Source organism: Rhizobium sp. FKL33, from assembly GCF_005222915.1.
Taxonomy (GTDB): Bacteria; Pseudomonadota; Alphaproteobacteria; order Rhizobiales; family Rhizobiaceae; genus Rhizobium_E.
On record NZ_STFX01000019.1, the window covers coordinates 1 to 55,118 of the forward strand.

Consider the following 55,118-nt stretch of genomic DNA (forward strand, 5'->3'; position numbering starts at 1 on the left):
AACACCTCCAATCAGAAGGGAATCATGAAAACCGGAAATCTCAAAATCCCAACGATTCACGTTTTCGGTACGATGCTTTAGCAGGAATGTGCCGGTGCCAACCGCTGGGTCCGCCACGGTGACGTCGGAGGAGGCAAGGCCGCTCGTGCGTTCGAACAATGGCCCGCGCAGCACTTCGTCCACCATACGCACCATGGCGTTCACCACTTCCGGCGGGGTGTAATAAGAGCCGGTGCGCTTGCGCAGCGTGTTGTCGTAGACCTCAAGAAAATGTTCGTAGAAATAGAGCCAGGCGTCAGGGTCCTTTTTGCTCACCTCGCGCCAGTTCACAGCGTCCAGCACACGCGCCATTGTGTCGAGCGAGGTTTTCAGCGCCGTGCGATTTTCAGGGTTATCGGTCAGAAGGCCAAGCGCGGTGCCGATCAGTGAGTTGGATTTCTTGAGATCAGAGGCGGCATGCTCGATGCCTTGGCCCAGCGAAATGTCGCGCGTTCGGGCAATCAGCAGGCCGAAAGTCACAGCTTGAGCGTAACCATCGGCAAACTGCGCATCGTCCGCCTGAGGAAAAAGCAGCTTTCGCCAATCCTGCGCCAAGCCGCTCAAGGCCACGTTGCCGCGAGCCATCTGCTCGCTCACTTCATCGCGCAGGAGCCGGCAAAGGCGCGCGCTGACTTCCGCCAAGCGACGAGGGTTTTTCGGCGTTTGCGGCGTCCAGGTGAAGAAATCGGAAAACAGAGTGAGCAGGCTGCCGGGCGCACGAACCGCCTTGCCATCCGTTTCCAGATCGCCTTCCAGGCGCACGATGCCGCCTTGAAGTTCGCCGTCACGCCAGAGCGAGAAGCTCATGCCATCGGTGTAAAGGAGGTTCGGTAGCGATTTCAGCCGGTTCCACTGCTCTTTGTCATGCCCCTGAAAACGGCGCGGGTCGGCGCCCTTGCCCGGAGCCTTGACTTCGATGAAGCCGGTCAACGCCTTGCCGAATGTGACCGCGTAGTCCGGCCGCGTCATGATGTCGGAAAGGGTGCTTTCGCCAATCAGCGACACCACATCCCCAGGGTAACCCAGAAGCTCGACAATGCCTGAGATAAAGTTCTCCAATGGACCACGCAACTGATCTTCCGGCGCACCTGAAACAACCGGGCTGGACAGCTTTTTCGAAACAGCATGGCCGAAAGCGGAGGCAATAGATTCAAGAGATATGGACGACATGTGATTCCCCTTGTCGTCAACCATATGTGGCAAGAGGCTAAATGCAAATGCGCGTCGTTTGATACAATCCAACAAAACGGCGACCCTTGCGAGCCGCCGCCTCATCAAACTGTTCTGTGAAACGCCTTACGCGTTCGCCACCAGCACTTCCCTCAGCTTGCCGATCAATTCGTCGATTTGCTCCTTGGTGATGATCAAGGGCGGCGAGAGCGCGATGATGTCGCCAGTGGTGCGGATGAGCAGGCCCTTTTCATAGGCCTTGAGGAAGGCCGAGAAGGCGCGCTTTGTCGGTTCGCCGTCGATCGGCTTCAGTTCGATCGCGCCGATCAGGCCGATATTGCGGATGTCGATGACATGCGGGCAATCGGCGAGCGAATGCAGGCGCTCTTCCCAATAGGGGGCGAGCTCGGAGGCGCGGGTCAGCAGGCCTTCTTCCTTATAGGTGTCGAGCGTGCCCAGCGCTGCGGCCGAGGCGATCGGGTTGCCGGAATAGGTGTAGCCGTGGAAGAACTCGATCAGATGTTCCGGGCCGGTCATGAAGGCGTCATGGATTTCCGACGTCACGAACACCGCGCCCATCGGGATGACGCCATTGGTCAGGCCCTTGGCGGTGGTGATGATGTCGGGCTTGACGTCGAAGAATTGCGAGGCGAAGGGCGCGCCGAGGCGGCCGAAGCCGGTGATGACTTCGTCGAAGATCAGCAGGATGCCGTGTTTGGTGCAGATTTCGCGCAGGCGCTGCAGATAGCCCTTCGGCGGGATCAGCACGCCGGTTGAGCCGGCGACCGGCTCGACGATCACGGCGGCGATGGTGGAGGCGTCATGCAGGGTGACGATGCGCTCGAGTTCGTCGGCGAGTTCCGCGCCATGCTCCGGCTGGCCCTTGGAGAAGGCGTTCTTGGCCGGCAGATGCGTGTGCGGCATATGGTCGACGCCGGTCAAAAGCGTGCCGAACATCTTGCGGTTGGAGACGATGCCGCCCACCGAGATGCCGCCGAAATTGACGCCATGGTAGCCGCGTTCGCGGCCGATCAGGCGGGTGCGCGAGCCGTTGCCCTTGGCGCGGTGATAGGCCAGCGCCACTTTCAGCGCCGTTTCCACCGATTCCGAACCGGAATTGGTGTAGAGAATGTGATCAAGCCCTTCAGGCCCGATGTCGACCAGACGGTTGGCGAGCTCGAAGGCCTTGGGGTGGCCGAGCTGGAAGGCGGGGGCGTAGTCGAGTTCGCCGGCCTGTTCGCGGATCGCCTCGGTGATCTTCGGGCGGCAATGGCCGGCGTTCACGCACCAGAGGCCGGCAGTGCCGTCGAGCACGGTGCGGCCGTCATGGGTGGTGTAATGCATGTCCTTGGCGCCGACGAACAGCCGCGGTTCCTTCTTGAACTGGCGGTTGGCCGTAAACGGCATCCAGAACGCCCGCATGTCGTTGGGCGTGGAGTTGAGGCGGTTCGACATTTCATTCTCCGGAAGTGGTGAGACCCGTTGCGCGTCGCCTCGTACGGTCCGGTTTTTCCTGGGGTTTCAGGCAAATCGGCGCTCGACGCGGGCCGGCGTGCGTGTCGCGCAAACTAGCAAGCACCCCTGCCGCGTCAAGGAGGGCCACGGAATTTCATAAGTGATCACGGGAATTGACCGGTCAGGCCGGGGCAAGATTGGTGTGGGACTTCCTAATATGCAGGTCATGCGGCCGCCAGGGCAAATCGCGGACGCAGGACGGTGCATCAGCGGCGGAACGCCAGAATAGCCCCGTTTCTCCTCATGACCAGAGAAACGGGGCCGTTTAAAAGTATCCCTTTTTCTCGTTCCTTTTATTAATTCATTCGACTTTATGAATTATCGTGGCCTTTTGTCGCGGTTTTTGCTGTAGTTGGCGCGCGCATGAATTAGTGGGGTTACTGGTGCTGCTTGCCTTGAATGACGGCGTTGAAACGCCGCTCGAATTCGACAAAGCCGTCATAGGCATCGCCAGTAGCGAGATCGTCCATCTGGCGTCAGCTTTTCGCCGCTTCGGCGTGTTGAAGATCGATCTTTCTAGTGGGTCGATGTATTTTTCGCCGGACGCCTGCCGCATGCATGACTTGCCCGTGACGTCGGGACCGATCGAGGTGGCAGATCTTTTCAGCCAACTTCATCCCGAAGACGCCGAGCGCATTTTTGATGCGTTCGACACGGCGACGAGATCGCGTTGCGGCTGGTATTTCAACTTTCGGATTCGGCAGAAGGACGGCTCCTGGCGCTGGGCGCGGTTGGTCGAGCGCTATATCGATACGCCTCCGAATGGCGAGTTCATCGGCATCGTCTATGAATTCCTGCCGCCTGTGCCGACCGCCGAAATCCGGATCAGGCAGGTCGATGAACCCGGCGGCGAAAAGACGCTTTGCCGGCTGGTGTTTACCGGCAAGACCACGTGCATTCAACGTGTCGAGGAGCCGCTTGAGGATCAGGCCGCCGAGCGGCTCCGTCATCCTGCAATAGAGGTGGGGGACGACGATCTGGCGGAACTCATTTCCCGGCATCGTCTCTATGGCTTCTTCCGGCAGGATATCGAAAGCGGCCATTGCTACTTCTCGCAGGCCGCTTATCAGATCTATGGCTTACCCTATACATCCGGACCCGCCAATCTGGCTGAGATGATCCGGCGAACGCATCCGGATGATGTCTGTCTGGTGTCATCGGCCTTCGAAGCGGCGGCCCGACACAAGGCGATGTTCCATATCGTCCATCGCTATGCCCGCACCACCAGCTACAAGACGCTGCGGCTGGTCGGCAATTATCGCGAAACGCCGGATGGCCGGGGCGAACTCTACGGCTCGATCTACGAATTCTACGACAATCTCTCGATCGTCGGCTTTTCATCCTGACGTGGAAAGAGTCTGAGGGGCAGGGCGCCCCTCTCGTCAGCGGTCGAGCACGTCGCGCACTTCGATGAGGTTCGAACGCGCCCGGAGAATGTAGAAACCCTGGGTGGCAAGATGGGTCGGCATGATCCAGCCGTCCTCGCGGCCGTTGGAGATGATCGCCGGCTGGATGTTCAGCGCCGCGCGGAACTGCTTGAGCATCTCGCTCCAGAGCGGCCCGAGATTGCGCTCGCGGATGACGGGGCCGAAATCGGCGCGGGCGGCGGTCAGGATGCCGTAATAGCCATAGAGCTGGCCGTAAGCGAACCAGAAGCGGTCGTCGGCGCGGGTGTCGAACCAGCCGGCATTGTAGTTTTCCGAGCGTTCCCGGAGCATGGCCGAGGTCGAGCCGAGGTCGTTGGCGATGCGGTCGAGGAATTCGAGCAGGTTGTCGGCGCGGCCGTCGAACACCGACTGGCATTTTCCAAGCTCGGTGTTGAACTGGTTCAGTTGGGTCACGGCCTGACGATAGATGTCCGGCGTCGGGGTGCGGAAGCCGAAAGGCGAGAAGCTGACATACCAGGAGGCTTCGTCATACTGCATGTTGGAGCGGGCGGCCTGCAGCGTGTTGTTGATGCCGGAGGTGCCGCGCACGCGAGCAAGCGAATCCACCAGCTCGACGGTGGTGCGGCGCACCGTCTGGTTCACGCCGCGCTGAAAGCTGGCCTTGTTGTCGAGCCAGGGCGTATGATCCCAGTCGATCCCGAACAGGCCGAGCTTGTAGAGCGGCATCGAGGAAATCCAGGTGTTCTGGTTGACCTCCTGGTCGATGAGATCGGCGGCGATTTCGACAATGCCCGATGTCTGGCATGCGGTCGGAGCCGCGCCTTCTGCGCCGCTGACGTCCTGTCCGGCTGCGAATTTGCGCTGATCGAGCTTGTAGGCTGCGACATAATCCGGGTTGAAGCCCGTCCAGACCTGGGTGATCCAGACGAAATGCAAATAGGCGCCGACGAGGATCACCAGGAATAAGCCGACCACCGCCTTGATGATCAGCCCGCGCGAGGCGTACCAGCGGCTGGCGCTCAGGAAGGGGAACAGGATCCAGGCGATGATCATGCCGATCCCGCGGCCGATGGCGCTGAAGATGCGTTGGAAAAACGCAATGATCGGGTCCAGCATGCTCACTCCTCTTGAATGCCGCAGAGCCGGCGGCGAAAGCCGGCCTTGTCCTTGAGATATGTACTTTCGAGCGTCTTCACAACGTGTTCCCGGAACTTTTCTGGATAGGTTTCATAGGCCTTGTAGAAGCCCTGCTTGTCGAAGATGAAGCGCGAGACGAAATCATGCGGCTGCAGCGACGCGATCAGCCGGTTGACCAGCCACTGGTCCGGATGGCTGGGTTCGGCGCGGATCAGCAGGAAGCGGTTCCGGGCGGCGATGTCGGGCATGCGGATGCTGCCGGTCGTATCCGCCACCCGCAGCATTTCGCTGAGCAGCGGATAGCCGCCATCGGCGAGCACCTGGTCGGCGTTCATATGCGCCCAGGTCTGCAGCCAGACCATGTCGGCGCGGTCGGCGTCGAAATTCGGATCCTTGGCGACGGCTAGGCCGAGCACGATCATGCGCATCCGGTGCTGATAGAGGCCCGATGCGATGACCCAGGACGCCTGCGGCAGCTGGATGCGGCGGGTGCGGGCGAGAAAACCATAGAGTGTCTCGTGGTCGTCGATATCGATGTAGGAGACCTGCCAGGGCCGCGCCTTCCGGAAACCCGGCGCATCGGCCCGGCAGATCACGGTGGTGTTGCGCGCATCGTGAAAGACATAGACGCCGCCGAAATGATCGGCCCAGAAGGCTTCATGGCGAAACACCAGCTGGTCAGGCACCAGTGTGTTCTGGCGAATGTCGCCGGTGATCTTGGCGAGCTCCACCATGCGGTTGAGCATGGCGTCGTCGCGCCAGGCCTCGGGCTGCGAGGTCAGCTGATCGGCGAGCATGCGCAATTCCGATGCTTTGCCGAGGATGTCCTCGGCGGAATGGACGCGGAAATTCACTTCGTTGATGGAGAGCAGATCCTCGATATGCTCGACCTTGGCCACCGAATCCTCGATCTCGCCATAGAGCGCGTCCTTGATGGTGACGGCGCTGATGGCGCGGGCATTGGCGCGGTAGAATTCATGCATCAGCCCGGCGGTGTTGGAAAAGCTGGTATGGACCACCGGCAGGTTTTCCTGCTCCGGGGTCAGAATGATGAAGCGCCTGTTGACACGGAGCGGATCGAGATAGTCGCGGTCCCCCAGCTCCTCGGCAATCTCCGGCGAAAAGCCGGTCATGTCGATGTCGAAGCGCTCAAGCTTTGTTTCAGGCAGGCCGAAGCCCTTGAGCGCCTTGTTGTAGCGGGCGATCAGATGCGGGGCGTCGACCGTCAGCAGGCGACCATAGATGAGCTCGGATTCGAGGAGGCGTTTCATGAAAACTCTTACCTGTATATGTCCCGGCGGTGACCGATCTCGATCATGAGCACCACGAGCCAATCTTCGTGAAGCTCGCAAACAATCCTGTAATCGCCGACGCGGTAGCGCCAGAGATGTTCGTATCGGGGTCCCGTCAATGCTTTGCCCAAGCGCCGAGCGTCGCCTGCTCCGGCAACCCGCTCCTGCAGAAACTGGACAATACGTTTGGCTTCCGGACGGCCCAGCTGTTTGAGATCCTTCTTGGCGTTTTCGGTAAGCTCAATCGTCCAGTCCGAGCTCACGCGTCGCCTCGCTCAGGCTGTAGGTGCGCATCTCGCCGGATTTCACTTTGTCCAGCGTCTCCTCGGCGCGCCTGATATCCTCAACCTCTTCGATATGCTCTTCGATGGCTTGCCGTATGAAGGCGGAGGGCGATTGGCCCAGCTCATTCGCCGCGCTTTGCAGCCGCTCAAACACATCTTCCGGAAGTTGAATGGCAGTCTGAATGGTCATGGGTGGTTTCCCTATCCGCGTGCGCGACTGGTGAATTCAACGTATCCGAATGGAGGATCGTCGGCAATTCAGCAAAGCGCCCCTCCCATTGCCCATCTCAGTTGGTCCACCGTCCCTCCGTCTTCATCGCCTCGATCTCGCGGATGGCGCGTTCGCGCTGGCGCTCGCGGCGGATGATGTCATTCACGGCGGCGTCGTCGCTCTTGTCGGCGTAGCGGAATTCGGAATCGGCGTAGCGGTTGATTTCCTGCTGCACCATGTCGAGCGTGATCGGCTGGCGGAGTTCCGCGATCATGGCTTTCTTGGCGTCGTAATCCTTATGCAGGAAGGTCTCGGGCTTGTCGAACCAGTCATCGGGCAGCTCGACATCCATGGCGCGCATCTTGATCGCGTCGGTGATGTTCTTGATGGCGCGGCCGGTGAAGCGGGGTTCGGCGAGCCGGATCTCGTGCAGATAGGCGCCGATATCCGCGATCGTCTTCAAGCTGCCGCGGCTTTTCTCGAAGCGCTCCCAGACTTTGACGAGGCCGTCTTCGCTCGGACTGCTATGGCCCTCATAAGTGGCGCTCACCGCGCGCTTGATCTCCTGGCCGGCATAGAGCTGGTATTCGCCGAGCGGGATCTGGTGGTTCTTGCCGACAAGCAGCGCGAAAATGTCGATATAGTCTTCGCGCGTCTGCGGACCATCCACCAGCCAGCGAGCGCCGGCGCGCTGGCGCAGGGCATCGTCGACATTTTCGGGATAGTTTGAGAACATGCCGAAGGAGCAGTTGCCGCGCACCACGGTCGAAGCGCCGGCGAAGGCCTCCATCAGCACGGCCGTCACTTCCTGCTGGCCAGAGGACGCCCGGTCGTCAGAACGCTTGGCGGCGACCTGGTCGACATCGTCGATCGTGCCGAAGCCGATGGTCTTCGGATTCATGATATTGTCGATGAAGGCCTTGCAGTTCTGACCGGATTTACCCTGATAGGACGAGACCTGGTCGACGCCGAAATTCTCGTAATGGAAGGCGTAGCCCGCCACCTGGCAGTAATCGTTGATCAGGCCGGCGATCATCTGGATCAGCGTCGTCTTGCCGGTGCCCGGCATGCCGTCGCCGATGAAGGTGAACAGGAAGCCGCCGAGCTCGACAAAGGGGTTGAGGCCACGCGTGAAGTCATAGGCCATGATCATCTTGGCGAGTTTCATGCCCTGATATTTGGCGATGTGATTGCCGATCACCTCGTCCGGCTTCTTGAAGCTCATCACCAGCGGCTTGCGCTTGGCGCCGGGGGCGACGTCGAAGCCATCGAGATCGAAATCGTCGCTCTCGATGCGGATATGGGCGCTCTCGAAGGGACCGAGGCCGGTGAAGCGCGGTTTGCGCGCCATCAGCCCGGCGATGGCGTCGCGGGCGAAAGCGCGGGCGCGGCTCAAAAGAGCGAGATCGTCGGGTGCGCCTGAAAGCGCCCGCTCCAGACCCGCGATCATCGATTTCACCGCATCCTGCGGCGTGTCGAACAGGAAATCGGGCTCAGTGACGTCCTCGGTCGGTTCGCCCTCGGCGGAGAGAGTGACGGAGAGATAGGCGGCCAGTGTGAAGGCGGCCACGAAGCCTGAGGTCGCCAACAGTCCCTTGAACTGGTCGGCATCTGCGCCTGTGAGCGGCGAGACGGCGTTGCGTGACTGTAAGGCTTCCAACTGGGTTTGCCGAGCAAAGATGTCGGTCACAGCCAGCGCCACCATCACCCCGCGGCGGGCGCGATAGAGCAGCATATGCTGGCGGGGCGTGAGCATCGGATCATTGGGTCGCGCGGACTGGATCGTGCGGGCGAGATCCACTTCGCGGGTGCGGCGCACGCCGGTGGTCGCAACAGTCGAGACGAAGCGGCGGCCTGTGCCGGCGATCGCCGTGCCGCCCGGTCCGCTGTCGTTTTCCAGCATGACGATCTTGCTGACAAAGCTTTGGGCTAGGCCGAGATGCTTGACGATGTCGTCCTCGGGAATTGCCGTGAGGCCAGTGTTGAGGGACATGAAGTAAGCCTTTCGAATCAGGGAGCTTCCGGGGCGATTGTTATTGGCGTCAGTTGCGTTGGTTGAGATCTTCTATCAGTGTTATTCGATCAAAAATGGGGAATGACATGTTTGGGAGCGGCCTCAATATCGTCCTGGGAGTATGGCTGGCTAGCAGTCCTTTGACGAGCAGCCCAACGAATGCTTGGGCTTATGGGAAGATGAATGCGATGCTGCATATCGTAATGGCGTTGGCGGACCAGGCTCACTGCCCCTCTCTTGAGGTGAATACCAAACTGCTTGCCGAGACACAGGTGTTTTATCACATCAACATTCTTCAAAATCCGCTGGACGTCGCCTTTATCACTAAGATCGGCGCCAGATCGAATGAACGCGTCGCGGCCATGACGCAGGAGGCGGCTTGTGCCGAGGGGCGACTTTGGTTTGGACCTGACGGTACGCGCATCAAAGGCCTGCTGATAGAAAGATAACAGGCGCTGGATTCGCTTACATCGCCTTGTGGCCGCATCGTTCGTGACTTGTCTGGATCAAAGCGCTCAGACATCCGTCACCTGGTTGCCCGAGATGACATGGACCTTGTAGCCCGCAAACACCCGTTCGGCTTCGCCCGAGGCGTAGAGCGCGGTATAGGCGTCATGCGGCACCAGCGCGTGTTTCTCGAAACCGGTGACGCCCATGCGGGCCGCTTCGAGATCATTGGTGTCGATATGGAAGATCTGCTCGGCCGGCGTCGAGGAGAAGAAGCCGCGCTGGGCGGGCTTTTCCTGTTTCGAGATCACGTCCTGCACCGTCCAGGTCAAGAGCCAAGCGTTTTCGGCCTTGCGCACCCGCGACAGGATCGAGTTGATTACTTCGTTGTTTTCGGTGATGCCGGCCGAGTAGAAGGGGCCGATGACGATCCGGCGCATCTGTTTTGGATGCAGCGTCGGAAAATCCTTGTCGAGATTGGCCGCGATCGTCACCGGCGTCAGCGCGTAACCACTGTTGCGGATCACGAAATCGTCGAAGCGGGCGGCGAGTTCGGGATTGAGAAATCCGCCGATGGGGAGAGGGATCGGCACCTTCTCGTTCAGAGTCCCGTCCGCCTTGACCAGCATGCGGGTCATATTTTCCGAGGAATCCTCAATGCGGGCGATATAGATCATCGGCAGCGTCTGCGCGCCGTCGAAGGCCGCCCAGTTGACGACCACGGAGGGACGCAGGCTCTCGGCATTGACCGTCACCGCGGAGGTTTCGGGCAACACCACCGGCGAAAAGACCTCGCCCTTCTGCGCCCCTTCGAGATAGAGCCGTTCGGCGATCCGGCTTTGCAACTCTTCCGGAAACGCCTTGTTGCGCAGGATGAAATCGACCATTTCGGCCCTCAGCCGGCCGGCGTCCGGCAGGGCGGCGAGCTTTTCGGGGGCGGAGCGGCGGTCGTTCTCCAGTTCCAGCACATTCTGAAACACGGGAAAACCGGATTCCGCCCGGGAGATGCGGAAGCGGTCCATGAAGCCGATCTTGTTTTCCCAGCAGGCGAGCGAGGTTTTGAGGCGCTCGACATATTTCATCACCAGCGTTGCGGTGAGATCCCGCGACGCGGATGCGCGGCCAGGGCCGTCGAGATAGGCTTCCAGCCCGACGAAAGCGGCGCGCACCGTCTGGAAATACTGCGCCGCCGCCGGCTCGACCGCATTCATAGGCGACACTCCATGTTACTTGACGCCAATGAAGGGCACAGCCGATCCCGGCACCATGGTGGAGGGCAGTTGCCCGTTCCATTTTTCGGCGGCGGTCAGGTTGATGAGTTCGGGATTGTCCCGCAGCGCCGCGCCCTTGGCCTTGATAGCGTCGGCTTCCGCCTCGCCGGCCAGCCGGGTCGCCGCCGCATTGGCTTCGGCTTCGGCGCGCACGGCATCGGCGCGGGCCTGCGCCTGGGTGACGGTGATCTGCGCCTGCACCTTTTCACGCTCGGCGTTCTGGCGGATCTTCTGCACTTCCACCTCGGCCAGCATGCGGTTCTCTATGGATTGTTCATAGGCGTCGGAGAAATCGATGTTCTCGATCTGCACGCTGTCGATGATCACCGGGCCGCGGACGGAGTCGCGAATGGCGGCTTCCGCCTGGGCGTTCAACCGGGCGCGGTCCTGGATGGCGGTGACGGCGTTGAACTGGCCGAAGACATTCTTGACCTGCTCATAGACGCGGCGATCGATCAACCGGTTGACCACGCCTTCCTCACTGCCATATTCGGCATAGATCTTGGCCACCTGATCGGCCGGCAGGCGATAATTCACCGAAAGCGTGATTGCGGCGGGTTGCTGGTCTCGCGAATAGGTGTTGACGTTGTCATAGACCTTGCTGCGGTTCTGAACGGAGATCTTGGCCACCTTGTTGATCAGCGGCAGTTCGAAGCCGAGGCCCGGTTCGGCCGTGCCGACCACCGCGCCATAGCGCAGAATCACGCCGCGCTCGCCCTGGTCGATGGTGTAGAAGCCGCCGGAGCCGATCAGGAATACCGCCGTGACCACGACGGCCACTGCTGCGAGCCTCCCAAAACCGCGATTTTTGTCCTTCGTTTTGTCCATAGCGCTCGGATCGCTCATCACAATATTCTCACTCGCTCAAAATATGCGTGTGTTCCTGTCGGTGGTCCGATGATCAGGACCGGGTGTAATTCGCCGAATTGTGCTTATCGAGCACCACCTGGAATCGACGTGCGAACGCGTCGTCGGCCAGCTTCTTGCGGCGCTGGATGTCCTGGGTGGAGAGCATGTTCTTCTCGTGCATTTCCAGGAGATCGCCGATATGGCGCTGGGCGGCTGCGCCGATGCCGGCCATGGTTTCCTCCGCCGCCGTGTCCACCTGGCTGCCCAGCGTGTTGATGCGGTGGGCGACTTCCTGCTGCGCGGCCGTCTTCAACGAATCCTCGAGCGCCTTGTAGAGAACGATGCGCTGTTCGGTGTCGATGGTCAGCTTGTTGATCAGCGTGTTCTGGGCGGCGATCTGGTTGTTGAGCGAATCCACGAAGGTCTGGAACATCGAGGTGTAGCGCTCGAGCGTCTGGCTCTCGGCCAGGAGTTCCTGCTCCTTGGCCTGCTTCTCGTTGTATTCGGTGGCCAGTTTCGAGCGTTCGCCTTCGAGTTCGGTGCGGGCCTTCTGGTCGGTGGCCGAAGCGATCTTGTTTTCGATGTCGAGCAGCAGCGGGTTGAGCTCCTCGATGCGCTTCTGCACGGCTTCGAGATTGACCATGGCGTTCTTGCGGCGCTCGATCACCTGGATGAGGCTCGCTTCCGAGGACTTGTAGCGCTGGTCGAGAATATTCTTCTGTTCTTTGAGAATGCCGACGATCGTGTCGGATTTCGCGAGCAGCTCCTGCAGATTGCCGGCGAGCGACATGCCGCGCACCCGATCGGTGCGCATGCGCTGCGCCTTCTGCTTGGAGAAGATGCCGACGAATTTTTCAAAGCCGGTATAGCTCTTCATGCTCTCGAATTCGGAGCCGAACACATTGGTGGCGTCCTCGAGCCCGAGGATGAGGTCGGCGATATTGGCCTCCATCACCTTCTGCTGGGTCAGCACGTCCTGAATGCGGGCATTCTCGATATCGAAGTTGGCGTCGCCGATCTTGGCGTCCGCCTTGGCGAAACGGTCCAGCACACCGGTTGAGGCGTCGAGCTTCCCGCGCATCTCGTTGACGATCGAGCGGGTCTTTTCGATTTCGGCGTCGAAGGACTGCAAGCTGGCCATGGTCGTTTCCCTGAAGTGGCCGCGTTGCCGCGGCGCGTTGACTGCGTGCGCACAATAGGTGTTTTCGCCGATTTGAAAACCGGCAAAACGTCTACCCGCCGCACGCGGTTATGTTGTCGTCCAGAGGTCAACGCGCAAGGCCGCCCGATTATTCGGGCGCGAAAAAATCATCCTGCCGCAACCGAGACGGGGCGCGGCGAGGCAGGTGCGCCTACTTGGCCGCCGCCGGGTTCTTGAGATAGGCGATCACGTTGGCGATATCCTCTGGCTTCTTGAGGCCGGGAAAGGCCATCTTGTTCTTGGCCACCGTGCCCTTGGGATCGGCGAGATAGGCGGTCAGATGCGCATCATCCCAAACCTTGCCGTCTGCGCCGAAGGTCTTCAGCGCATCCGAATATTTGAAGCCCTCGACGCTCGCCACCTTGCGACCCGCCACGCCCATCAGGGACGGGCCGACCTTGTTCTTGGCTTCGGTGGCCGTATGACAGGCGGAACACTTCTTGAAAACGGCGGCGCCGGCCTTGGCGTCGCCATCGGCGAAGGCGGCGCCTGTCGATGCAGTCAGGAGGAGGGCGGCGCAGGCAAGTGTCTTGATCATCGGATAAATCCTTGAAGAATCGCTGGGAGCGGGGCGAGCCTAGAGACGATCGCGAGACATCGCCTTGACCTCCATCAAGCCGCCGCGCGCCATGGGGATCCGCCGGAAAACCAGCGGAAATCGGGAGTATTTTTGCGTTTCGCAGACTTGCGCTAAAGGTAATTTTCGGATTGCGCCGCGATGACGTCGCGAATCGACATGTGTGCGCCGCCAATCCGCTTGAATTGTCGCGTCAATGGTGGTTGGCTAGCTCAACCATAAAGAGGGAGAACGTTCAATGACGTCAATCATTTCTAAAACCATGCTGGCGCTCGCCGTGTCGGCTTTCGCCTTTGCCGGCGCTGCTCGCGCGGCCGAGCCGGAAAGCTGCTCCACGGTTCGTTTCGCCGATGTGGGTTGGTCCGACATCGCCGCCACCACCGGCACCGCTTCCGTTATTCTCAAGGCTCTCGGCTATGAAACGGATGTGAAGGTTCTTTCCGTCCCGGTCACCTTCCAGTCGATGAAGAACAAGGACATCGACGTTTTCCTCGGCAACTGGATGCCGACGATGGAAGCCGACCTGAAGCCCTATCGCGACGAAAAGTCTGTCGACGTCGTGCGCGAAAACCTCGAAGGCGCGAAATACACGCTGACCACCAACGAAGCCGGCGCCGCCCTCGGCATCAAGGATTTCGCCGACATCGCCAAGCACAAGGACGAACTCGAAGGCAAGATTTACGGCATCGAGCCGGGCAATGACGGCAACCGTCTGATCCTCGGCATGATCGAAGGCGACAAGTTCGGCCTCAAGAGCTTCGAACTGGTCGAATCTTCCGAGCAGGGCATGCTGTCGCAGGTGGCTCGCCTCAATGGCGACGGCAAGCCGATCGTCTTCCTCGGTTGGGAGCCCCATCCGATGAACGCCAACTTCAAGCTGACCTATCTGACCGGCGGCGATGACGTGTTCGGCCCCAATCTCGGCGGCGCGACCATCTACACCAACACCCGCGCCGGCTATGTCAACGAATGCGCCAATGTCGGGGCCTTCCTCAAGAACCTCAAGTTCAGCCTCGCCATGGAAAACGAGGTGATGAAGAAGATCCTCGATGGTGGTCTCGAACCCGAAGCTGCCGCCAGCGAATGGCTGACCGCCAACCCCACTGCCTTCGAACCCTGGCTCAAGGGCGTGACCACCAAGGATGGCGGCGATGCTGTCGCGGCGGTTAAGAGCGCTCTCGGCCTCTGATTGGCAAAATAAGGACGGACCGCGCGGGCGAGGGGATGCCCGCGCGGATACCGGCGGCCTCTCAGCGTAAATTGTCGGGGACAGCGCATGAATATTTTGACTGAATACAAAGTACCGGTCGGCGGTTGGGCCAAGACCGTGGTCGACTGGCTTACCACCGATCTAAAAGTCGTTTTCCGGGCGATCTCGGCCATCCTCGACTCTTCGATCAATGCGATGCTCTTCATTCTCGATGCGCCTTATCTCAAGGGATCGAGCCTGGAAGAGGTCTACCCGCTGTTCATGATTGCGGTGTTTACGGCGTTCGCGTGGTTCATGCGTCGCTCGGTCGGCATAGCGGCGTTCACGCTGCTCGGCATGCTGTTCATCTACAATCAGGGCTACTGGAAAGAAACGATGCAGACGTTGGCGCTGGTGCTGGCGGCCACGGGCGTCTGCATGGTGATCGGCATTCCGATCGGCATCGCCTGCGCGCGCCGTCCCTGGCTCTATTCCGCCATGCGTCCGGTGCTAGACCTGATGCAGACGATTCCGACATTCGTCTACCTCATCCCGGCGCTGCTGCTTTTCGGCCTCGGCATGGTGCCGGGCCTGATCGCAACAGTAATCTTCGCAATTCCCGCGCCCATCCGCCTGACCCGGCTCGGTATCATCTCGACTCCGCCGTCGCTGGTGGAGGCCGCCGAAGCCTTCGGCGCGACCAAGAGGCAGGTGCTGACCAAGGTCGAACTGCCTTTCGCCATGCCGCAGATCATGGCTGGCCTCACGCAGACCATCATGCTTTCGCTGTCGATGGTGGTCATCGCCGCGCTCGTCGGCGCCAATGGTCTGGGCGTGCCTGTGGTGCGCGCGCTCAACACCGTCAACATCGCCAAGGGGTTCGATTCTGGCCTCTGCATCGTGATCCTCGCCATTATCCTCGACCGCATCTTCCGGTCTTCCGATGAAGGAGACGCGTGATGACCGCCGTCAAGTTCGACAATGTTTCGATCATCTTCGGCGCCAATCCCGAGCGAGCTCTGGCCATGGCCGACGCCGGCAAGACCCGCGACGAGATCGGGGCCGAGACCGGCCTGGTGCTTGGCGTCGCCAACGCCTCGCTGACCATCGAGGAAGGCGAGATCCTCGTGCTCATGGGCCTGTCGGGCTCGGGGAAATCCACGCTGCTCCGCGCCGTCAACGCGCTGGCGCCGGTGGTGCGCGGCGATGTGAGCGTCGCGCATAAGGGCAAGTTCCTCAATCCCTACAAATGCTCGGCGGCGGAACTGCGCGAACTGCGCATGCAATCCGTGTCGATGGTGTTCCAGCAATTCGGGCTTCTGCCCTGGCGCACCGTGGCCGAGAATGTCGGCTTCGGTCTCGAACTGGCCGGCATGGAAGAGAGCGAACGCAAGCGGATCGTCGGGGAACAATTGGAGCTCGTCAATCTCGCCAAATGGGCCGGCCGCAAGGTGCAGGAACTATCCGGCGGCATGCAGCAGCGTGTCGGCCTTGCCCGCGCCTTCGCCACCGGCGCGCCGATCCTGTTGATGGACGAGCCCTTCTCGGCGCTCGATCCCCTGATCCGCACCCGCCTGCAGGACGAACTCCTCGAATTCCAGCGCCGGCTCAAGAAGACCATTCTCTTCGTCAGCCACGATCTCGACGAAGCCTTCCGCATCGGCAACCGCATCGCCATCATGGAAGGCGGACGCATCGTCCAATGCGGCACGCCGCAGGACATCGTGCGCAATCCGGTGAACCAGTATGTGGCGGATTTCGTGCAGAACATGAATCCGATCAACATGCTGACGGCGTCGGACATCATGCGCCGCGAGAATGTCGATCCGAATGCCGCCGTCTCCGGCGCAACCACGCCGGACGCGCGCCTCGTCGACGTGCTCGACGTCATGTCGCGCCAGCCCGGCGTCATCGGCGTCGTCGACAATGGCGTGCTGGTGGGCGCGATTTCGGCCGAAGACGTGGTGAGCGGATTGACGCGGCATCGCAACAGAGGCTGACGGGCAGCAAGGCCCCTGATAAAACCTTCCGGTCGCCCATGCGCCGGGAGGTTTTTTTATGCAGGAAGAGACGCCGCTCATCCGTCCCACCGATCATGAGGCCCGCAAGCTCGCACGCACGCTGCTGCGCGGCGCGCGCTATGGGGCGCTCGCCGTTCTCGACCCTCAGACCGGCTTCCCGCTGGCTACGCGCACGCTTGTCGGTACAGACATCGACGGTTCTCCGGTCATCCTGATCTCGCGTCTCGCAGCCCACACCAAAGCGCTGATGGCCGATCCCCGCTGCTCGCTTCTGGTCGGGGAGCCGCGCAAGGGGGACCCGCTCGCCTGGCCGCGGCTGACGGCGCCAGGAATCGCTTCGCCCGTCGAAAAAGGCGCACCGGAAGAAGATGTGATTCGGCGTCGGTTCCTGCGCAGGCATCCCAAGGCGAAGCTCTATGCGTCGTTTGAGGACTTTCAGTTCTATAAAATCGAACTCGAAAATGCCTTTTTAAATGGCGGTTTTGGAAAAAGTTACAAAATTTTGCGTGAGGATCTTCTGATACGTTCACCGTTGACGGCGGATCTTGCGATCAACGAGTTGCATTATCTTGCCCAAGTTGCGGCTATCGATCCTCAGTTGGCAAACTTATTTGCGAATAAGTATTGTGCCGTAAAATCATACAATTGGGAGCTGTCAGGGATGGATGCGAGTGGCCTGGATCTCGCGCATCGCGAGCATTTGGTGCGCATTGAACTGGAGAAAGCTGCTCAGGATATAAAAGGGCTGATTGCAGAATATAAGAATATGCTTATGGAAATACGTGAAAATTAGTAATGTACATCAACAAAGAAAGGGCGTTATGTTTTTTCCGTTCGATTTCAAGAGCCTGGGGTTTATTGAGTTAAACATCAACGAATTGGATTGAGGATAAAATTGCTATGAAGATGAAGACATTGTCGGAAAATTCCGCCTCCGCGGCAGCCCTGCTTTCGGCGCTTGCCAATCCCAAGAGACTGCTGATCCTTTGCAACCTGGTAAATGGTGAAGTGCCGGTGGGCGTGCTCGCCAACCAGGTCGGTCTCAGCCAGTCGGCGCTTTCGCAGCACCTTTCGAAGCTTCGCGCGCAGAAGCTCGTGCGCACGCGCCGCGACGCACAGACGATCTACTATTCCAGCAATTCCGCTCAAGTGCTGACTTTGCTCGGCGCTCTGGAATCGCTTTATGGAGAAGATACGCTCAAGAGCGTTGCGGCATAATAAAGGTATATTCCGGGTATTTCATGATGATCGAGGGGCCCTTTGGGGTCCCTCTTTTGCGTAGGGTTTACAGACTGCCGTCAGCTGATCACGCGCATCCGCAGTGCTTTTGCCACAAGCTGCGTCCGGTTCACACAGTCGAGTTTCTTGACCGCATTGTTCATATAAGCGTTCACCGTGTGGTCGGACAGTGACATGATTACGCCGATCTCCGCAGACGTCTTGCCATGTGCAGTCCAGCGAACGATCTCCAATTCGCGTTCGGTGAGACCACAAGGGTTGTCAGTCAAGGGATAGCGATTGCGATCATAAGATTGAAAGAAGTGGAGCGCCAACATGGTGATGTCGTTGATCTCGACCTGCTCCAGAGGGCTGCGTTCGCCATCGAAGCGGATAATGTGCCGTGATCCGTCGAGAGACGATAGAGGAATGACGATCCCGCGCGTGGCGCCATGCCCGACATAGTGCTTGAGGGATGGCGGCGGCGTGGAGTTGATCAGCTGGAACTGGCGCTCCGTCTGTTCGGCTGACCATACCAAGGGCAGCACCGTGCAGCGCGCGGTATCGTAGACATAACAGTCCTTGGGCGGGGAAATGGCATCGAGATCTTCGTAGAAGCCTGCCGGGGCATTGGTCTCAATGATCAACGAGGAAACATTGAGATCTGTTTTCGACGGCATCACCAGAAATGTGGAGAACGCAAACTCGAACATGCGCCCTATCCGAAATAAATTCTGAGCAAGATCCGGCTTGTCCGGCGCATCACTTATCGCGGAATATATTTGCTGCTGTTCCAGCGTCATCTGCCGCATGAGTACCGACGTTCCTTCCGTGACCATGCCCTGCAGCCTGTTTCGACTTTTTCGCAAAACAAGCGGCATAAAATGCTTTATCCGTGCAGTTTGGCGCTTTGCCGGTAAAATGATACCAGATAGGCCGACTTCTCAATAGCTGCAAAGAAAAATCCGTAAAACATATGGTTTCAAAACTGTTTGAAAGCAGAGGAGTCGGAACCGATCCGGCAAACCAATTTTTGAATGTGTATCATGTTAAAAGCAAATTTCCGCAATCTTCAATCGCCTTGGAAAAAGTAAACGTTTGCAAGGCGTGGAAAACGGTTCTGCAAATGCCGACCCGATGCGGATATCGACCTCCATTCCCACAATGATACACAAGCTGACGGTGTGGCTGCGGCTTCACTGCGACCAAGCACAAATGCCAGCCCGCTTTTGTCGGTCAGGTTGAAGAGATTCGCGGCAAAAGTATCGCTTCACCGCTCGTTCTTGCTGGACGGCCAGAAAACGTGTTGGCGCAGGTCGGGAGGGCTGCATCCGATCGCCCGCGGTCAACGCGGCAGGTCTTGACGCTGCGCCCGTTCTAGAGAGCCGGGCTTTCTTCTTGCCCTGGCTTTTCCTTTTTCGACATTTTTTCGAGCACGCCGAGCATGAGCGCCGACACCACAAAGGCGATATGGATGAGGGTGAGCATAGCCAGTTTCCAGTTGTCATACTGGTTGGCGTTCAGGAAAACCTGCAGAAGATGAATCGACGAGATCGCAACGATGGAGGAGGCGACCTTGATCTTGAGGCTGCCCGCGTCGAGTTTCCCCAGGAAGGACACTTCGTCATTGGCTTCGTCGAAGCGGCTGACGAAATTTTCATAGCCTGAGATCATCACCATCACGATCAGGCTCGCCACGAGAGCCGCGTCTATCAGGCTGAGCATCGCCAGTATCATGTCGGCTTCGTCGAAGTTGAACACGTTAATAGCGACCTTCCAGAATTTATAGCCGAAGGAGACTGCGTAAACGGCGAGCGCCGCAACCAGACCCATATAAAAGGCAACCAGAAGCCACCTGCTGGACAGGATGATCTTCTCGATGATCAATTCCAACGATTTCATGGTCTGCCTCACGCTCGTTTGCTGACTGCCCCTTGCGCGCCGGTCATACTCCGGCGGCATGTGGTTCCGCAATGCGGTAAGGGCGCCACGACCGCAAGAAAAATGCGAGACGGGCTGCTTCCCGCCTTGCGCGGCGTAGGCGTTGTCGCCAATTCTGTCTGGAACGGAGCGATGATCACGGTGATGTCTCGGTGGTGTCATGGCGGGCTGGTTGGTCGACTCAGGACGATAATCGTCCTGGCGATGGCCTTTGGCTGCGCGACCTTCGCCATGTCGGCCGATCGCAAGAAGAACGACACCCTGCCTGCTCAGTTCGAGCGTCCGATGAATTTCGTCGTCGTTCGCTCGAGCGCTGGCTACTGCGAACCCGTCTGCCCCGAATGGATCTATGGCGAAGGGCAGATCGTCTCCAAGACGCCGGCAGCCTTCAAAAAGGTCTTGAAACAGGCGGGTGACCGGCGACTGCCGCTGATCATTACCTCGCCTGGCGGCGATGTCGACGCCGCCATGGCGCTCGGGCGTTTGATCCGCAAGAATGAAATGTCTGTCGAAGTCGGCTACACCCGCTTCGTTTCGTGCCGTCCGACGGACGCGTCCTGCCAGCCCGACGGCGCGCGCAAGGGCGAATATTACGGGACGGTCGCGGTGGCCGGATCCTTCTGTTGGTCGGCTTGTCCACTGGCGCTGGCCGGCGGCGAAAAACGGTATTCGAGCCGCTGGTCCTATACGGGCGTCCATCAGGTCACCACCGTCTATCAGCGACAGAAGATCTACTATAAGGAGCGCTACGAGATCGTCGACGGCAAGAAGAAGGTGGTGAGCCGCGAAGAAATTCGGCGTAAGGATCTGGGGCCGAAAAGCAGCACCAAGATGCCGAAGTCCACCCGCAAGGCGCTAACGTCTTATCTCAAGGATATGGGCCTCGACCTCGCCTTTCTCGATCTTATGCAGTCGGCGCCGCCGGACAAGATCCGGACGCTGGAGCCGGTGGAAATGTTGAGGATTGGTCTCATCACGGAATTGTCGGCGACCGACATGCTTGCTTCCCCGCAGGCATGCCTGACGCCCGACAGGCCAAACAACTGCGTCCTATTGCCCACCACGTCGCCAGCATCCAGCCTGACCACGCTGGAACTCGAGGCGGATAAGCTGAGACACTAGGCGCAGGCCGCTCCGCAGACTTCGCGCACAAAATGGAAAATGTCGTCAATGGGATAGGCTTCGGCTCTTTCCGGCGCGGCGGCCAGCTTGAATTCCCGATTTACTGGCATTTGTCCGCTCGCCGAGGAGGAAGGCGTACGGACGAATGGCGATCCATCCGAACGGGAGGCGGAGTGTTTATGGCCGACGTGAAATCCGACATCGAAATTGCGCGCGCCGCGAAAAAGCGACCGATCCAGGAGATCGGCGCGAAACTGGGCATAGCGACTGAGGACCTCATGCCTTACGGGCATGACAAGGCGAAGATCTCCGCCGATTTCATCGCCCAAATCAAGGACAGACCGAACGGCAAGCTCGTGCTGGTCACCGCCATCAATCCGACGCCGGCGGGGGAGGGCAAGACCACCACCACGGTGGGCTTGGGTGACGGGCTCAACCGTATCGGCAAGAAGGCGGTGGTCTGTATCCGCGAAGCCTCGCTCGGCCCGTGTTTCGGGGTCAAGGGCGGCGCGGCCGGCGGCGGCTACGCGCAGGTCGTTCCCATGGAGGACATGAACCTGCATTTCACTGGAGATTTCCACGCCATCACCTCGGCGCACAACCTGCTTTCGGCGCTGATCGACAACCACATCTATTGGGGCAACGAGCAGGGCATCGACATCAGGCGCATCGCCTGGCGGCGGGTGATGGACATGAATGACCGGGCGCTCCGGCAGATCGTTGCCTCGCTCGGCGGCGTCGCCAACGGCTATCCGCGCGAAACCGGCTTCGACATCACGGTGGCGTCCGAGGTGATGGCCATTCTCTGTCTGTCGACCGACCTCAAGGATCTCGAAAAGCGGCTGGGCGACATCATCATCGGCTATCGCCGCGACAAGAGCCCGGTCTTCGCCCGCGATATCAAGGCGGATGGGGCGATGACGGTGCTGCTCAAGGACGCCATGCAGCCCAATCTGGTGCAGACGCTGGAAAACAATCCGGCCTTCGTGCATGGCGGCCCCTTCGCCAATATCGCCCATGGCTGCAATTCGGTGGTGGCGACGACGACTGCGCTCAAGCTCGCGGATTATGTCGTGACCGAAGCCGGCTTCGGCGCCGATCTCGGCGCGGAGAAATTCTTCGATATCAAATGCCGCAAGGCGGGCCTGAAGCCGGATGCGGCGGTGATTGTCGCCACCGCGCGCGCGATGAAAATGAATGGCGGCGTCAAGAAGGAGGATCTCGGCGCCGAGAATGTCGCCGCCGTGCAGAAAGGCTGCGCCAATCTCGGCCGGCACGTGCAGAACGTCAAGAAATTCGGCGTGCCCGTGGTGGTCGGCATCAACCATTTCATCTCGGACACCGAGGCCGAGATCAAGGCGATCCAGGACTATGTCGCCACACTCGGCGTCGAAGCGATCCTCTGCAAGCACTGGGCGCAAGGCTCGGCCGGGATCGAGGATCTGGCGCGGAAAGTGGTCGAGCTCGCCGAAGGCGGCCAGTCGCAATTTGCCCCGCTTTACCCCGACGATATGCCGCTGTTCGAAAAGATCGAGCGGATCGCCAAATCGATCTATCACGCCGGGGAGGTGACGGCCGACAAATCGGTGCGCGACCAACTCCGGACCTGGGAGGCGCAGGGCTATGGAAAACTGCCGGTCTGCATGGCCAAGACGCAATATTCCTTCTCCACCGATCCCAGCCTGCGCGGCGCGCCGGAAGGGCATGTGGTGAATGTGCGCGAGGTCAGGCTATCGGCCGGCGCAGGTTTCGTGGTGGCGATCACCGGCGAAATCATGACCATGCCGGGCCTGCCGAAATCTCCGTCCTCGGAACGGATATTCCTGAACGAACAGGGGTATATCGAAGGGCTGTTCTGATCTCTGTTTCGCAAAGGCGGCGATCGACCTCGGCTCGCCGCCCGTCACCAGCAATAGCGATAACCGCCTTTGCGCGCGAGCGTATCGAGGTGCAAATGCGTCTCGTGCGCCGCGTCGCTGCCGGGGTCGAGAACCGTCGAGAAATAGAGGCAGGCCGCCGAAGCGATCGCGCGCTGGAACGCGCCGTCGAACGTGGAATCCTCCTCGCGCGGCGCAATCGTCAATGTTTTGCCGGATTTGAAGGTGAAGCCGGCGATGTCGACGGCGTTGCCGCGGGCGTGCTCCGAGATCTTTCCGCTCGACGCCGAGTTGCGGTTGCGGCAGATATAGGCGGACGCCTGATTGACGGAGGCCAGCGTTTCCCCCGGTTGCGCTTTTTGCAGGAACGGGCTGACGACGTCCTGCGTCCAGCGCGTCAGGTTGAGCGCCGTCTCGCAGCGCATCTCACCTGCGGGAGATAGGGGCACACCCTTCCCGAGCGACTTCACCATGATCGGCCGGTCGATGCCGCAGCCTTGGCCATCGTCCACGCGCGCAACCTCTTCGAACTCCGCTCCCAGCGCGGTCAACGCATTGGAACAGCGCGTGAAGGCGGCGGGATCTTCCTGTTCGATCGGCGGCGCGTCTGCGTTCGACGGATCTTGGGCGGCGTCCTTTGGCGGTTCGCCGCGGACCGCAGGCGGCGCTGTTTCCGGTCTTTCCGGGCCGGTTGAGGGGTTGAGCGGCCGCTCAGCCTTGGGGGCGCCAGGCCGGCTCATCGGAATAGGACCATGAAGCGGAAGATCAGCACTGGTGAGCAACAGCGTCGATGCGAAGATGAACAGTGTGCGCAGGGGACCCTCCTTGAAGCTCTTTCATCAGAGAGAACGCGGAGGGGTCCGGTCGGTTCGCTTGGTGCTCGCGGAGGCAACGACGGCGCAGTTGATATGCGGGACGCGCATCGACCCCTTGTCAATTCGAAAAAGATTGTTATTGGTAGCGACATGAAAACGTCTGTGATCATGGCTATCTGGTGGTGGGCTCGCTGAAAACGCGGCCTCGGATCGTCATGTGTTAAAGACAAGACCACGAAGCCGCCCGGAAAGAGGCGGCTTTTTTCATATCCGGGCCGCGCTCAACCGGGCCTTGACGGAGAGAAAGAATGGGAACGCGCATACTGGAAGACGGCTCTGAGCAATATGTGACGAAGGGCGGGGTGACCATCACCCGGTCGCGTCGCGAAACCTCTTACGCCGACGCCATCGACTCCTATGTCGAAAAGCTCGACGAGCGCCGCGGCGCCGTTTTGTCTTCCAACTATGAATATCCGGGCCGTTACACCCGCTGGGACGTGGCGGTCTGCGATCCGCCGCTCGGCGTGTCCTCCTTCGGCCGCTCTGTCTGGCTCGAAGCCTATAACGAGCGCGGCGAAGTGCTGCTTGACATCATCGCCGAAGCCTTGGCCGAGGTCGAGGATCTGACGCTCGGCGCGCGCAGCACCCGCCGGCTCGATCTCACGGTGAACCCGCCCTCACGCGTTTTCACCGAAGAAGAGCGCTCGAAGATGCCCACGGTCTTCACCGCGCTGCGCGCCATCACCGGCTTGTTCCATTCGGCGGAAGACAGTTCGATCGGCCTCTACGGCGCCTTCGGCTATGATCTCGCCTTCCAGTTCGACGCCATCGACCTCAAGCTCAAGCGGCCCGACGACCAGCGCGACATGGTGCTGTTCCTGCCCGACGAGATCCTCGTGGTCGACAATTATTCCGCCAAGGCCTGGATCGACCGCTACGAATTCTCCAAGGACGAGCGCACGACCGTCGGCAAGGCCGGCGACACGGTTCCCGAACCTTTCCGCTCGACCGATACGATCCCGCCGCGGGGCGATCATCGTCCGGGCGAATATGCCGAGCTCGTCAAGGAAGCCAAGAAGAGTTTTCAGCGCGGCGACCTGTTCGAGGTCGTGCCGGGCCAGAAATTCATGGAGCGCTGCGACTCCAAGCCTTCGGCCATCGCCCGGCGCCTGAAGGCGATCAACCCGTCGCCCTATTCCTTCTTCATCAATCTCGGCAATCAGGAATATCTGGTCGGCGCGTCGCCGGAAATGTTCGTGCGCGTGTCGGGCCGCCGCATCGAGACCTGCCCGATCTCCGGCACCATCAAGCGCGGCGACGACGCGATCTCTGACAGCGAACAGATCCTGAAGCTACTGAACTCCAAGAAGGACGAGTCGGAACTGACCATGTGCTCCGACGTCGACCGCAACGACAAGAGCCGCGTCTGCGAGCCGGCTTCGGTCAAGGTCATCGGCCGTCGGCAGATCGAGATGTATTCGCGCCTCATCCACACGGTCGATCATATCGAGGGCCGCTTGCGCGACGATATGGACGCCTTCGACGGCTTCCTCAGCCATGCCTGGGCCGTCACCGTCACCGGCGCGCCGAAACTCTGGGCGATGCGCTTCATCGAGGCGCATGAGAAGAGCCCGCGCGTGTGGTATGGCGGCGCGATCGGCTGGGTCGGCTTCAACGGCGACATGAACACCGGTTTGACGCTGCGCACCATCCGTATCAAGGACGGGATCGCCGAAGTGCGCGCCGGCGCGACGCTGCTCTACGATTCCATTCCGGAAGAGGAAGAGGCCGAGACCGAACTCAAGGCTTCCGCCATGATCGCCGCCATCCGCGACGCCAAGACAGGGAATTCCGCCATGACCAAGCGCGATGTCGCCAAAGTCGGCCAGGGGGTCAATATCCTGCTGGTCGACCACGAAGATTCCTTCGTGCATACGCTCGCCAACTATTTCCGCCAGACGGGCGCCACGGTCTCCACCGTGCGCACGCCGGTGCCGGAGGAAGTGTTTGACCGGATGAACCCGGATCTCGTGGTGCTGTCGCCCGGACCGGGCTCGCCGTCGGATTTCGATTGCAAGGCGACGATCAAGAAGGCGAGGGCGCGCAACCTGCCGATCTTCGGCGTCTGCCTGGGGCTCCAGGCGCTCGCCGAAGCCTATGGCGGGGAACTGCGCCATCTCGCCATTCCCATGCATGGTAAGCCGTCGCGCATCCGCGTGCTCGAGCCTGGCGTGGTGTTCTCCGGCCTCGGCAAGGAAGTCACCGTCGGCCGCTACCACTCGATCTTCGCCGACCCCGCCACCCTCGACCGCGATTTCATCATCACGGCCGAAAGCGAGGACGGCACGATCATGGGCATTGAGCATGCCAAGGAGCCGGTGGCGGCGGTGCAGTTCCATCCGGAATCGATCATGACGCTCGGCTCCGAAGCCGGCATGCGGATGATCGAGAATGTCGTGGCGCATCTGGCGAAAAGGGCCAAGGTGAAGGCGGCCTGAGGCCATTTAAATCAGGCGCGCTACCTTTTCGGTAGCGCGCCTGTGACGTGAAGATTAGGCGACGCGCGGCTCGATCGTCGCCAATTCGCTTTCTATCTGCCGTCGCCGTTGCATGAGGTCGAAATCAGTTTGAAGACCGAGGAAGAAGCCTTCCGACATGCCGAAATAGCGGGCCAGCCGAAGATCTGTGTCCGCAGTGATAGCGCGTTTGCCCAGCACGATTTCGTTGATCCGTCGCGGCGGCACTTTCACCGCTTTGGCCAGTGCATTCTGACTGAGCGCCATCGGCTCCAGAAAGTCCTCGCGCAGGATGTTTCCAGGATGTGGGTTGGGTAGGGCGTCAGCCGTGGTAGTCGACGATTTCAACATTTCGCGGGGCTCCTTCGTCCCAGATGAAGCAGATTCGCCACTGCTCGTTGATCCGAATGCTGTGCTGTCCGGCTCTATTTCCCCGAAGCGCTTCAAGACGGTTGCCCGGCGGGATTCGCAGGTCTTGGAGCGTCTGGGCGTTGTTCAGAATTCTGAGCTTTCGAAGCGCGGTCGCTTGGATATCCGGCGGCAGCTTTCTGCTGCGCCAACCCGACCAAATCAATTCGGTTTCCGCACTCGCGAAGCTCTTGATCATGATGGATTATAACGCGATACGTCATGGTTTTTCAAGCTTGGGAAACCGTCGCCGTCCCAGATCGAACGACACCGATCTCTGCCGCCGCTCCTGATCCTCATCGTAAATCCGCCCATTTCCATCAACGTAAAACCGCGCGCTGGACCCTCCTGCGCGCGGTTTTACGTTGGTCGACTTTGATTTTTTCAAAACACTCGCATTCGCGGAAGGGAAAGCGGTGAAAGAGAGCGGCATGACTGCCCGAGGGGCTTCTGGATCATGCCGCTGCTGTCGGTTTACGTCGAAGACGGGCCTTTCAACGCGGCGCCGATCGAGAACGCCGTGATCGCGGACAGCAACATAAAGCCTCCGACGATGAACATCGGCATCTCGTAGAGCCCCGTCGCGTCCTTGACCGCGCCGGTGATGAACGGGGCGGCGAAGCCGGCGATATTGCCGATCGTGTTGATGAAGGCAATGCCGGCGGCTGCGCCGGCGCCCGTCAGAAAGCGTGTCGGCAGCGACCAGAAATTCGGCAGGGCAGCGAAGATCGAGCAAGCCGTGATGGTCACGACGACGATGGTTGCTTCCGGAGACGACATCAGCAGCGCCAGGGGTATACTTGCCGCACCGATCAGGGCCGGAAGTCCGACATGCCAGATCCTGACGCCGCGTTTCGTCGCATCGGAACTCCAGAAATAGAGCACGATGGCGGCCGGAAGATAGGGAATCGCCGTGATCAGGCCCTTATCGAATACGTCGAATTTCGTTCCAAATTTGGCTTCGAAGCCGGCGATAATCGTGGGCAGGAAGAAAGCCAGCGCATAAAGTCCATAGATCAGGCCGAAGTAAATGCCTGACAGGAGCCAGACGCGCACATCCTTGAGCGCTGCCAGCGGGCTATGACTGCGCGCAGACGCCTTTTTGGAATCCTCGTTCACCAGAGCATTGTTCAGCCACGCCTTTTCTTCGACCGACAGCCAAGTTGCATCGTTGGGTGTGTCGGGGAGATAGAACCATGTCACGACGCCGATGACTACAGCGGGCACGGACACGCCGAGGAACATAACCCTCCAGCCTTCGAGACCCATGAATCCATGCGCCTCGATCAGCAGCGAAGCGAAGGGAGCGCCGATGACCGTGGTCAATGGTTGGGCGATATAGAACAGCGCCAGAATCTTGGCGCGATGGCGCCCCGGAACCCAGGTGCTTAGATAGAGAATAGCGCCGGGAAAAAAGCCCGCCTCGGCAACGCCGAGCAAAAAGCGAAGCACGTAAAGGCCATTGATGCTGCTAACCCAGGTAAACAACATCGCAACGATGCCCCAGGTAATCATGATCCTGGACAGCCACCGACGGGCGCCAAATCGGTGCAGGGCAAGATTGCTCGGCACTTCCAGGATGATATAGCCGAAAAAGAATATGCCCGCAGCAAAGCCGAATTGGGCTGCCGTCATGGCGAGGTCTGTTGTCATGCCATTCGGCCCGGCGAAGGAAATCGCCGTCCGATCCAGGTAATTGATGAAAAACATCAATGCGATGAAGGGCACTAGACGAATGGAGATCTTCCTGATCGTCGAGGCTTCGATCCGCCCATTATCGAGCGTTGGTCGTGATGCGCCGTCCATAAAATCCTCCCAATAAAAATGGCTGCGCCCTCGCGTGATGCGAGCGGGACCCTATCGTTGCCTGAAATCGAGACTCCTCCCCGATGGCGCGCGACCGTTTTGTCAAAAACCTACTGACTGGTCAACTGGTATAATGACATGATGAAAATGCCAGAAGCGATCACGTAAATCAGCCTGTTGAGTGCTTGTGCGCCCATCTCTGATTTTTTGAAGCGAGAGGATTTGTCGAACCTGTAATTGAGAGCTTGAAGCGCAGCGTGCAGCGCCGGTCGCCTTGGGATCGGGAGTAAGCCCTGTCACCATCGTCTTGTTTGGGTTCGTCGTGATTGCGCCAACCGCAGAGGCATGAAGCGTTTTCCCCAGATGCAGCGCCTCTTTCCGTCGCGCACGACCGCAGACAGCCGTCCCGGATTGATCCACACGGATCTCCGCCGCTGCTCTTGACCCTCATCGCAAATTCACTCATATGCGACATCATCGAAACCGCGCGCTGGCCCGTCCTGCGCGCGGTTTCGCGTTGATGGACTTGAGTTTTTGCAAATCACTCGCATTCGCGGAAGGGGACGGCGATGGAAAAAAGCGACATGACTGTCCGGAGGCTGGCCTTCTGGGGCATTCCATTGTCCTTCGGGGTGATGGGCCTCAAATTGCTCGCCTGGTATGTGACGGGTTCGGTGGCGCTCCTGTCGGACGGGCTGGAATCGACCGTCAATGTGGTGGCAGCCGTGATGGCCTGGATGGTGGTGGGTTATGCCGCCAAGCCTGCCGACAGCGATCATCCTTTCGGCCATTACAAGGCGGAATATTTCTCCGCCGTCGTCGAGGGCGTGTTGATCGTGGTTGCGGCGCTGATGATCGTCAACGAGGCGGCGCCGCATCTCTTTGCGCCGACCTTGCCGGAAGCCCCGGCGCTCGGCCTCACGATCAACGCGGTCGCCGCCGTCATCAACGCGCTTTGGGCCGGCGTGCTGATCCGCGCGGGTCGAACCCATCGCTCACCGGCGCTGAAGGCGGATGGCGAGCATATCTGGTCGGACGTGATCACCTCGATCGGCGTGCTTATCGGCCTCGTGCTGGCGCTCGTCACCGGCTACGGCATTCTCGATCCGATCATGGCGCTGGTGGTGTCGGTCAACATTCTCTTCCAGGGCTACAAGGTGATCTCGCATTCCGTTTCCGGCCTGATGGACCAGGCGGTCGAGCCGGATGAGGAGGAATCGATCAAGACCGTCATCGCCAGCCATGGCTATGGCGCGTTGAACGTCCATCATTTCCGCTCCCGGCGGGCCGGCCGCGCCACCTTCATCGCTTTCGATCTCGTGGTGCCGGCCCTGATGACGGTGGGCGAGGCGCATGAAATCTGCGACCGGCTGGAACGCGCCATTCAGGAGGCGCATCCCGGCGCGCAATGCGTGATTCATGTTGAGCCCGAGAGCGAAAAGTCGCATGGGGTGCGCATCAAGATGCAGCAAGGAGCCAAGTAATGCCCACAACGGATGTATCCGGCCTGACCCAGCTCGGCGGCGAGACCCGCGCTTTCGCCAATCCCGAAGAGGCGATCCTCGAAAAGGTGCCGTCGGGCAATCGCGACGCCAATTATGTCGTGCGCTTCGCCGCGCCCGAATTCACCTCGCTCTGCCCGATGACCGGCCAGCCGGATTTCGCCCATATCGTCATCGACTACATCCCCGATGAATGGCTGGTGGAATCGAAGTCGCTGAAGCTGTTCCTGGCGTCCTTCCGCAATCACGGCGCCTTTCACGAGGATTGCTCGATCTATATCGCCAAGCGGCTGGTCGAGCTTCTCGCTCCGAAATGGCTGCGCATCGGCGCCTATTGGTATCCGCGCGGCGGCATTCCGATCGACGTGTTCTGGCAGACCGGCGCGCCGCCTGAAGGCGTCTGGCTGCCCGATCAGGGCGTCGCGCCCTATCGCGGCCGCGGCTGACGCGATCGACGATTCCGGAAGGGCCGGGGCGACCGGCCCTTCAGCGCGGAGCGTCAGGCATAGCTGTCGCCGCTATCGTCGCCGGCATCGAACCAATCGTCGTCGTCGACTTGGTCATCAGCCTGCTGGATGTCGTCATCCCCGGAGCCGCCGTTACCGTCGTTCAGGAAGTAGTTGTTGACGACTGTTTCTTCGATTGGCGTGTTTCCGGAGCCGAACAGGCCGCCGGCATTGCCGAAATTCGACCCGAACAGCCCGTTCGAGCCGCCGATATGGGGCGAAAGCAGATCCCTCACGGCGTCGGCGACCAGCACGCCGCCGGCAACGCCGGCCGCCGTGGTCAACGCGCCACGCAGAAAGCCGCCACCCGCCGAGGACGGCGCTTGCCCCCAGGGGCCGGTCGGCGCCGCGTCGCGTCCCCAAGGGCTCGGGGCAGCCGGAACTGAGGCTGGCTGGCGGTTCGAGCGGGCGAAATCATCGTAAAGTTGGCCCGAGCGTTGAGCCGGCGCCTGACTCTGGCCGCCGCCGAACAGGCCGGAGAGGCCGCCGAGGAACCCGCCACTGGTTTGGTGCGCCGGTTCTGCAGGCTTCTGGCGTTCGAGGTTTGCAATCTGATCCTCAAGCTCCCGGATGCGAGTGGTGAGCGCGTTGAGCGCCTGATCCTGGATGATGACGGCCTGGGCGAGGAAATAGGCCGCGTGCGGCTGTTCCCCGAGGCCGCGTTGAATGAGATCCTCGGCTTCGGGATCCCGCGGGGTCGAGGCCGCGCCGCGGGTGCGGGTGAAGAGATCGTTGAGCAGGCTTCTTTCTTCCGGTGACATGACTGTCTCCTTTCCGGTCTATGCGCCTGACCATGAGGTAGGACCGGAAAGCGGCGGAAAGAGGCGAGGACGAATTAAATCCTTGTAATGTCCCATGAAAAAGCGGGCCCGAAGGCCCGCTCTGGAGAGATTGGTTTCAGCGCCTGCTCAGCCGAGCATCAGGGCCGCGCCGCCGACCGCCGTCAGCGCGCCGAGCAGGCGGCCGAGGACCGCGCTGCGGGCCGACGCCCAGGCGCCGAGGCCGAGACCGATGGCATGCAGGATGGCGGTGGAGGCGGCAAAACCCAGGCCGAAGGTCAGCGCGTCGGCGCCGCCGAGTTCCGCGCCATGCGCATAGCCATGAAACAGCGCGAAACCGCCGACGACAGCCATGCCGAGCCAGGTCGGCAGCTTGACCGCAAGCGCCACCAGCAGGCCGAGACCGACGACGGAGGCGAGAATGGCCGGCTCGACGAAGGGCAGGGCCGCCCCTATCAGCGCCAGCGCGAAACCCGCCGCCATCACCGCCACGAAACTCGCAGGCACGGCGAAACGCGCCTTGCCGCCCAGCTGCGCCGCCCAGAGACCGACAGCGACCATCGCCAGCATATGGTCCGCGCCGGAAAACGGATGCAGGATGCCGCTCGCCATGACGCCATGCGCCAGCGGGTCCACATGCGCGAAGGCCGGGGCTGCCGTCAGGGCCAGGATCGGAGCGGCGGACAGGGCTGCGGCGGCGGAAAAGCGTTTCAACATGTTCAATCCCTCAGTCTTTGTAACGTCTGCAGAAGCCGCCTGTGGCAGCGCTGGCGTCAAGACTAGTCCCGATGCCGCGACGCTGTCCATACGGCGTTTGCCGCAGACGGGATTTCGCTGCTGATTTTTTATTCTCCGGTGGAAAATGCCTGTTTGGACGGCGCCCATCCGTCTGCGACATCGCTGCTTTACCGGCAATTCACCCGTTTCTTGTAATCCGCATTTGTTGCATTGTCTTTCCATGTGAGTCGCCCTATCTCAGGGCTCGGAAAGCTTCGAAATCTGGAGAATTGGATGAACGACGAAGACGACGACAAGGAAAAGAAGGTCGAGGCGCCGATGGGCAAGGACATCGAGTCCAATCTCTTCAAGTCGCGATCCATCTTCATCTATGGCGGTATCACCCAGGAGCTGGCTCATAAGGTCTGCGCCCAGCTGGTGGCGCTCGCCGCGGCCAGCGACGACGATATCCGCATCTTCGTCAATTCGCCGGGCGGTCATGTCGAATCGGGCGATTCGATTCATGACATGATCAAGTTCATCAAGCCGAAGGTCTGGATCATCGGCACGGGCTGGGTCGCTTCGGCTGGTGCGCTGATCTATGTCAGCGTTCCCAAGGAACGCCGCCTCTGCCTGACCAACACCCGCTTCCTGCTGCACCAACCCTCGGGCGGCACGCGCGGCATGGCGTCCGACATCGAGATCCAGGCGCGCGAAATCATTCGCATGAACGAGCGCCTGAATCGGATTTTCGCGGCGGCCACCGGCCAGTCCGTGGAAAAGATCGCCAAGGACACCGACCGCGATTACTGGCTCTCCGCCGAGGAAGCCAAGGACTATGGTCTGGTTTCGCGCATCATTTCGTCGCAGGCCGACATCTGATCGCTTGTTGTTCAGCAACCCCCGGCGCCGCCAGCGCCGGGGGTTTTGCATTGCGCTGGCGCTGCGCCATTCTTATGCTGCATTGCGCTTGTAAGCGCTCTCAAATCCCCATAACGTCCGCGTCGAATTCTATTGCTGGAGAAGATGTTATGTCCGTTTCGGTTCTTGGGCGCGCCGCGCCGCGCTTCGGAGCTTGCGTCAACGCGATGATCCGCGCCGTCGCCAGGACCGCGCTCGCAGCGACCATCGTCGCAGGCGCCGCAGGACTGGCGAAGGCGGGAGAGACCGTGGTCAATCTGGAAGGTCGCATCGTCGCGACGCTGAACATGCCCGATCACGCCGCGCCCGTGCCGGCGGTGCTGATGCTGCATGGTTTCGGCAGTTCGCGCGATGAAGTCGGCAGTCTCTACAAGCGGACGGCCACGGCGCTCGCCATGAAGGGCATCGCCTCGCTGCGCATTGATTTCCTCGGCTTCGGCGAGAGCGCCGGCGACAGCGGCGACATCACCGTGAATGGCCAGCTCGACCAGGCGAAGGACGCCTTCGCCTTTCTCGCCACCTATCCCGATGTCGATCCCAAGCGGCTGGGCGTGCTCGGCTTCAGCCTGGGCGGCGGGGTGGCGACGCTGCTCGCTTCCGACCGTCCTTCCGATGTGAAGTCGCTGGTCACCTGGTCCTCGGTCGGCGATTTCGAGCAGGATTTCCGCACCGTGCTCGGCGACAAGGCCTTCGACCGCGCCAAGGAAGACGGCATTGTCGGTCTCGATCTCGGCTGGCGCACCATCGCCATCAAGCAGGCCTTCTTCGACAGCCTCAACAAGCGCAAGATCGACGATGCGGTCGCCAATTTCCCCGGCGCCTATCTGACCATCACCGGCGCCAAGGATTTCTCGGCCGCCTATTCCGAGCGCTTTGTCGGACTTGCGAAAAATCCGACAAAGGAAGTGATGATGATCCCGGAAGGCGATCACATCTTCAAGTCGCTGGAGAAGGACCAGTCGATGGCGCAAAGCGTGATTGACAAGACGGCGGATTGGTTCTCAAAGACGCTCTGACGTCTTTTCATCCATTTCCGGATCCCCGCATGCTCAAGGATTTTTCTCCGCAGGCCCTGGTCATGGGGCTGCTGGTCGCCTTTGTCGGTTTTGCAAGTTCTTTTGCGGTGGTCGTCCATGGCGCGGTGGTCGCAGGCGCGACCGAGGCGCAGGCAACGTCGGGGCTGATGGCGTTGTCGATCGCCATGGGCCTGTGCGGGATCATCCTCAGCGCCTGGAAGCGCATGCCGATCTCGGTGGCCTGGTCGACGCCGGGCGCGGCCTTTCTTGCGACGCTCACCGGCATTGAGGGCGGCTTTCCCGTCGCGGTCGGAGCCTTCATCCTGTCGAGCCTGCTGATCATCGTCGCGGGTCTGTTCAAGCCGCTCGGGCGGCTGGTGGCCTCCATTCCTCCGGCGCTGGCGAGCGCCATGCTGGCGGGCGTTCTGGTGTCGCTATGCTTTGCGCCGATCAAGGCGATCGGTTTCGATCCCAAGCTCGGCGGGCCCCTGGTGATCGCCTTCTTTCTCGGCGGCCTGATCAATCGCCTGCTGGCGGTGCCGGCTGCGCTCGTCGCCTTTGCAGCGGTGGTCGCCTTCGGCGTCGAGATCCCGAATGGCGCTTTCGCCGGCGTCGGCGAGGCGCTCTGGCCGCAGCCGGAATGGGTGACGCCACAGTTCACGCTCGCAGGTCTCGTGTCGATCGCCCTGCCGCTGTTCATCATCACCATGGCCTCGCAGAATATTCCCGGCATCACGGTGTTGAAGGTCAACGGTTATGAGCCGCCGCCGGGGCCGCTCTTCACCATGACCGGGGTGTTTTCGTTGCTGGCCGCGCCGTTTGGCGGCGTCGCCGTCAATCTCGCGGCGATCACGGCGGCGATGTGCGCGGGCCCCGACGCCCATGCTGATCCAAAAAGGCGCTACTGGGCGGGCATCATCGCCGGCGTCTTCTATGTCATTCTCGGATTGACGGCTGGCGGCGTCACCGCCTTCGTGGCGCTTGCGCCGAAGATCCTCATTGAGGCGGTTGCCGGTCTCGCGCTGCTCGCGGCATTCTCCGGCTCCGCCGTCTCCGCCTTCAAGGAGGCGGAAACGCGCGAAGCCGCCGCGGTGACCTTTGTCACCACGGCGTCCGGCGTCTCCTTCGCCGGCGTGTCCGGCGCGTTCTGGGGATTGCTGGCGGGCGGCGCCGTGATGGCGCTCGGCGCGGTCTCGCGTCGCCTGCGCGGCTGACGCCCGCCTGTCTCGCGGATCAGATGAATTCGAAATCCGAAGCCTTGAGATCGGACAGGCGCGTTTCGTCGAAGCGCAATTCGTGACGGCCGAAATCGAACACCAGGTCTTCGCCGCCGTCAACGGTGCGGGCCAACGCCTTCAACTCGCTGAAACTGTCGACGCCGAGATCGCTATTGATCCGCACCGTGTCATTGGTGGCGAAGTCGTCGATTTCGGTGACGCCCTGCTTGAAGATGAAGATATCGGCGCCTGCGCCGCCTTCGAGGTCGTTGTTTCCGGCGCCGCCATCGAGAATATCGGCGCCCGATCCGCCTTCGAGATCGTCGTTTCCGGCTCCGCCATAGAGCTTGTCATTGCCGGAGCCGCCTTCGAGCTCGTCATGGCCGGCGAAGCCAAAGAGGATGTCGTTGCCGCCTCGGCCTTCGATATCATCGCCATTGGCGGCGCCTTCGAGGCGGTTGTTGCGGTCGTTTCCATAAATGCGCGCCATGTCGCGTCTCCTTGTTTCGGTGTGTGACGATGGCCTTTTCGCACAGGTCGACTTTTGCTTTGCTGACAGCGGATGTCAGTGAAATGTAAGTTTCGCCGTGATAGAGCCTGTCCATGACACGTTTCCGCGCCCAGATCCTGCTTGCATCCTCCGCAATCGCGCTTGCTGTGGGTGCTACGACGCTTGCCGCCAATCCCGAGGAAACTCCGGCGACGCCGCAAACTCCGCTTCAGCATGACGATGCCCGCCGCGCGCTCCAATCCGGTCTGGTGCGCCCGCTTGAGGACATTCTCGCCGAAATGCGCAAAAGCTTTCCGGGCGAAGTCATCGAGATCGAATTCGAGCAGGAAGACGGCCGCTACATCTATGAGATCGAGATGATCCGCCCCGACGGCAGGGTGATCGAGGTGACGATGGACGCCAAGACCATGGCCGTCATCAAAGTGGAAGACGACTGATGCGGCTGTTGCTGGTCGAGGACGATCGCAAGATCGGCGCCGATATCGCGTCTGCTCTGACCCAGGCGGGTTACGCCGTGGAAATCTGCGCGGATGGCGAGGAGGCCTGGTTTCTGGGCGACACAGAGGATTATGATCTGGTGATCCTCGATATCGGCCTACCCAAGCTCGACGGGCTGACCATCATCAAGCGCTGGCGGCAGAACGACCGGCATATGCCGGTGCTGATGCTGACGGCGCGGGCGAGCTGGGCCGAGCGCGTCGAGGGCATCGACGCCGGCGCCGATGACTACCTGCCCAAACCCTTCCAGTTCGAGGAACTGATCGCCCGGGTGCGCGCCTTGATCCGCCGCTCGGTCGGCATCGGGTCCGCGGTTTTGTCGATCGGGCCGCTGACCATCGATCCGCGCAGCATGCGCGTCAGCCTCAACGGCGCGCCGCTGGCGCTGACGCCGCTCGAATACCGGCTGATCAGCTATCTCGGCCATCATCGCGGCCGGGTCGTGCCGCCGACGGAATTGCAGAACCACCTCTACGGCGACGACTTTTCGCGCGACGCTAATGCGCTGGAAGTGCTGATCACCCGTCTCCGCCGCAAGCTGAGGGCGGATCTGATCGGCAACAGGCGTGGTTTCGGCTATTATCTCGGCGAGGAGCCATGAACGCGGCCAAACGCGGGGGCTCGCTTCGTCTGCGGCTCGCGGTGGCGGGTCTGGCTCTGATCGCCATCGCCTGCGTTATAAGCTTCTTCGGCCTGTCCTATCTCTTTGAACGGCATGTCGAGCGGCGCGTCGCCACGGAACTCGAGCTGCATCTCGGCCAGATCATCGCCAAGCTCGACCGGGACGGCGAGGGGAGGCTGCGGCTTCTCGCCGATCCGGTCGATCCGCGTTTTGCGACGCCGCTTTCCGGCCTCTACTGGCAGATCGAGAGCAAGGGCGATGTCCTGCGCTCGCGCTCGCTCTGGGATGGCGCGTTGGAGACGCCGACGCTGGAGCCGGGTTCTCCGGTCCTGCGCGACATAACCGGCCCCGGGGGACGGCGGCTGTTCATGGCGGCGCGTGAAATTGTCGGCGGCGAGCGATTGGGGCGGGATCCCGTGCTCGCGGCGGTCGCGATCGACCGTGGCGATATCGATGCGGCGACGCAGGAGTTCCGGTCCGACCTGGCGCCATTCCTGGCGCTGCTCGCTTTGCTGCTTCTGGCCGCCAATCTGGCCCAGATCCAGCTCGGACTTCTGCCTCTGTCAGCGGTGCGGCGACGGGTGGCGGAGATCCGCGCCGGCCTCGCCAAGCGCATGGGCGCAGCCTATCCCTCGGAAATCCAGCCGCTGACGGAGGAGGTCGACGAACTCCTCGCCTCGCGTGAGGCGCAACTCGCCAAGGCGCGCAGCCAGGCCGCCGATCTCGCTCACGGTCTGAAAACGCCGCTGCAGGCGCTGGCCGGCGATGTGGCGCGGCTGCGCGCCGAAGGCCGGGGCCAACTCGCAGACGAGATCGACCTGTCGATCGCCGCGATGCGCCGGCATGTCGACCATCAGCTTGCGCGCGCCCGGCTGGCCGATCGCGGGCAGGCGCGCCCGGTCTCGGTGCTCGGCGTCGTCAACAGAGTCATCGCCGTGCTCGAACGCACCCCGCGTGGCCAGCTTCTCGACTGGGTGATCGAGGTCGACGAGGCGGACCGTGCGCGGATCGAGGCCGAGGACCTTGCGGAACTTCTCGGCAATCTCCTCGAAAACGCCACGCGCTACGCCCGCGACGGGATCGAGATTTCGACGCGTCGCGAGGGCGAATTGCTGACGCTCGACATCCGCGACGATGGGCCGGGCATTCCGGCGGCGCGTCTGGCCGACGTCGTCGACAGGGGCGGGCGGCTCGACACGACCAGCGGCGGCGCGGGCCTGGGGCTGGCGATCGTGCGCGACATCGTCTCGGCCAACAAAGGCGAGATCGCTTTTTCGAATGCCGAACCCGGTCTGCTGGTCACCGTGCGGCTGCCCGGCGGGTGAAGCCAAAATTGATACGGGAGGGCTTGCGCCGCTCCCATCCCGTGCTATAAACGCCGCCATGATGAACGCAGCGACCAGAAACACGACCAGCGCACACGGCATTTTTGCCGCGCGGTCCTGCGCGTCGCCCTCCTCGCTTCTTCTCCTTAAGCTTATCCGCGGTTGCCGGGTCCTTTGAGGAGCGCCCGGCGGCCGGGTCAAAGCCGTTTGGGCTGGAACGCTCCTCGCTAAAAATCCGAAAATCCCAATTTTTCCGGTTGTCCGGCTGATTTTGCTGTCGTCAAGCGCTCGCAAAGACAGTATCAGGCGACGAGCCAACCGGCCAAGGCGAAGAGACAGACATGATCACCAAGCAGCACAGCATCAAGCACGGCATGCCCGAGGCACCGCTCAAGTATCAACCCTATCCGCAGGTCAACCTGCCGGACCGGACCTGGCCGTCCAAAACTATCGCGACGCCGCCGATCTGGTGCTCGGTCGACCTGCGCGACGGTAATCAGTCGCTGGTCAATCCGATGGGCCATGACCGCAAGGCACGGATGTTCCAGCTGCTGCTCGACATGGGGTTCAAGGAAATCGAGATCGGTTTCCCCTCGGCCTCGCAGACCGACTTCGATTTCGCCCGCTGGTGCGTGGAAGAGGGCGGCGTGCCGCAAGACGTATCCCTGCAGGTCCTGGTTCAGTGCCGGCCCGAGCTGATCACCCGCACCTTCGAAGCCCTGGAAGGCGCGCATCGCCCGATCATTCATTTCTACAATTCGACGTCGGAGTTGCAGCGCCGCGTGGTGTTCGGCAAGGATGTCCATGGCATCAAGCAGATCGCCGTCGACGCCGCCAAGATGATCACCGACATGGCGGCGAAAGCCGGCGGCGGCTATCGCTTCGAGTATTCGCCGGAAAGCTTCACCGGCACCGAACTCGAGGTGGCGCTGGAGATCTGCAACGCCGTCATCGCGGAAGTGAAGCCGACGCCCGACAACAAGCTGATCCTCAATCTGCCGTCGACGGTGGAAATGGCGACGCCCAACATCTATGCCGACCAGATCGAGTGGATGTGCCGCAACATCGACAACCGCGAAAACGTCATCATCTCACTGCATCCGCACAATGACCGCGGCACCGGCATCGCCGCGACCGAACTCGGGCTGATGGCGGGCGCCGACCGCGTCGAAGGCACGCTGTTCGGCAATGGCGAGCGCACCGGCAATGTCGACGTGGTCACGCTGGCGCTGAACATGTTCACCCAGGGGGTCGATCCCGGTCTGGATTGCTCCGACATCGAGCGCATCAAGGCGGTCTACGAATATTCCAACGAAATGGTCATTCCCGAGCGCCATCCTTATGTCGGCGAACTGGTCTACACCGCCTTCTCCGGCTCGCATCAGGATGCGATCAACAAGGGCATGAAGGCGATCAAGCAGGCCAACAAGCCGGTCTGGGAAGTGCCCTATCTGCCGATCGATCCCCAGGATGTCGGCCGCACCTATGAAGCGATCATCCGCATCAATTCGCAGTCCGGCAAGGGCGGCATCGCCTATATCATGCAGGAAGACTACGGCATCAACCTGCCGCGCAATCTGCAGGTCGAGTTCCGCAACGACATCCAGCGGATCACCGACGAGGAAGGCAAGGAACTGCCGTCCAAGCGCATCCATGCCCGCTTCCTGGAGCGCTATGTCGAACAGCCGGGCGCGCGGTTCAAGTTCGTCGACCACCACACCTATCCCGACACGGCGGTGAAGGGGCAGCGCATTCTCGCCGCCGAAATCCTCGACAAGGGCGAGACCAAGCGGATCGAGGGGAAGGGCACCGGCCCGATCGACGGCTTCATGAACGCCATGTCAATCTATCTCGGCGTCGATCTCTCGGTGAACGACTATTCCGAACATTCGCTGCAGCACGGCTCCAACGCCGCAGCCATCGCCTATGTCGAAATGTCGACGCCGAACGGCAAGGTCTGGGGCGCAGGCGTCAACACCAATATCGTCGGGGCCTCGCTCGAGGCGATCATGTCGGCGATCAACCGCATGCTCGAAGATCAGGCCACGGCCTGATCCTCATGACGCTCAGGCGTTTCTGATCAGGAGGCGGATGATGTCCGCCTCCTTTTTGCTGTCATGCTCGAAGAGATTGCGCGCCAGCGCGATCGCGTCGCGATGCAGCCGCATGCGCTCGCTCTCCATCGCCGCCGTCAGCGTGATTCGGTCGCGGTCTTCGAAGTCGGGCAGTTGGGCGATCACGGTTTCGAGCCTGCCGAAGTCGCGCGCCTGACCGAGCATATCCACCATGCGTTTGGAACTCGCCTGCACGGCGATCAGGCCCGAGGGCCAGATCCTGCGCAGAAGGGACGCCTGCATCCATCGGTCCTGCCCGCGTTTGCGGAGATCGTGGAAGTCCTCCTCATCCGGCTCCGTCGCGCAGCGCTCGAGGGCCGCGACGGCGCGTTCGCCGGCCCGGCGCCATCCGCGCGCGGCATGGTCGGCCAGTTTCCCCCGATCTTTCGGCAGGTCCAGATCGAGAAAGGCGCGGCTCGCATTCTTCAACGCAGACCCCGCCTTGGCGGTGATCTCGGCAGGTTCTGCGGGCAGGTCGGTTGCGATCGCTCTCAAGCTTGCGGCCAGACGATCGGCCGCTGGTCCGGGAATGACTGCGTCAAGACGTCTCGACGCCTCTACGAGCGCCGCGCCATCGCGCAGCGGTGAAAGATCCGCAGAGACGCCGCGCAGCAGCGCGTTGAGCCGCAGGGCGCCCTTTGGATCCGCTGAACGCATCAGCCGCAACAGTGCCCGGATATGCTTGATCGCCTTGCGGGCGGCGTGGACCGCTTCATCGAGTCCATCAGGCTGGCGATTCAGCGCATCTTGCGCGTCATTGAGCTTGTCGACGGCGATGCGGAGGATTTCAGACCGCGGCGGGTTGTTCCAGTTTATCCTGAACAAGTTGCTTCCAGTCCTTTCCGAGACTGCCTTCGGCGATGGCCCGGTTGGAAAAACGCCGGTCGTCGCTGACCTCGACGCCCACCCAGGGCGGCAGAGGCGGCTTGTCCTTCTCGCTTTTCATTTCCACTTCCGCCACCACCAGGCCGGCGAAAGATCCCTCATAGACGTCCACTTCCCATACGAAGCCCTTGAAGGGCACTTCATAGCGGGTCTTGATGATCGCCGATCCATTGGCGAGCCTCAGCATTTCCCGGGCGTCGCTCATCGGGATCTCATATTCGAATTCATGACGCGAAATTTGGTTGCAATCGATCTTCAGCGTAAGCCGAGCTTTCTTGCCGTCGATGAGCCGGATCCGCAGAGAGCGGTCCGCCTCGGCAATAATGACCGCCTGGCGCATCTTCTTGCCGTCATCGGCGTTCTTGCGCCACTCGTCGGAATTGACGAGAAATTTCCGTTCGATTTCCTTGGCCATGCACCTAACCCCCCGTCAGACGCGTTGCAGACGAGATGTTAATGCTTAACGCGGCGTTTGGCTTCATCCAAAAACGACCGAGGCCGAATTTTATCGCACCGCAGCGTCGACCTCTTCGGCCAGACGATCCGGTTTGGCGATTGACGACGGCGCTGCGACGAACCAGGACAGGCCGTCGCGCATGCCGGCCAGCAGCGTTACGCCGCCTTCGGTGATCCGCGTCGGATCTGTCTTGCCTTCGCTGAAATAGACGCCGACCCGTTGGTTGCTCTCGTTGCGGTAATAGAGCGCCGCTGCCGGCTTGCCGGAGATGACGACCAGGCGTCCGCCTTCAAATGTCAGGCCGTCAGCGGTCAGGTCGGGCACGACGAAGGCGACATGCGCGCTGTCGCGAAGCCAGTCGGTGAGCACGCCGAGTTCGGCGGCCGGAATTTCCGCCGCCCGGCTCTTTTGGGCTGCATAGACCGAATGCACGGCGAGCACATCGCGCGCGCCCACCAGTCTGCCGCTCGGCGCCGAGCCGCTGGCGCCGACGGTGAAGCTGCGGGTCTGCCCCCCGACGGAGAGCGTTGCCGGGGCTTTCGCATCGCTCGGGGCTTCCGCTGCGACTTCCCGCTGTGGTTCGTATTGGCGGCCCACGGTGTAGCCCGCATAACCGCCGCCCAGCAACAGCAAGGCCGAAGCGGCGATCGCCTGGGGGATCTGTCCGAAGAACCATCCGCGTCCGGCGCGAGCCATCAGCGGCGCCGAGGGCTGGTTCGTTTCGCCCTGGCCGGCGGCGTCCTTGATCGCGCGGGCAAGATGCAGCGGAGCGGGCTCGCGCAGCAGCGCGTCGAACAACTGATCGCCATGGGCGGAGCCGGCCTTCAGCCGCTCCAGCAGCGCCCGCGCTTCGGCGTCGGTCGCAAGCCGGGCTTCGATTTTGCCAGCGGCGGCTTCGTCCAACTCGCCATCGAGATAGGCCGACAGCAGCACATCGAGCGGCAGATCGTCGAGGTTTTCCATGTCAGGCCCTCGCTTCCTGTGCGCCCTCGATCATCGCGGCGAGGCGGAGACGGGCGGTAGACAGCCGGCTCATCACCGTGCCGATGGGAATGCCGAGAATATCGGCGGCTTCGCGATAGGAATGACCTTCGACATTGACGAGCAGGAACACCGACGACAGGCCCTCGGGCATGGACAGGATCATCTGATGGACCTGAGAGGCATAGATCGCCTTTTCTGCGCTGGGGCCGATCGACAATTCGTCCTGTTCCGTGGCGTCGACCACGCCGGCGCCGGTGCGCACCTTGCGCTTTCTGATTTCGTCGACCCAGAGATTGCGCGTCATCGCATAGACCCAACTGTCCAGCCGTCCCTCTCCGTTCCAGAGATGGCATCTGGTGATCGCCCGCTCGCAGGCTTCCTGCACCAGATCATCCGCGTCCGATGCGTTTCTCGTGAGCGTCATGGCGAATCGTCGGAGTTTCGGCAGCAAGCCTACCAACTCCAGGCCGATACGCTCCGCCTTGGCTTGATCCCTCATGACCCCCGCATCACCCTGACGTCCGCTCCGGCCCGATTATTCGCACTATACCCAAAAATGACCGGCAAAGCCGTACCATGCCGACCGAGGATATGAAACAGAATCCGTTTTTTCGCAATCGCCGCAAACAAAATCGCTCCGCGGGGCGGTGACGCCGGGCGGAGCGAAACGATGCTTCAGGCAGATATCAATAGGTTGCAGAGCCCTTCAGCGCATCATAAAGCGAGGAATAGGCGTATGTGTCGCGACCGCCGCGATCGCGAATTTCGACGAGCTGGGCGCGGGCGCCCTCGACATCGCCCTGCAAAAGCAGGCCCTGGCCGTAATAGGACCGCGCCAGAAGATAATTCGCGTCCTTGGCGAGCGCTTTGCGGTAGTAGCTCATGCCGATTTCGACATTTCCCGCCTTGCGGTTGGCGAAGCCGAGATAGTTGAGGATACGCGGATCATCTTGATTGCGGGCGAGCCTCAAGACGCGGATCGCATTGTCATACTGGCCGGCATAGGCCAATTCGCGGGCGGCGCGGTAGAGCTGGTCGTCGTTGAAGCCGCTTTTTTGCGGATCGACGCATTCTTTTTTCTTTTCGTCCCACACTTTGCCATCTTTGCATTCCTGTGTGGTCTTGGTCGCCTCGGGAGGCTGGCCATCGTCCGATCCCGCCGCGCGGGCCCCGGTCATTGTCGCAGAGCTGATAAGAACAGTGAGTAAGAGGGAACAAAGGCCGTGCTTGGCGAAGAGCGGTGGGTGCATGGCGGGCATCGGGTAAACCTCCGTTGAACGGTTCCTTGTACGTGCAAAGCCCGGCTTGCGACAGTTAGTTACAAAAATTTGATTATAGCAACATAACTTTGCTTGCTAAGTAAAGCCTCCGGAGTCATATGAGAAGCATGCTAATCAATCTGGCTGGAGAAATAGACATTGCTGCTGCAGGCTGAAACCCACCGTTCGGACAAGCCGATTTCCGGAGCGGAAGTGACTCGCGTATCGCTTCTGGAGGCGGCGATTCGACTGTTCGGCGAACATGGCTATGACGCTGTTTCCACACGTGATATTGCCGATTTCGCCGCCGCCAATATCGGATCCATCGCCTATCATTTCGGCGGAAAGCCCGGTCTGCGCCTGGCTTGCGCCGATCACGTGATCGAACTCGTTCGCAACGAGCTCGGCATGAATTTCAAGCGCCCGCTGCCGCCGATGACCCCCGACGTCGCGGAAATGACCCTCGTCAACACCATGAACACCTTCATCCGTTTCTGGGTCGCCAATCCCGGGATGCGACATGCGGTGGTGTTCATGGCGCGCGAAATGCTCAATCCCGGCGAAGTCTCGGATCTGATCTACAAGAACTGGATGCGTCCGATGCATGAGCGTTTCTGCGCCATGTTCTCGGCGATCACCGGCATGGATGCCGAGTCGGAGCGTCTCAAGGTCATCGTCTTCTCGATGACCGGCAGCGCTTTCCATTACCGCATCGCCATGCCGTTCGTGCAGCGCCGCCTGGAATGGGACGTGATGAGCGACAAGGAAGTCGATCGCCTGTGCGATCATCTGGTCCAGGAAGTTCGCGATCTCATCGATGCGCATAAACCGCGCCGACACCTGTCCTGATCACCCCTCAGCGTCGACGGAGGCGCCTCTTTTCGGGGGCCGCCGGCGCTGAAAGAACAGCGGAATGCGCCAGCGCAAAGCCATCCGACGCCTCGTTCAGCCGATGCTGTTGATGCTCGATGCGCCAGTCGCCCGGTTCTCCCGAAATCTGGAAGAGATTGTAGGCCGCCGGCGGCTTATGGCCGCCATGGCCTTGGCTCGCCGAGGCGACGCCCACCACCGGCACCGACGCGCCGCTCGGACCGGGCAGCCAATAGAGCGTGTTGAGATGGGTGTGGCCATGCAGCACGAGCTCCGCCCCGCCGAGATGCAGGGCGGCGGCGAAACGCCTGATGCCGATCATCCGCTTGTAATTGGCGGTCGCGCCGCGAATGGGCGGATGATGGATCATCACGATGCGAAACAGCCCTTGTTCGCCTAGCTTTCGCGCCACATTGGCGAAACGCCGCGCCTGACCGGCGCCGAAATAGCCCGAAGCCATGAAGGGCGGGGTGGCGGTCGCCGTCGACAGCCCGATAATGGCGAGCTTTCCGCGGATGCGCACATAGGGAAAATCATGGTCGTCGAGACGGCCTTCATCGCCGGTCATCCAGGGTTTCCAGGCGGCATAGGCCCTGTTGATCGCGCCCGGCACATAGGCGTCGTGATTGCCTGGGACCACCGAGACCAGCGACGGATCGGCGAAGGACCGGAGCCAGACCTCGGCCGCCTCGATTTCGGTGTTGGTGGCCAGATTGACGAGATCGCCGGTCAGCGCCACGTGATCGGGGTTCTTGTCGAGCATGTCCTCGATCAGCAGTTCCAGCGTGTTGCCGAAAAGCTGCTTGCGTCGATTGCGCTGCCAGTTCACATAGCCTGTGACCCGTTTCGACAGAAGTTCCCGGAAGGACATGTCGGGTAGCGGCCCGAGATGGGCGTCGGAGAAATGTGCGAATGTCATCATCGGGTTCACGATAGGCCTTGAGGTCTGAAGGAGCAAGCGGCGTGGTCGAAGACACAACCCCGGCTGAACTGAGCAAGTTCCGTTATAAGATTCTCACGCGTCTGGCGCACGCGATCTATCCGTTTATTCAGGGCATGACCATCGGCGTCCGCGCCGCCTGTTTCGATGAACAGGGGCGGATCTTCCTCGTCAAGCATTCCTATATTCCCGGCTGGCATATGCCGGGCGGCGGCGTGGCGCGCGGCGAGACGGTGCGGCAGGCGCTGGCCAAGGAGTTGCGCGAAGAGGGCAATCTCGAAGCGATCTCGGCCCCAGAATTGCTGCATGTCTTCTACAACAAGCGCACCTCGAAGCGTGACCACGTCGTGTTCTTCCGCTGTCTGGTGCGCCAGGCGGCGACGCGGCAGAAGGATTGGGAGATCGTCGAGAGCGGCTTCTTCGCGCTCGATGCGTTGCCGTCAGATGTCACCTCGGCAACGCGCCGGCGGTTGCGTGAACTCGCCGGCGAAGCCCCGTTCGACGATCTCTGGTGATCAGCCGAGATCAAGTTTCGGCCCCACGGGCACGATGCCGGTGGGATTGATAGTGCGGTGACTGCCGTAATAATGGCCCTTGATATGGGTGAAATCGACGGTGTCGCGAATGCCGGGATGGGCGTAGAGCCGCTTCAGATAGGCCTGCAGATTGGGATAATCCGCGATCCGACGCAGATTGCACTTGAAGTGGCCGACATAGACGGGGTCAAACCGGATCAGCGTGGTGAACAGCCGCCAGTCGGCCTCGGTCAGCCGCTCGCCGAACAGATAGGATTTGCCTGCGAGCCGCGCCTCGATCTGGTCGAGCGCCGAAAACAGTCGGTCGAAATTCTCCGCATAGGCGTCCTGGGTGGTCGCGAAGCCGCATTTGTAGACGCCGTTGTTGATGTTGTCATAGACGAAGGCGTTCAGCGTATCGATGTCGGACTGGAGATCCTCCGGATAGAAATCCTGGGTGTCGTCTGTGATGCCGTCGAAAGCCGCGTTGAACATGCGGATGATCTCGGCGGATTCATTGGAGACGATGGTGTTCTCCTGCTTGTCCCACAACACCGGCACCGTGACGCGGCCCGAATATTTGGCGTCTGCCCAGACATAGATGTCTGCGAGGGTTTTAGCACCGAACAGGGCGTCGCCGGTCGCGCCTTCTCCCTCGTCGAACACCCAGCCCTTTTCCAGCATCAGGTAATGCACGATGGAAACTGAGATGTGGTCCTCCAGCTTTTTTAGCTTGCGGAAGATCAGCGTGCGATGCGCCCAGGGACAGGCGAGCGACACATAGAGATGATAGCGGCCGCTCTCGGCCTTGAATCCGCCTTTGCCCGCCGGACCGGCTGCGCCGTCCTTCGTGACGAAATTGCGGAATTGCGAGGCGGAGCGAACGAACTGCCCCTTGCTCGACTTCGTGTCGTACCACACGTCATGCCAGACGCCGTCCACCAACATGCCCATCGCTGTTCTCCTGAAACCGTGAGCCCTATGTCGCAACTTCAGCCCGACATTTCGAGCGCTAAATGCTGAACGCTGCGTTTTGGCTCTTGGCGAGCGAAAAATTTCCTGCTATCCGCCCTGTCGATTATCAAATCTGGAGCCCTTACAGGCCATGACGCTGCTGCGACGACTGCGATGAAGCTATTCCTCCCGACCGGGCCGACCGGACGGGGCCTTCACGCCATCGTCGATTTATACAAGCAGCAGATTCTCCATGAAAAAGCATGACCTCGTCTATCTGACGGAAGACGCAACGCATCACGACGCCATCGAACTGATCAACGAGGAAGCTTTCGGCCCCGGCCGGTTCGTCCGCGCCGCCGCGCGCATCCGCGAGCAGGGCCCGCACGATCATTCGCTGTCCTATATCTGCGCCGATCGCGGCGAGACGATCGCCTCGGTGCGGATGACGCCGGTCGTCGCCGGCGACGTCAAGGGCCATCTGCTCGGACCGCTCGCCGTCCGTCCCTCGTACAAGAGCATGGGCATCGGCCGCGAGTTGGTGCGGATCGCCGTCGAAGCCGCCAGGAAGAAGGGCTCGGAAGCAATCATCCTGGTCGGCGATCCCCCTTATTACATGCCGCTCGGCTTCGAGAAGGTCGCCTATGGCGCGCTCACTTTTCCCGGCCCGGTCGACCCCGCCCGTGTGCTGGTCATCCCCGCCGGCGCCGATACGCATGATCGGCTGAAGGGCGAGATCAAGTGGCGGGCCGGCTGAGGTCGTTGAAATGGCGCCATAATCTGGTATCATTTCCGCATGAGACGGAGACATCAGGCGGTCCTTGAGAGGCTCTTTGCGCCTCCGGTGTCCGGGACCATCCGGTGGGACGACATAGAAGCTCTGTTCCGGGAACTCGGCGCCGAGCTGTCCGAGCGGGAAGGGTCGCGCGTTTCTGTCTTCCTGTTCGGTGAGGTCAGGATTTTTCATCGACCGCATCCCTCACCTGACACGGATAAAGGCGCGGTCGTCTCGATCCGAAAATGGCTCCAACAGCATGGAGTGACGCCATGAAGAACATTCTCGACATAGACGGCTGCAAGGCGGTGATTTCGCTGGATCCGGACATCGGCCTGTTTCGGGGCGAGTTTCTGGATCTATCAGGCGGCGCGGATTTTTATGCGAAGGATCTCGACGGATTGATGGAGGAGGGGAGGCTCTCTCTCAAAATCTATCTCGATGACTGTGCAGCGCGCGGCATCGAGCCTTACAAAGCCTATTCCGGACGCTTCAATCTCCGGCTGGACCCAATGCTACATGCCGCCGCGGCGAGCGCGGCTGCAGCTGAACAAAAAAGTCTGAACGAATGGATCGCGGAAAAAATCCGCGCCGCCGCAGAAGCCGCCTGATCCAACTTCAGCGTCCTTCACGCCACCAGGTCGACCCCAAGGCCAGCGCGAGCAGGCCGAGACCAAGGAAGCCGGCGAAGAGGGGAATGGAGATCACCCCCTTCAGAACGGTCTCGTCGGTCATGCGGATCACCATCCGGTCGGGATCGGAGATGCGGACATCACCGCGCACGGTGAGGATCTGCGGTAGGGTCACGCCGTCAGCGCCATCGTCGAGGCGCTTGACGATGCCCTTGCTGGCGGCGGCGAGGGGGGCGAGTTTGTCCGTGGTCGAGATCATCTCCCGGAACTCAGGCGCATCGACCGCGCCGACATGAACGAGCGTCTTCAACCCGCCATTGTCGATCTCGTAGAGGCCGTTTCTGGGCGTGCGGAGCGTGGCGCGGAATAGCCCGGGCTCTTCTTCGGTCAGCACCGTCTCCTGCCGCACGCCGTCCGGACCGACCGCCACGGCCTTGTCGACCGTCTTCTTGAGGCTCTGTCGGGTGATTTCGATGTCGCGGCCGAGCGAACGGGCCGTCAACCGCTCTTCCTCGAGCGACGGCTCCTTCATCAGCCAATGGGCGATGCGCCGGTAGAGATCGACATGCGGGCCGCCGCCTTCGAAGCCGCGGGCCCAGAGCCAGCCTTGATCGGAGAGCAGCATCGCCACGCGGCCCTGATCGACATGCGAGAGGACCAGCAGCGGCGAGCCGTCCGAACCGTTCATCACCACCTCGCCCCCGGGCTGGGTGACATTGACCGAGCGGAACCAGCGACCCCAGCGCGGCGGCTCGGCGGCCGAGCCTTCGAGACCACGCGTGACGGGATGGCGCTTGCCGAGATCCGACAGGCGCGGGAAGAAGGGTTTCTCCAGCATCTGTCCGGTCGGGGCGGCCGGCAGCACGTCGGCGAGCGGCGTATAGGCGATGGACTCGGAGCCGGCATGTTCGGGGCCCGACACCAGCAGGATCGCGCCGCCCTGCCGGACATATTGTGCGATGTTGTCGTAATAGAGGATCGGCAGCACGCCGCGATGCTGGTAGCGGTCGAAGATGATCAGGTCGAATTCGCTGATCTTCTCGACGAACAATTCGCGGGTGGGGAAGGCGATCAGCGACAATTCGTTGATCGGCGTGCCGTCCTGCTTTTCAGGCGGCCTGAGAATGGTGAAATGCACCAGATCCACCGAGGCGTCGGACTTCAGCAGATTGCGCCAGGCGCGCTCGCCGGCATGCGGCTCGCCTGACACCAGCAGCACGCGCAGATTCTCGCGAATGCCATCGATGGTCTGCACCAGGCGATTGTTGACCGGCGTCACTTCGCCCGGAACTTCGGCGACGGCAACCTCGACGATATTGCCGCCGGCGCGGTCGAGCTTGAAGCGGGCGGTGCGATCCTGGCCGGCGACGGCGGGAATGCGATTGACCACTTCGCCGTTGACGCTGACGGTGATGTCGGCCGGCTGGGAAATCGGTCTGCCATCGTCGATCACCCGGAGCACCATTTCCTGCTCCTGATTGACGATGCCGAAGCGCGGGGCCTTGATGACCTGGATGCGGCGATCGAACTCGTCGGCCTTGCCGGTGATCAGTCCATGGACTGGGGCATCGACGCCCTGAAGCCGGTCATCGGCCGGCAGATCGTGAACCTGACCGTCGGTGACGGCGATCACCGCGCCAAGCCGCGAGGGCGGCACATCTTCGAGCGCGGAGGCGATGTTGCCGAACAGGCGCGTCGAAGGCGTCTCAGAGCCGTCGTCGCCCGCCGCGTCGATCACCCGCGTCTCGATGCCGGAGAAGCGGCCGAGGGTGGCGCGGAGGTTCGCCACGGCCTGATCGGTCTGCGCTTTGCGGTTTCCGACCTCCTGGCTCTGGCTGCGGTCCGCAGCGATGGCGACGATGGTCGGCAGAGGCTCGCGCTGCTCGTCGACCAGAATGGGATTGACGAGCGCGAGCGTGAGCGCCGCGAGCGCGATCGTTCGCAGGATCATGCCGCGCTGGCGTCGGTAGATGCCGAAGACGGCGAGTGCGGCGGCCATCGCGCCGATGATCGCGATCAGCCAGATCGGCAGGAAGGGGGCGAATGTCAGGCTCATTACTGTCCCAGCCTTTCCAGAAGCGCCGGCACATGCACCTGATCGGCTTTGTAGTTGCCGGTCAGCATATACATCATGATGTTGACGCCGGTGCGGTAGGCCATTTCGCGCTGGTTTTCATCGGGCGGCACGATCGGCAGAAGCGGCGCGCCGAGATTGTCGACCGCCCAGGCGCCCGCGAAATCATTGCCGGTGATCATGATGGGCGTAACGCCGTCGCCGGACCGAGCGGGACGGTTGGGATCGCTCTTGGCGTCCGGCTGCGCCTCCACCCAGAGCGGGCTGCCGGAATAGCGGCCGGGATAGGACTTCAAGAGATAGAAGGCCTTGGTCAGCACATGGTCCTGCGGCACAGGCTCGAGCGGCGGAATGTCGATGCGGGCGAGAATGGCGCGGAGCCGTTCGGTGTTGGCGCTGACGCCGCCCATGGCGGTGATCGAGGAGGCCTGGTCGCGCGTGTCGAACAGCACGGTGCCGCCGGAGCGCATATAGGCGTCGATGCGGGAAATGGCGTTCTCCGTCGGCATCGGCGCCGAAGCGCTGACCGGCCAATAGAGGATCGGGAAAACCGACAATTCATCCTTGGCGATATCGACGCCGACGGGATCGCCGGGTTCCAGCGTGGTGCGGTAATAGAGAAAGTCCGAAAGACCCGCGAGACCGCGCTCGGAGACGCGGTCGACCTCCGCCTCGCCGGTGATCACGTAGGCGAGATGCGTCTTGTCGAGGCGGCTCATCAGCACATCGTCGCCCGGGCGGGCGTCATCGGCCCGTGCAGGATCGACGACGCCGGAGAGCCCGCCGATGACTGTAAAGGCGAAGAGGGCGGCCGTCGCCGCACGCCTTGCGAAGGCGCCGCCGAGGATCAGCATGGCGAGCGTATCGCCAAGCGCGAGAATGGCGGCGGCGGCGAACAGCCAGGGCTTGAGATCGAATGCGTTGTCGCCGGCGAAACCGCTCTTGACGACGGTGAAATCCGTCGGGAAGGCAAGCGGCGCGAGCGTCGCGTCCGGTCCGAACAGGTTGACGGCTTCGAAGCCATCCTCGCCGCCATAGAGGCCGGGCGGACTGTCGAAGGAGGGCGTCGCCGCCGATCCCGCTTCGATCGGCTTGGCGAGGCCTTTCTCCGTCGTCAGCGTTCCGGTCGCCGTCAACAGGCGATAGGGCGGAAGAACGGCCTTGCCGTCCTCGTTGCGGGCGGCGCTGCTCGAATGCGACAATTGCACGATCCGGCGCAGCATTTCGACGAATTCGCCCGACAGCGGCAGGTTCGACCAGGAGGATTCGGCGCTGACATGGAAGAGCACGATGCGGCCGGCGCCGATGCGGCGCGCGGTCACCAACGGGGTTCCGTCCTTCAGGCTGGCCCAGGTGAGACCCGCGAGTTCGGGCGTGGGTTCGGCGAGAACCTGCCGTTTGACCAGCACATCGGCGGGCGGCGTCAGGCCCGCAAAGGGGCTGCTTTCGGGATAATCGTCGAGTTGCTGCGGTTCGGCCCAGGACATCGAGCCGCCGAGCGCGCGTTCGCCTTCGCGCAATCGCGTCGGTATCAGCGGATCATCGGATGGCGCCGCAGCCAGACGGGGGCCGGCAAAACGGACCAGCGAGCCGCCGTCGCGGATCCAGTCCGTCAGCGCCTTTTCGGCGCTGGCCGGCATGCGGCCGATATCGGCCATGACGATGACCGATGGGCGGGCCTTGATCATGGCGGGAATGGCGGCGACGAGATCCGAGCCATTGGCCTGGGAGAGGTTGGCGAACGGCGACAGCGCGCGATCGATATAATAAAGCGGCGACAGGAGCGGCTGGCTGCGATCGCCGGCTTCACCGGAAATAAGGCCGACAGAGCGACGCTTGAAACTGTCGTCCAGCAGACGCACAGCGCCTGCCGTATCCAGCCCATCCAAGGTCAGGCGGGCGAATTCGTTGCGCAATTCGAAGGGGGCGGTGATTTCGCCGGTCGCCTTGGCGTCTCCGGCGCCGAAGGCGAGCGTCGCGGCGCCGAGCACGCGGCCCTGCATATCGCGCGCCGAGATCGACACCGTCTGCGGCGCTGTCGTCTGCAGTCGCGCGGCCGAGACGCTGAGCCGCTCGGCGGCGTTCTCCGCGCCGGTTACGGCGATGGCGGCGGAATTGTTGCCGCCGATCACGTCCAGGCGCGTGACGCCCGCCTCGCGCAGGGCCCCGAAGAGAGCTGCGTCTCCCGAGCTCGCGAGGCCATCGGCGATCAGGACGGCGCGTGCGGGCTTTTCTTCGCGGAAGCTCGCGGCCAGCGCCGCTGCGGTTGCCGATCGGTCTGCCGGCAACGGTGCGGGTTTGGCCGCGGCCAGAGCCGAAAGCGCCTCGTCGGCGCGCTTGAAGGTCGCGTCGGGATTGCGGTCGGCGGTGAAGGTGAGGCTCACGGGCGCGTCGCTCTCGCCGGCGCGGCGGATGAGGTTTTCAGCGGTGGCGCGGCGCTTGTCGAAATCGGCGGCGCTTGCCCAGCTGTTGTCGACGATGACGGCAAGGCTGCCGTTCGTCGCGCTCAGCCCCGCATTTGGATCATAGACTGGACCGGCGAGCGCCAGCACCAACAGGGCCGCGATCAGCATGCGCAAGGCGAGCAGCCACCAGGGCGTCGTCGCCGGCGTTTCCTCCTGCCGCTTGAGCAACAAAAGAAGGCGGAAGGGCGGAAAGGCCTCGCGCGCCGGCTGCGGCGGGGTGATCCGCAGCAGCCACCAGATCGCTGGAAGCGCGATGAGGGCGGCGAGAACCAGAGGGGCGGCGAAGGCGAGACCAGGCATTAGCGTGATCCCCCATGGCGGGCGCGGTCCGGCTGGCCGGACAGATACATATGCACGGCGGCGAGCGCCTCCGAGGCCGGTCGGCCGGTGTTATGGGCGATGAAGTTCCAACCGAGATGCCGAAGACCGTCGCGAAGCGTTTCGCGCCGGGCGAGATAAAGCGTCTTATATTCCTCGGCCAGCGCCTCGGAGCGGCCGGAGAGAAACTTGGCGCCGGTGGCGGGATCGGAGAACTCCACCCGTCCGGCATAAGGGAACGTTTCTTCGGCGGGGTCGGAGACTTCGATGACATGGCCGCGCAGGCCCCGCCGCGACAGCGGCTGCAGAGCGGCGAGCACCGTTTCGGGCGGTTCGAGAAAGTCGGAGAACAACACGATGTCGCTTGCGCCGCGGATCATACGGGTGTCGGGTAGCGCGCCGGTCGGATCTTCATGCGCCAGCGCATAGGCCAGACGTTCGGCGGCGTTGCGGGCGGAGATGGGCTCCATCACGCCCGGGCAGCCGATCCGCTCGCCGGAGCGGGCCATGATCTCGGCGGCGGCCAGCATCAGCACCAGCGCGCGGCTTTCCTTGGAGACCATGCCGAGGCTCGACTTGTACATCATCGACGGGCTCATCGAGGCCCAGAGCCAGATGGTGTGCGCGGCTTCCCATTCGCGGTCGCGAATATAGGTGTGGTCGTCGCGGGCCGAGCGGCGCCAATCGATGCGCGCCAGACTGTCGCCTTCGACAAAAGGTCGGAATTGCCAGAAATTCTCACCCGGGCCGCGTCGCCGGCGTCCGTGCCAGCCGGCGATCACCGTGTTGGCGATGCGTCGAGCCTCGACGAGACAGTCCGGCAGCAGGCGCGCCCGCTCGCGGGCGCGGACAAGGGCGGCGCTCGCGGGCGTCGGGGTGACTATATGGCCTATGGGCGCCAAAATGCGGATCCGCCTCTGCTGCTCTTGTTTCTCACGGCTTCAACGTCTCCACCAGTCTGGCGATCACGTCCTTCATCGACACGCCGTCGGCGCGGGCGGCGAAGGTCAGCGCCATGCGGTGCTGCAGCACGGGGCCGGCAAGGGCGACGACATCGTCGATCGATGGGGCGAAGCGGCCCTGATAGAGCGCGCGGGCGCGGGCGGTCAGCATCAAGGCCTGTCCGGCGCGCGGGCCGGGACCCCAGGCGATGCGGCTGTCGGCAAAGTCGTTGCCGTTGCCGGGGCGGGCCGAGCGAACGAGCTTCAGGATCGCCTCGACCACGCTTTCCGGAACCGGCATGCGGCGGATCAGCCCCTGGATCTCCAGAAGCCGCGCCGGCGTGATCACGCCTTCGACCTGGGCTTCGGAGACGCCGGTGGTTTCGAGCAGAATGCGCCGTTCCGCCTCGAAGTCCGGATATTCGACGTCGATCTCCAGGAGGAAGCGGTCGAGCTGGGCTTCGGGCAGCGGATAGGTGCCTTCCTGCTCCAGCGGGTTCTGCGTGGCCAGCACGTGGAAGGGATGCGGCAGGTCGTAGCGCTGGCCGGTGATGGTGACGTGATATTCCTGCATGGCCTGCAGCAGCGCCGACTGCGTGCGCGGGCTGGCGCGGTTGATTTCGTCGGCCATCAGCAGTTCGGTGAAGACCGGACCCTTTACGAAGCGGAAAGAGCGGCGGCCATGCTCGTCCTGATCCATCACTTCGGAGCCGAGAATGTCCGACGGCATCAGGTCGGGGGTGAACTGAATGCGGTTGGTGGCGAGACCGAGAACGGTTGCCAGCGTCGAGACCAGCTTGGTCTTGGCGAGACCGGGCACGCCGACGAGAAGCGCATGACCGCCCGAGAGCACGGCGAGCACGGTCTGCTCAATGACGCTTTCCTGTCCGAAGATCACCTTGCCGGTCTCGGCGCGAATGCGGGCGATGTCCTCCAGCGCCTGTTCGGCCTGGGCCGCGACGGCCTTTTCGTCGATGACGGCGTCCGTCGGTGTCAGTGCGCCCATGAAACCC

The 55,118-nt window shown here is 61.7% G+C and carries 56 protein-coding genes; 24 read left to right on the top strand and 32 right to left on the bottom strand.

All coding sequences use genetic code 11. The features are described from left to right. Both E8Q41_RS11535 and E8Q41_RS11540 read right to left on the bottom strand, forming a co-directional pair. The coding region (locus E8Q41_RS11535) for an N-6 DNA methylase (protein ID WP_170976456.1) at positions 1–1,209 on the bottom strand (1,209 nt) is incomplete at its 3' end. Between the two features lie 126 nt (positions 1,210–1,335). Then, positions 1,336–2,664, bottom strand: a complete 1,329-nt coding sequence (locus E8Q41_RS11540) for an aspartate aminotransferase family protein (protein ID WP_137155698.1) — start codon at positions 2,662–2,664, stop codon at positions 1,336–1,338. Between the two features lie 443 nt (positions 2,665–3,107). Here E8Q41_RS11540 and E8Q41_RS11545 point away from each other — a divergent pair, with 443 nt between their 5' ends. Further along, the gene (locus tag E8Q41_RS11545) at positions 3,108–4,070 is read left to right on the top strand and encodes a PAS domain-containing protein (protein ID WP_137155699.1); all 963 of its coding nucleotides are present in this window, start codon (positions 3,108–3,110) and stop codon (positions 4,068–4,070) included. A 36-nt stretch (positions 4,071–4,106) separates the two neighbouring features. Here the strand turns inward: E8Q41_RS11545 and E8Q41_RS11550 are convergent, their stop codons facing one another. The 5 genes from E8Q41_RS11550 to E8Q41_RS11570 all read right to left on the bottom strand — a co-directional run bounded on the left by E8Q41_RS11550 (position 4,107) and on the right by E8Q41_RS11570 (position 9,029). Next, positions 4,107–5,228 carry a DUF2333 family protein gene (locus tag E8Q41_RS11550; protein ID WP_137155700.1) on the bottom strand — a complete coding sequence of 374 codons (1,122 nt, stop codon included), beginning with the start codon at positions 5,226–5,228 and terminating at the stop codon, positions 4,107–4,109. A gap of 2 nt (positions 5,229–5,230) precedes the next feature. After that, complete coding sequence (locus tag E8Q41_RS11555) at positions 5,231–6,520, bottom strand: DUF6638 family protein (RefSeq protein WP_137155701.1); 1,290 nt, start codon at positions 6,518–6,520, stop codon at positions 5,231–5,233. An 8-nt stretch (positions 6,521–6,528) separates the two neighbouring features. Further along, a complete protein-coding gene (locus E8Q41_RS11560; RefSeq protein ID WP_170976457.1) occupies positions 6,529–6,804 on the bottom strand; it encodes a type II toxin-antitoxin system RelE/ParE family toxin in 276 nt (91 codons plus the stop codon). Then, positions 6,782–7,015, bottom strand: coding sequence for a DUF6290 family protein (locus E8Q41_RS11565; RefSeq protein ID WP_137155702.1), 234 nt, complete (start codon positions 7,013–7,015; stop codon positions 6,782–6,784). The genes E8Q41_RS11560 and E8Q41_RS11565 overlap by 23 nt, the downstream gene beginning before the upstream one ends. Before the next feature lie 97 nt (positions 7,016–7,112). Further along, positions 7,113–9,029 (bottom strand): AAA family ATPase, encoded by a 1,917-nt coding sequence (locus E8Q41_RS11570; protein WP_137155703.1) that lies wholly within the window; start codon positions 9,027–9,029, stop codon positions 7,113–7,115. A gap of 107 nt (positions 9,030–9,136) precedes the next feature. Here E8Q41_RS11570 and E8Q41_RS11575 point away from each other — a divergent pair, with 107 nt between their 5' ends. Further along, the gene (locus tag E8Q41_RS11575; protein WP_137155704.1) at positions 9,137–9,499 is read left to right on the top strand and encodes a hypothetical protein; all 363 of its coding nucleotides are present in this window, start codon (positions 9,137–9,139) and stop codon (positions 9,497–9,499) included. 66 nt (positions 9,500–9,565) lie between these two features. On the opposite strand, the gene E8Q41_RS11580 is transcribed toward E8Q41_RS11575, so the two are convergent. The 4 genes from E8Q41_RS11580 to E8Q41_RS11595 all read right to left on the bottom strand — a co-directional run bounded on the left by E8Q41_RS11580 (position 9,566) and on the right by E8Q41_RS11595 (position 13,356). Next, on the bottom strand, positions 9,566–10,708 hold the full coding sequence (locus E8Q41_RS11580; protein WP_137155705.1) for a hypothetical protein: 1,143 nt from the start codon (positions 10,706–10,708) through the stop codon (positions 9,566–9,568). Between the two features lie 15 nt (positions 10,709–10,723). After that, a complete protein-coding gene (locus E8Q41_RS11585; protein WP_246660163.1) occupies positions 10,724–11,548 on the bottom strand; it encodes a prohibitin family protein in 825 nt (274 codons plus the stop codon). A 121-nt stretch (positions 11,549–11,669) separates the two neighbouring features. Then, positions 11,670–12,758 carry a hypothetical protein gene (locus E8Q41_RS11590; RefSeq protein WP_137155706.1) on the bottom strand — a complete coding sequence of 363 codons (1,089 nt, stop codon included), beginning with the start codon at positions 12,756–12,758 and terminating at the stop codon, positions 11,670–11,672. A 211-nt stretch (positions 12,759–12,969) separates the two neighbouring features. Continuing rightward, entirely contained in the window at positions 12,970–13,356 is a 387-nt protein-coding gene (locus tag E8Q41_RS11595) for a cytochrome c family protein (RefSeq protein WP_137155707.1), read from the bottom strand. Positions 13,357–13,633: 277 nt separating this feature from the next. On the opposite strand from E8Q41_RS11595, the gene E8Q41_RS11600 reads away from it, so the two are divergent. The 5 genes from E8Q41_RS11600 (at position 13,634) to E8Q41_RS11620 (ending at position 17,823) form a co-directional block, all read left to right on the top strand. After that, on the top strand, positions 13,634–14,584 hold the full coding sequence (locus E8Q41_RS11600) for a choline ABC transporter substrate-binding protein (RefSeq protein ID WP_137155708.1): 951 nt from the start codon (positions 13,634–13,636) through the stop codon (positions 14,582–14,584). Positions 14,585–14,671: 87 nt separating this feature from the next. Then, a complete protein-coding gene (choW, locus tag E8Q41_RS11605) occupies positions 14,672–15,544 on the top strand; it encodes a choline ABC transporter permease subunit (protein WP_137155709.1) in 873 nt (290 codons plus the stop codon). After that, positions 15,544–16,584 (top strand): choline ABC transporter ATP-binding protein, encoded by a 1,041-nt coding sequence (gene choV, locus E8Q41_RS11610; protein ID WP_137155710.1) that lies wholly within the window; start codon positions 15,544–15,546, stop codon positions 16,582–16,584. Before choW ends, choV begins: the two co-directional genes overlap by 1 nt. 58 nt (positions 16,585–16,642) lie before the next feature. Beyond that, the gene (locus E8Q41_RS11615) at positions 16,643–17,398 is read left to right on the top strand and encodes a pyridoxamine 5'-phosphate oxidase family protein (protein WP_137155711.1); all 756 of its coding nucleotides are present in this window, start codon (positions 16,643–16,645) and stop codon (positions 17,396–17,398) included. 107 nt (positions 17,399–17,505) lie between these two features. Continuing rightward, complete coding sequence (locus tag E8Q41_RS11620; protein ID WP_137155712.1) at positions 17,506–17,823, top strand: metalloregulator ArsR/SmtB family transcription factor; 318 nt, start codon at positions 17,506–17,508, stop codon at positions 17,821–17,823. An 80-nt stretch (positions 17,824–17,903) separates the two neighbouring features. Here the strand turns inward: E8Q41_RS11620 and E8Q41_RS11625 are convergent, their stop codons facing one another. Together E8Q41_RS11625 and E8Q41_RS11630 are read right to left on the bottom strand one after the other, a co-directional pair. Continuing rightward, a complete protein-coding gene (locus E8Q41_RS11625; protein ID WP_170976458.1) occupies positions 17,904–18,635 on the bottom strand; it encodes a LuxR C-terminal-related transcriptional regulator in 732 nt (243 codons plus the stop codon). Between the two features lie 565 nt (positions 18,636–19,200). Next, positions 19,201–19,725, bottom strand: a complete 525-nt coding sequence (locus E8Q41_RS11630; RefSeq protein ID WP_137155714.1) for a TIGR00645 family protein — start codon at positions 19,723–19,725, stop codon at positions 19,201–19,203. Positions 19,726–19,896: 171 nt separating this feature from the next. Here E8Q41_RS11630 and E8Q41_RS11635 point away from each other — a divergent pair, with 171 nt between their 5' ends. Together E8Q41_RS11635 and E8Q41_RS11640 are read left to right on the top strand one after the other, a co-directional pair. After that, positions 19,897–20,886: a hypothetical protein gene (locus tag E8Q41_RS11635; protein ID WP_137155715.1), complete on the top strand. Its 990-nt coding sequence runs from the start codon at positions 19,897–19,899 to the stop codon at positions 20,884–20,886. Positions 20,887–21,065: 179 nt separating this feature from the next. Further along, positions 21,066–22,745, top strand: coding sequence for a formate--tetrahydrofolate ligase (locus tag E8Q41_RS11640; RefSeq protein ID WP_137155716.1), 1,680 nt, complete (start codon positions 21,066–21,068; stop codon positions 22,743–22,745). A 44-nt stretch (positions 22,746–22,789) separates the two neighbouring features. On the opposite strand, the gene E8Q41_RS11645 is transcribed toward E8Q41_RS11640, so the two are convergent. Continuing rightward, a complete protein-coding gene (locus E8Q41_RS11645; protein WP_137155717.1) occupies positions 22,790–23,503 on the bottom strand; it encodes an extensin family protein in 714 nt (237 codons plus the stop codon). A 383-nt stretch (positions 23,504–23,886) separates the two neighbouring features. On the opposite strand from E8Q41_RS11645, the gene E8Q41_RS11650 reads away from it, so the two are divergent. Then, a complete protein-coding gene (locus E8Q41_RS11650) occupies positions 23,887–26,076 on the top strand; it encodes an anthranilate synthase (protein WP_137155718.1) in 2,190 nt (729 codons plus the stop codon). 54 nt (positions 26,077–26,130) lie between these two features. Here the strand turns inward: E8Q41_RS11650 and E8Q41_RS11655 are convergent, their stop codons facing one another. From E8Q41_RS11655 to E8Q41_RS11670, 4 genes are all read right to left on the bottom strand, one after another. After that, complete coding sequence (locus tag E8Q41_RS11655) at positions 26,131–26,445, bottom strand: HigA family addiction module antitoxin (RefSeq protein ID WP_137155719.1); 315 nt, start codon at positions 26,443–26,445, stop codon at positions 26,131–26,133. Continuing rightward, the gene (locus tag E8Q41_RS11660) at positions 26,417–26,701 is read right to left on the bottom strand and encodes a type II toxin-antitoxin system RelE/ParE family toxin (RefSeq protein ID WP_137155720.1); all 285 of its coding nucleotides are present in this window, start codon (positions 26,699–26,701) and stop codon (positions 26,417–26,419) included. Before E8Q41_RS11660 ends, E8Q41_RS11655 begins: the two co-directional genes overlap by 29 nt. Before the next feature lie 275 nt (positions 26,702–26,976). Beyond that, positions 26,977–28,308, bottom strand: a complete 1,332-nt coding sequence (locus E8Q41_RS11665) for an MFS transporter (protein ID WP_137155721.1) — start codon at positions 28,306–28,308, stop codon at positions 26,977–26,979. Between the two features lie 102 nt (positions 28,309–28,410). Further along, positions 28,411–28,728, bottom strand: coding sequence for a hypothetical protein (locus E8Q41_RS11670; RefSeq protein WP_137155722.1), 318 nt, complete (start codon positions 28,726–28,728; stop codon positions 28,411–28,413). 149 nt (positions 28,729–28,877) lie between these two features. Between E8Q41_RS11670 and E8Q41_RS11675 the strand changes: the two genes are divergently transcribed. Together E8Q41_RS11675 and queF are read left to right on the top strand one after the other, a co-directional pair. Next, on the top strand, positions 28,878–29,792 hold the full coding sequence (locus tag E8Q41_RS11675) for a cation diffusion facilitator family transporter (RefSeq protein WP_137155723.1): 915 nt from the start codon (positions 28,878–28,880) through the stop codon (positions 29,790–29,792). After that, on the top strand, positions 29,792–30,256 hold the full coding sequence (gene queF, locus E8Q41_RS11680) for a preQ(1) synthase (RefSeq protein WP_137155724.1): 465 nt from the start codon (positions 29,792–29,794) through the stop codon (positions 30,254–30,256). Before E8Q41_RS11675 ends, queF begins: the two co-directional genes overlap by 1 nt. Before the next feature lie 53 nt (positions 30,257–30,309). Here queF and E8Q41_RS11685 read toward each other — a convergent pair whose 3' ends face one another. Both E8Q41_RS11685 and E8Q41_RS11690 read right to left on the bottom strand, forming a co-directional pair. Then, positions 30,310–31,077: a DUF2076 domain-containing protein gene (locus E8Q41_RS11685; protein WP_137155725.1), complete on the bottom strand. Its 768-nt coding sequence runs from the start codon at positions 31,075–31,077 to the stop codon at positions 30,310–30,312. A gap of 147 nt (positions 31,078–31,224) precedes the next feature. After that, positions 31,225–31,812 carry a HupE/UreJ family protein gene (locus tag E8Q41_RS11690; protein ID WP_137155726.1) on the bottom strand — a complete coding sequence of 196 codons (588 nt, stop codon included), beginning with the start codon at positions 31,810–31,812 and terminating at the stop codon, positions 31,225–31,227. Positions 31,813–32,106: 294 nt separating this feature from the next. On the opposite strand from E8Q41_RS11690, the gene E8Q41_RS11695 reads away from it, so the two are divergent. The 3 genes from E8Q41_RS11695 (at position 32,107) to E8Q41_RS11705 (ending at position 34,963) form a co-directional block, all read left to right on the top strand. Beyond that, entirely contained in the window at positions 32,107–32,694 is a 588-nt protein-coding gene (locus E8Q41_RS11695; protein ID WP_137155727.1) for an ATP-dependent Clp protease proteolytic subunit, read from the top strand. A gap of 149 nt (positions 32,695–32,843) precedes the next feature. Beyond that, positions 32,844–33,749, top strand: coding sequence for an alpha/beta fold hydrolase (locus E8Q41_RS11700; RefSeq protein WP_246660164.1), 906 nt, complete (start codon positions 32,844–32,846; stop codon positions 33,747–33,749). A 29-nt stretch (positions 33,750–33,778) separates the two neighbouring features. Beyond that, positions 33,779–34,963, top strand: a complete 1,185-nt coding sequence (locus tag E8Q41_RS11705; RefSeq protein WP_137155728.1) for a benzoate/H(+) symporter BenE family transporter — start codon at positions 33,779–33,781, stop codon at positions 34,961–34,963. A 19-nt stretch (positions 34,964–34,982) separates the two neighbouring features. On the opposite strand, the gene E8Q41_RS26115 is transcribed toward E8Q41_RS11705, so the two are convergent. Then, positions 34,983–35,456 (bottom strand): calcium-binding protein, encoded by a 474-nt coding sequence (locus E8Q41_RS26115; protein ID WP_137155729.1) that lies wholly within the window; start codon positions 35,454–35,456, stop codon positions 34,983–34,985. A 113-nt stretch (positions 35,457–35,569) separates the two neighbouring features. Between E8Q41_RS26115 and E8Q41_RS11715 the strand changes: the two genes are divergently transcribed. The 4 genes from E8Q41_RS11715 to leuA all read left to right on the top strand — a co-directional run bounded on the left by E8Q41_RS11715 (position 35,570) and on the right by leuA (position 39,976). Then, entirely contained in the window at positions 35,570–35,914 is a 345-nt protein-coding gene (locus E8Q41_RS11715; protein WP_137155730.1) for a PepSY domain-containing protein, read from the top strand. Then, entirely contained in the window at positions 35,914–36,576 is a 663-nt protein-coding gene (locus tag E8Q41_RS11720) for a response regulator transcription factor (RefSeq protein ID WP_137155731.1), read from the top strand. The genes E8Q41_RS11715 and E8Q41_RS11720 overlap by 1 nt, the downstream gene beginning before the upstream one ends. Beyond that, positions 36,573–37,922, top strand: a complete 1,350-nt coding sequence (locus E8Q41_RS11725; protein ID WP_137155732.1) for a HAMP domain-containing sensor histidine kinase — start codon at positions 36,573–36,575, stop codon at positions 37,920–37,922. The genes E8Q41_RS11720 and E8Q41_RS11725 overlap by 4 nt, the downstream gene beginning before the upstream one ends. A gap of 341 nt (positions 37,923–38,263) precedes the next feature. Continuing rightward, on the top strand, positions 38,264–39,976 hold the full coding sequence (gene leuA, locus E8Q41_RS11730) for a 2-isopropylmalate synthase (protein WP_137155733.1): 1,713 nt from the start codon (positions 38,264–38,266) through the stop codon (positions 39,974–39,976). Between the two features lie 12 nt (positions 39,977–39,988). On the opposite strand, the gene E8Q41_RS11735 is transcribed toward leuA, so the two are convergent. The 5 genes from E8Q41_RS11735 to E8Q41_RS11755 all read right to left on the bottom strand — a co-directional run bounded on the left by E8Q41_RS11735 (position 39,989) and on the right by E8Q41_RS11755 (position 43,540). Continuing rightward, complete coding sequence (locus tag E8Q41_RS11735) at positions 39,989–40,861, bottom strand: CHAD domain-containing protein (protein WP_137155734.1); 873 nt, start codon at positions 40,859–40,861, stop codon at positions 39,989–39,991. After that, positions 40,824–41,336 carry a CYTH domain-containing protein gene (locus tag E8Q41_RS11740; RefSeq protein WP_137155735.1) on the bottom strand — a complete coding sequence of 171 codons (513 nt, stop codon included), beginning with the start codon at positions 41,334–41,336 and terminating at the stop codon, positions 40,824–40,826. Before E8Q41_RS11740 ends, E8Q41_RS11735 begins: the two co-directional genes overlap by 38 nt. 90 nt (positions 41,337–41,426) lie before the next feature. Then, a complete protein-coding gene (locus E8Q41_RS11745; protein ID WP_137155736.1) occupies positions 41,427–42,341 on the bottom strand; it encodes an anti-sigma factor in 915 nt (304 codons plus the stop codon). Position 42,342: 1 nt separating this feature from the next. After that, entirely contained in the window at positions 42,343–42,861 is a 519-nt protein-coding gene (locus tag E8Q41_RS11750; RefSeq protein WP_137155737.1) for an RNA polymerase sigma factor, read from the bottom strand. Between the two features lie 187 nt (positions 42,862–43,048). Further along, complete coding sequence (locus E8Q41_RS11755) at positions 43,049–43,540, bottom strand: hypothetical protein (RefSeq protein WP_246660165.1); 492 nt, start codon at positions 43,538–43,540, stop codon at positions 43,049–43,051. Positions 43,541–43,780: 240 nt separating this feature from the next. On the opposite strand from E8Q41_RS11755, the gene E8Q41_RS11760 reads away from it, so the two are divergent. Continuing rightward, positions 43,781–44,470 carry a CerR family C-terminal domain-containing protein gene (locus tag E8Q41_RS11760; protein WP_137155738.1) on the top strand — a complete coding sequence of 230 codons (690 nt, stop codon included), beginning with the start codon at positions 43,781–43,783 and terminating at the stop codon, positions 44,468–44,470. A gap of 7 nt (positions 44,471–44,477) precedes the next feature. On the opposite strand, the gene E8Q41_RS11765 is transcribed toward E8Q41_RS11760, so the two are convergent. Then, positions 44,478–45,413 carry a metallophosphoesterase gene (locus tag E8Q41_RS11765; RefSeq protein ID WP_137155739.1) on the bottom strand — a complete coding sequence of 312 codons (936 nt, stop codon included), beginning with the start codon at positions 45,411–45,413 and terminating at the stop codon, positions 44,478–44,480. A gap of 41 nt (positions 45,414–45,454) precedes the next feature. Here E8Q41_RS11765 and E8Q41_RS11770 point away from each other — a divergent pair, with 41 nt between their 5' ends. Next, a complete protein-coding gene (locus E8Q41_RS11770) occupies positions 45,455–45,946 on the top strand; it encodes an NUDIX domain-containing protein (protein ID WP_246660166.1) in 492 nt (163 codons plus the stop codon). On the opposite strand, the gene E8Q41_RS11775 is transcribed toward E8Q41_RS11770, so the two are convergent. Beyond that, a complete protein-coding gene (locus tag E8Q41_RS11775; protein WP_137155740.1) occupies positions 45,947–46,900 on the bottom strand; it encodes a glutathione S-transferase family protein in 954 nt (317 codons plus the stop codon). 253 nt (positions 46,901–47,153) lie between these two features. On the opposite strand from E8Q41_RS11775, the gene E8Q41_RS11780 reads away from it, so the two are divergent. The 3 genes from E8Q41_RS11780 to E8Q41_RS11790 are packed head-to-tail and all read left to right on the top strand — an operon-like array spanning position 47,154 to position 48,286. Beyond that, entirely contained in the window at positions 47,154–47,657 is a 504-nt protein-coding gene (locus E8Q41_RS11780) for an N-acetyltransferase (RefSeq protein ID WP_137155741.1), read from the top strand. Positions 47,658–47,696: 39 nt separating this feature from the next. Next, positions 47,697–47,951, top strand: a complete 255-nt coding sequence (locus E8Q41_RS11785; protein WP_137155742.1) for a type II toxin-antitoxin system HicA family toxin — start codon at positions 47,697–47,699, stop codon at positions 47,949–47,951. Continuing rightward, positions 47,948–48,286: a type II toxin-antitoxin system HicB family antitoxin gene (locus tag E8Q41_RS11790; RefSeq protein ID WP_137155743.1), complete on the top strand. Its 339-nt coding sequence runs from the start codon at positions 47,948–47,950 to the stop codon at positions 48,284–48,286. The genes E8Q41_RS11785 and E8Q41_RS11790 overlap by 4 nt, the downstream gene beginning before the upstream one ends. Before the next feature lie 7 nt (positions 48,287–48,293). Here the strand turns inward: E8Q41_RS11790 and E8Q41_RS11795 are convergent, their stop codons facing one another. The 4 genes from E8Q41_RS11795 to E8Q41_RS11810 are packed head-to-tail and all read right to left on the bottom strand — an operon-like array spanning position 48,294 to position 55,111. Beyond that, complete coding sequence (locus E8Q41_RS11795; protein ID WP_137155744.1) at positions 48,294–50,363, bottom strand: hypothetical protein; 2,070 nt, start codon at positions 50,361–50,363, stop codon at positions 48,294–48,296. Beyond that, complete coding sequence (locus tag E8Q41_RS11800; RefSeq protein ID WP_137155745.1) at positions 50,363–53,146, bottom strand: DUF4159 domain-containing protein; 2,784 nt, start codon at positions 53,144–53,146, stop codon at positions 50,363–50,365. Before E8Q41_RS11800 ends, E8Q41_RS11795 begins: the two co-directional genes overlap by 1 nt. Beyond that, positions 53,146–54,066, bottom strand: coding sequence for a DUF58 domain-containing protein (locus E8Q41_RS11805; protein ID WP_137155746.1), 921 nt, complete (start codon positions 54,064–54,066; stop codon positions 53,146–53,148). The genes E8Q41_RS11800 and E8Q41_RS11805 overlap by 1 nt, the downstream gene beginning before the upstream one ends. A 31-nt stretch (positions 54,067–54,097) precedes the next feature. After that, positions 54,098–55,111: a MoxR family ATPase gene (locus E8Q41_RS11810; protein WP_137155747.1), complete on the bottom strand. Its 1,014-nt coding sequence runs from the start codon at positions 55,109–55,111 to the stop codon at positions 54,098–54,100. Positions 55,112–55,118 lie beyond the last annotated feature (7 nt).

What these genes read in the sequence shown, in the direction of transcription:
- E8Q41_RS11540 (WP_137155698.1), bottom strand. Translation starts at nt 2,664, where the DNA reads ATGTCGAACCGCCTCAACTCCACGCCCAACGACATGCGGGCGTTCTGG.
- E8Q41_RS11550 (WP_137155700.1), bottom strand. Translation starts at nt 5,228, where the DNA reads ATGCTGGACCCGATCATTGCGTTTTTCCAACGCATCTTCAGCGCCATC.
- E8Q41_RS11555 (WP_137155701.1), bottom strand. Translation starts at nt 6,520, where the DNA reads ATGAAACGCCTCCTCGAATCCGAGCTCATCTATGGTCGCCTGCTGACG.
- E8Q41_RS11565 (WP_137155702.1), bottom strand. Translation starts at nt 7,015, where the DNA reads ATGACCATTCAGACTGCCATTCAACTTCCGGAAGATGTGTTTGAGCGG.
- E8Q41_RS11570 (WP_137155703.1), bottom strand. Translation starts at nt 9,029, where the DNA reads ATGTCCCTCAACACTGGCCTCACGGCAATTCCCGAGGACGACATCGTC.
- E8Q41_RS11575 (WP_137155704.1), top strand. Translation starts at nt 9,137, where the DNA reads ATGTTTGGGAGCGGCCTCAATATCGTCCTGGGAGTATGGCTGGCTAGC.
- E8Q41_RS11580 (WP_137155705.1), bottom strand. Translation starts at nt 10,708, where the DNA reads ATGAATGCGGTCGAGCCGGCGGCGGCGCAGTATTTCCAGACGGTGCGC.
- E8Q41_RS11590 (WP_137155706.1), bottom strand. Translation starts at nt 12,758, where the DNA reads ATGGCCAGCTTGCAGTCCTTCGACGCCGAAATCGAAAAGACCCGCTCG.
- E8Q41_RS11595 (WP_137155707.1), bottom strand. Translation starts at nt 13,356, where the DNA reads ATGATCAAGACACTTGCCTGCGCCGCCCTCCTCCTGACTGCATCGACA.
- E8Q41_RS11600 (WP_137155708.1), top strand. Translation starts at nt 13,634, where the DNA reads ATGACGTCAATCATTTCTAAAACCATGCTGGCGCTCGCCGTGTCGGCT.
- choW (WP_137155709.1), top strand. Translation starts at nt 14,672, where the DNA reads ATGAATATTTTGACTGAATACAAAGTACCGGTCGGCGGTTGGGCCAAG.
- choV (WP_137155710.1), top strand. Translation starts at nt 15,544, where the DNA reads ATGACCGCCGTCAAGTTCGACAATGTTTCGATCATCTTCGGCGCCAAT.
- E8Q41_RS11615 (WP_137155711.1), top strand. Translation starts at nt 16,643, where the DNA reads ATGCAGGAAGAGACGCCGCTCATCCGTCCCACCGATCATGAGGCCCGC.
- E8Q41_RS11620 (WP_137155712.1), top strand. Translation starts at nt 17,506, where the DNA reads ATGAAGATGAAGACATTGTCGGAAAATTCCGCCTCCGCGGCAGCCCTG.
- E8Q41_RS11625 (WP_170976458.1), bottom strand. Translation starts at nt 18,635, where the DNA reads ATGCGGCAGATGACGCTGGAACAGCAGCAAATATATTCCGCGATAAGT.
- E8Q41_RS11630 (WP_137155714.1), bottom strand. Translation starts at nt 19,725, where the DNA reads ATGAAATCGTTGGAATTGATCATCGAGAAGATCATCCTGTCCAGCAGG.
- E8Q41_RS11635 (WP_137155715.1), top strand. Translation starts at nt 19,897, where the DNA reads ATGATCACGGTGATGTCTCGGTGGTGTCATGGCGGGCTGGTTGGTCGA.
- E8Q41_RS11640 (WP_137155716.1), top strand. Translation starts at nt 21,066, where the DNA reads ATGGCCGACGTGAAATCCGACATCGAAATTGCGCGCGCCGCGAAAAAG.
- E8Q41_RS11645 (WP_137155717.1), bottom strand. Translation starts at nt 23,503, where the DNA reads ATGAGCCGGCCTGGCGCCCCCAAGGCTGAGCGGCCGCTCAACCCCTCA.
- E8Q41_RS11650 (WP_137155718.1), top strand. Translation starts at nt 23,887, where the DNA reads ATGGGAACGCGCATACTGGAAGACGGCTCTGAGCAATATGTGACGAAG.
- E8Q41_RS11655 (WP_137155719.1), bottom strand. Translation starts at nt 26,445, where the DNA reads ATGTTGAAATCGTCGACTACCACGGCTGACGCCCTACCCAACCCACAT.
- E8Q41_RS11660 (WP_137155720.1), bottom strand. Translation starts at nt 26,701, where the DNA reads ATGATCAAGAGCTTCGCGAGTGCGGAAACCGAATTGATTTGGTCGGGT.
- E8Q41_RS11665 (WP_137155721.1), bottom strand. Translation starts at nt 28,308, where the DNA reads ATGGACGGCGCATCACGACCAACGCTCGATAATGGGCGGATCGAAGCC.
- E8Q41_RS11675 (WP_137155723.1), top strand. Translation starts at nt 28,878, where the DNA reads ATGGAAAAAAGCGACATGACTGTCCGGAGGCTGGCCTTCTGGGGCATT.
- queF (WP_137155724.1), top strand. Translation starts at nt 29,792, where the DNA reads ATGCCCACAACGGATGTATCCGGCCTGACCCAGCTCGGCGGCGAGACC.
- E8Q41_RS11685 (WP_137155725.1), bottom strand. Translation starts at nt 31,077, where the DNA reads ATGTCACCGGAAGAAAGAAGCCTGCTCAACGATCTCTTCACCCGCACC.
- E8Q41_RS11690 (WP_137155726.1), bottom strand. Translation starts at nt 31,812, where the DNA reads ATGTTGAAACGCTTTTCCGCCGCCGCAGCCCTGTCCGCCGCTCCGATC.
- E8Q41_RS11695 (WP_137155727.1), top strand. Translation starts at nt 32,107, where the DNA reads ATGAACGACGAAGACGACGACAAGGAAAAGAAGGTCGAGGCGCCGATG.
- E8Q41_RS11700 (WP_246660164.1), top strand. Translation starts at nt 32,844, where the DNA reads ATGTCCGTTTCGGTTCTTGGGCGCGCCGCGCCGCGCTTCGGAGCTTGC.
- E8Q41_RS11705 (WP_137155728.1), top strand. Translation starts at nt 33,779, where the DNA reads ATGCTCAAGGATTTTTCTCCGCAGGCCCTGGTCATGGGGCTGCTGGTC.
- E8Q41_RS26115 (WP_137155729.1), bottom strand. Translation starts at nt 35,456, where the DNA reads ATGGCGCGCATTTATGGAAACGACCGCAACAACCGCCTCGAAGGCGCC.
- E8Q41_RS11715 (WP_137155730.1), top strand. Translation starts at nt 35,570, where the DNA reads ATGACACGTTTCCGCGCCCAGATCCTGCTTGCATCCTCCGCAATCGCG.
- E8Q41_RS11720 (WP_137155731.1), top strand. Translation starts at nt 35,914, where the DNA reads ATGCGGCTGTTGCTGGTCGAGGACGATCGCAAGATCGGCGCCGATATC.
- E8Q41_RS11725 (WP_137155732.1), top strand. Translation starts at nt 36,573, where the DNA reads ATGAACGCGGCCAAACGCGGGGGCTCGCTTCGTCTGCGGCTCGCGGTG.
- leuA (WP_137155733.1), top strand. Translation starts at nt 38,264, where the DNA reads ATGATCACCAAGCAGCACAGCATCAAGCACGGCATGCCCGAGGCACCG.
- E8Q41_RS11740 (WP_137155735.1), bottom strand. Translation starts at nt 41,336, where the DNA reads ATGGCCAAGGAAATCGAACGGAAATTTCTCGTCAATTCCGACGAGTGG.
- E8Q41_RS11745 (WP_137155736.1), bottom strand. Translation starts at nt 42,341, where the DNA reads ATGGAAAACCTCGACGATCTGCCGCTCGATGTGCTGCTGTCGGCCTAT.
- E8Q41_RS11750 (WP_137155737.1), bottom strand. Translation starts at nt 42,861, where the DNA reads ATGAGGGATCAAGCCAAGGCGGAGCGTATCGGCCTGGAGTTGGTAGGC.
- E8Q41_RS11755 (WP_246660165.1), bottom strand. Translation starts at nt 43,540, where the DNA reads ATGACCGGGGCCCGCGCGGCGGGATCGGACGATGGCCAGCCTCCCGAG.
- E8Q41_RS11765 (WP_137155739.1), bottom strand. Translation starts at nt 45,413, where the DNA reads ATGATGACATTCGCACATTTCTCCGACGCCCATCTCGGGCCGCTACCC.
- E8Q41_RS11775 (WP_137155740.1), bottom strand. Translation starts at nt 46,900, where the DNA reads ATGGGCATGTTGGTGGACGGCGTCTGGCATGACGTGTGGTACGACACG.
- E8Q41_RS11780 (WP_137155741.1), top strand. Translation starts at nt 47,154, where the DNA reads ATGAAAAAGCATGACCTCGTCTATCTGACGGAAGACGCAACGCATCAC.
- E8Q41_RS11785 (WP_137155742.1), top strand. Translation starts at nt 47,697, where the DNA reads ATGAGACGGAGACATCAGGCGGTCCTTGAGAGGCTCTTTGCGCCTCCG.
- E8Q41_RS11790 (WP_137155743.1), top strand. Translation starts at nt 47,948, where the DNA reads ATGAAGAACATTCTCGACATAGACGGCTGCAAGGCGGTGATTTCGCTG.
- E8Q41_RS11795 (WP_137155744.1), bottom strand. Translation starts at nt 50,363, where the DNA reads ATGAGCCTGACATTCGCCCCCTTCCTGCCGATCTGGCTGATCGCGATC.
- E8Q41_RS11800 (WP_137155745.1), bottom strand. Translation starts at nt 53,146, where the DNA reads ATGCCTGGTCTCGCCTTCGCCGCCCCTCTGGTTCTCGCCGCCCTCATC.
- E8Q41_RS11810 (WP_137155747.1), bottom strand. Translation starts at nt 55,111, where the DNA reads ATGGGCGCACTGACACCGACGGACGCCGTCATCGACGAAAAGGCCGTC.